Consider the following 54845-nt stretch of genomic DNA (forward strand, 5'->3'; position numbering starts at 1 on the left):
CCCCCCCCCCCCCCCCCCCCCCCCCCCCCCCCCCCCCCCCCCCCCCCCCCCCCCCCCCCCCCCCCCCCCCCCCCCCCCCCCCCCCCCCCCCCCCCCCCCCCCCCCCCCCCCCCCCCCCCCCCCGGGTTCGGTGCGTTCCGAGGGTGGTTCCTAGTCCAGCAGCTCGGCGCGGGGCAGGGCCTGCAGGGCGAAGGGGTCGGTGACCCAGTCGTGGGTGTCGGGCAGCCAGATGACGGCCGCCAGCAGCGAGTCCGCCCAGGTGCTCAGCAGGTCGTGCAGGTCGACGCGCCAGCCGTGCTGGTAGCTCTCGCCGTCCTCGGTCAGGACCAGCTGCTCGACGACGGCGCGGCTGGAGCCGAGCCGGACGGCCAGGAGTTCCTCGTCACGGGCGAACACCGGCAGCAACGCGGGCGGCGAGGCCAGTCCCGGGCCTCGTCCCGTCGCACGGCGCACGGCCTCCTCCAGCGTCAGCGGAACCCAGCCGCCGGGTCCGACCGTGGGTGCGCTGACGCGGAAGGCGGTGCGGACCGGGTCCACGCCGTCCACCGTCCGCCACCAGGCGCGAGCCCCGCGCGGGACCAGCAGACCCATCTGACGTTCGACCGCGTCCAGCCGCGCGTCGTCGACACCGGGCCGCAGCCGGGAGGCGATGTCGGCGCCGGAACGGGTCCACTGGGTCCGCAGCCGCTCGACGACCGCGACGATGCGGTCGGCGTCCGGATCGGGGGCCGGAACCCGCACGGGGGCGGGGGTCTGGACGGCCGGCGGGGCGGTGGTGCGGGCGGCGCGCACGACGCGGGGGCGTTCGACCGGGGTGTTGGACGACGTCATGGAACCTCCTTGGACCCGCAGGGCTCGCGGGGGCGCGGGACGGAACCGAGGGTTTCGATACCGGGCACACGCAGTGACTCGACCGTAAGTGCTCGACGATCTTCCCGCACGTCGGACGTCCCAGCTCCCCGCCCGGTTCCCTCAGGAGGTGAGCAGAACCCGGTCCAGCACCGCGTCGAACTGTCCCGCAAGCGTTCTGGCCGGCCGGGTCCGCAACGAGTGCAACGGCACGCCGGCGCCCTGCGACTGCGGCACCGCCACCCGGTCCGGCAGGGGTTCCAGCACCAGGTCGCCGAACAGCGCCTGCAGTTCCTCGTAGCGGAAGCGCTGCTCGCCCGAGCGGTGCACGAACCGGTTGACGACGATGCCCACGACCCGTGGCGCCGAGCGCAGGCTGCGCACCTCGCGCACCGTGCGGTCGACGGCGGCGACCGAGAACCGGCTGGCGTCCGAGACGACCAGCACCGCGTCGGCCGCCCTCCACGCCGAGCGGGTCAGCCCGTTCAGCGACGGTGGGGTGTCCAGCAGCGCGAGTTCGTGCTCGTCGACCTTGCCCAGCGCGCGCCGCAGCGCCTTCAGCGCCTCCTCGCCGGTGTCCGGGGTGTCCAGCCCGGCCGACGACGCCGACCCGGTGAGGACGTCGAGCATCCCCGGGTGGTCGTCCACCCAGCCGCTGGGCGCGACGGCCTCCTCGGCGACCCGGCGCTTGGGGGTGCGCAGGACGGCGGAGACGTCGTGGTCGCGCTGGGCGGTGACGTCCAGGCCGGACGTGGCGTCCGCCTGGGGGTCGAGGTCGACGACGAGAGTGCTGGTTCCACGGGCCAGTGCGGCGGACGCGAGCCCGAGGACGACGGAGGTCTTGCCCACCCCACCCTTGGCACTGCAGACGGCGAGGGTGATCACGGCGACAACCTACCGTCGGCCAGCCCGTACAGTGGGCACCAGCAGTTCCACCAGCAGTTCCACCAGGCCGTTCACCTCGCGTGGGAGAGATCCCGGACCGCACCAGGACCGGGGCGCCGAAGGGGCAACATCCCCGGAACCTCTCAGGCGGAAGGACCACACGAGGCAGGCCGCTCTGGAGCACACCCGGCCCGGGTGCGTGACAGACGGGGAGGTCCCGCCCGCAGTTCCAGCGACCTCCGGAGAGTCCCTTGACCTCGCCGTCCGTGCCGTCCGTGCCGTCCGCGCCCACCGCCGACCTTCCCGGCGTCACCCCCGACCCGGCGCCCGTCCCGTTCAGCGCCCGGCACATCGGGCCCGACCCCTCCGCCGTCGAGCGCATGCTGGCCGTCGTCGGCCTGTCCTCCCTCGACGACCTGGTCGACCGGGCCGTCCCGGCCGGGATCCGCGACGGCGTCCTGGACCTGCCCGGAGCGCTCGACGAGACGTCGGTGACCGCCGCCCTGCGGGCGCTGGCGGCGAAGAACCGCGTCGTGCCCTCGATGATCGGCCTGGGCTACGTCGGCACCCGCACCCCGGCCGTCGTGCGCCGCAACGTGCTGGAGGACCCGGCCTGGTACACGGCCTACACGCCGTACCAGCCGGAGATCTCCCAGGGCCGGCTGGAGGCCCTGCTGAACTTCCAGACCGCCGTCACCGACCTCACCGGCCTGGACGTCGCCAACGCCTCGCTGCTGGACGAGGGCACCGCGGCCGCCGAGGCCATGACGCTGGCGCGGCGCACGTCCAAGGCGCCGGCGGGTGCCGTGTTCGCGGTCGACGCCGACGTGCTGCCGCAGACGCTGGCCGTCCTGCGCACCCGCGCCGTCCCGCTCGGCATCGAGCTCGTGACGGTCGACCTCGACGCGCCCGAGCCGCTGGCGGCCGTCGGGAACGTCTTCGGGGTGCTCCTGCAGTACCCCGGGACCTCCGGCAAGGTCCGCGACCTCGCCCCGGTGGTGGCCGCCGCGCACGCCCGCGGGGCGATCGCCGTCGTGGCCGCCGACCTGCTGGCCCTGACGCTGGTGCAGGCACCGGGCGAGTTCGGCGCCGACGTCGCCGTGGGCTCCAGCCAGCGGTTCGGGGTCCCGATGGGCGCCGGCGGCCCGCACGCGGCGTACCTGGCCGTCCGCAAGGGACTGGAACGCTCGCTGCCGGGCCGGCTGGTCGGGGTCTCGGTCGACGCCGACGGCAACCCCGCCTACCGCCTGGCGCTGCAGACCCGCGAACAGCACATCCGCCGTGACCGGGCGACCTCCAACATCTGCACCGCGCAGGTGCTGCTCGCGGTGATGGCCGGCTGCTACGCCGTCTTCCACGGCCCCGACGGTCTGCGGGCCATCGCCTCCCAGGTGGCCCGCCGGGCCGCGGCGCTGGCCGCCGCGCTGCGCGCCGGGGGAGTGCAGGTTGTCCACGACGAGTTCTTCGACACGGTGCTGACCCGGGTCCCGGGCCGGGCCCGCGCCGTCGTCGACGCGGCGCTGGCCGCCGGGGTGAACCTGCGGTTCGTCGACGCCGACCACGTCGGCCTCACGGTCGACGAGACCACCACGCCCGCGCACGTCGCCGCCGCCCTGACCGGGTTCGGGCTCGCGCCGGCGCAGGAGACCGCCGCCCCCGCGCTGCCGGCCGCCCTGCGCCGCACCTCGCAGTTCCTCACGCACCCGGTGTTCTCGACGCACCGGTCCGAGACGGCGATGCTGCGCTACCTGGCCCGGCTGTCCGAGGCCGACTACGCGCTGGACCGCGGGATGATCCCGCTGGGTTCGTGCACCATGAAGCTGAACGCGACCACGGAACTGGAGCCGATCTCCTGGCCCGAGTTCGCCGACCTGCACCCCTACGCCCCGGCCGACCAGCTCGCCGGAACGGCCGAACTCGTGGCCGACCTCGAACGCTGGCTGGCCGAGGTCACCGGCTACGACGCGGTCTCCCTGCAGCCCAACGCCGGATCGCAGGGGGAGTTCGCCGGGCTGCTGGCCATCCGCGCCCACCACCTCGCCAACGGCGACGCTCGGCGGACGGTCTGCCTCATCCCGAGCTCGGCGCACGGCACCAACGCCGCCAGCGCCGTCATGGCCGGGTTGAAGGTCGTGGTGGTGGCCTGCGACGAGGCCGGCAACGTCGACCTGGCCGACCTGCGCGCCAAGGTCGCCCAGCACGCCGACGACCTCGCCGCCCTCATGGTCACCTACCCCTCCACCCACGGGGTGTACGAGGAGTCGATCCGCGAGGTCTGCGCGCTCGTGCACGACGCGGGCGGGCAGGTCTACGTCGACGGGGCCAACCTCAACGCGCTCGTCGGGCTGGCCCGGCCCGGCCGGTTCGGCGCCGACGTCTCGCACTTGAACCTGCACAAGACGTTCTGCATCCCGCACGGCGGCGGGGGCCCGGGCGTGGGGCCCGTCGCGGTGCGCTCGCACCTGGCGCCGTTCCTGCCCTCCACCTCGCCACAGGCCCAGCAGGACGGTCAGGGCGTCGGCATGGTGTCCGCCGCACCGTTCGGGTCGGCCGGGATCCTGCCCATCCCGTGGGCGTACCTGCGGCTCATGGGGCCGGACGGGCTGCGCGCGGCGACGGTGCAGGCCGTGCTGAGCGCGAACTACGTCGCCGCGCGGCTGGAGAAGGCGTTCCCGGTGCTGTACCGCGGCCCGGGTGGCCTCGTCGCCCACGAGTGCATCCTCGACCTGCGGCCGATGACCAAGGCGACGGGCGTGACCGTCGACGACGTGGCCAAGCGGCTCATCGACCACGGCTTCCACGCCCCGACCATGTCGTTCCCGGTCGCCGGAACCCTCATGGTCGAACCGACCGAGAGCGAGGACCTGGCCGAACTGGACCGGTTCTGCGACGCGATGCTCGCCATCGCCGCCGAGGTCCAGGACGTCGCCGAGGGCCGCTGGGCCGTCGCGGACTCCCCGCTGCGGCACGCCCCGCACACCGCGGCCTGCCTGGTGGGGGAGTGGAACCACCCGTACTCGCGGGCCGAGGCGGTCTACCCCGGCGGGATGGACCCGCGGCGCAAGTACTGGCCGCCGGTGCGCCGCATCGACGGGGCGGCCGGGGACCGCAACCTCGTCTGCTCCTGCCCGCCGCTGGAGGAGTACTGACCGTGGGGGCGGTCCCCACCTTCCTCGTCGAGCACGCCGAGCTGGTGCCGCTGGCGCTGGTGCTCGTCGTGGCCGGTTGCGCCGCACTGGCTCTGCTGGTGCGGCGCCGACGGACGGCCGGCTGGCTGCTCGCCCTGACGCTGGTGCCGGTGCTGGTCCTGACGCTGGCCCCGGACGACCGGGGCCGGCGCGCGGACGGCGCGGCCTGGTGCGAGGTGGGGTTCAGCGTGCCGACGCCGGGCAGCGTGGAGCTGCTGGCGAACGTCGCGCTCTTCGTCCCGCCGGCGGTGTTCGCGGTGCTGCTCGTGCGCCGTCCGGTCCTCGTGGCGCTGGGCGGATCGGCGTCGTCGGTGGTGGTGGAGGCGGTCCAGGCGGCGGCGCCGGCGCTGGGCCGGTCCTGCACCACCGACGACTGGGCGATGAACACGCTGGGCACGCTCGTCGGGGTCGTGGTGGGCGTGCTCGTGGCGGGCAGGGTCGGGGCGGCTGTGCGGCGGCTGGGTAGGATCCCCGCCAGGGGGTGATCACCATGGATTTCCTGGAGGCGTTGCTCGACCGCAGCTGGCTGCTGTGGCTGGCCTCGGCCCTGGTGCTGGGAATCCTCGAGATCACCGCCATCGACCTCGTCTTCGCCATGCTCGCCGGCGGAGCCCTCGCGGGGGCGCTCGCCGACGCCCTCGGGCTCGGTTTCGTCGGGCAGGTCCTGGTGGCCGCCGCCGTGGCGGGTCTGCTGATCGGCACGATCCGCCCCGTCCTGCTGCGCCGGTTGCACATGCCCCCCGCGGGGACGACGAACGCCGCGGCGCTGGTCGGCCGGCCGGCGCTGGTGCTGGCCGAGGTCAGCGCCCGCGGCGGGCTGGTCAAGCTCGTCGGCGAGACCTGGTCGGCGCGCTCGGCGCCGGGCACGAGCTACACCGAGGGCGAGGACGTCGTGGTCCTCGCCATCGACGGGGCCACCGCGGTGGTCGGGCAACCCGTCACCCCCGCCCAGCTGCCCGAGGAGAGAACCTGATGGACACCGTCGTGACCCTGGTCGTGCTGGTCCTCGTCATCCTGTTCGTGGTGACGGTGATCATCCGCACGATCCGGATCGTGCCGCAGGCCACGGCCGTCATCGTCGAGCGGCTCGGGCGGTACTCGCGGACGCTGGACGCGGGACTGCACTTCCTCGTCCCCTTCATCGACAAGGTGCGCGCCAACGTCGACCTGCGCGAGCAGGTCGTCTCCTTCCCGCCGCAGCCGGTCATCACCTCCGACAACCTCGTCGTCAGCATCGACACCGTCATCTACTACCAGCCGACCGACCCGAAGTCGGCCACGTACGAGATCGCGAACTACATCCAGGGCATCGAGCAGCTCACCGTCACCACGCTGCGCAACGTCATCGGCTCGCTCGACCTCGAGCAGACGCTGACCAGCCGCGACCAGATCAACGGTCAGCTGCGCGGGGTGCTCGACGAGGCCACCGGCCGGTGGGGCATCCGCGTCAACCGCGTCGAGCTCAAGGCCATCGACCCGCCCGCCAGCGTGCAGGACTCGATGGAGAAGCAGATGCGCGCCGAACGCGACCGGCGCGCGGCGATCCTGAACGCCGAGGGGCTGAAGCAGTCGCAGATCCTCACCGCCGAGGGCGAGAAGCAGTCGTCCATCCTGCGCGCCGAGGGCTCGGCCCAGGCCGCGATCCTGCGCTCGCAGGGTGAGGCCAAGGCCATCACCCAGGTGTTCGATGCGATCCACCGCGGCAACCCCGATCCGAAGCTGCTGGCCTACCAGTACCTGCAGACGCTGCCGCAGATCGCCCGCGGGGACGCGAACAAGGTGTGGATCGTGCCGAGCGAGCTGAACGACGCGCTGAAGGGTTTCGGTGCGATGTTCACCGCCCACGGTGCGGATCCCTCGGGATCCGACGGCGCGGCCCCGCGGCCGCGGGACGAGGCGCCGGAGACCGGTTTCGAGGAGGTCGTCCTGGAGGACCCGGGCGAGGCGCTGAAGCGGGCCCGCGAGGAGGCCGCCGGCGCCAGCCGCGTCGCCGAGGGCGCCACCCGCGACGTCAGCGGGGACGCCCGTCCGCAGGGTTGAGCTGCTGCAGGGCGACGGGTCCGCGCGCCGGTCGCGGTGCGCTGCGCCGGTACCAGCGGGCGAACAGGGCCACGGCGGTGGCGATCTCCACGACGTCGCCGCCGTAGTACAGCAGTTGCGCCGCCGTGCCCTCACCGGCGGCGTACAGCAGTTTGGCCACGACGCCGTGCACGGCGAACACGAACAGCAGGGCCAGCGAGCAGGGCAGGATCCCCGGTCGGCGCGGCACGGGGTCAGGGCCGACGAGGACGGCCGAGAACAGGTAGCCGGCCAGCACCATGTGCACCGTGAGGGGCCCGTGCCAGCCGTGCGGCAACGGGGCGAGGTAGTACAGGCACAATCCGCCGGCCTCCAGGGCCGTGGCCAGCGGCAACCACGTCACCGTCCGCGCCCACCGGCTGTGCAGCACGGCCACCACACCGGCACGAGCCGGGCCCGTGACGGTGCGCAGGACCAGGCTGACCGGTGCGGACAACGCCAGCAGCAACGGCGCCGCCATCGTCACCAGCAGGTGCACGGCGGTCTCCTCGAGCGCGCTGCGGACGGGCAGCAACCCCGCGGCCGCGACCGCGACCACCGCCCCGACGGCCGCCGCCGACCGCGACACTGGCCAGCGGTCCCCCCGCCGGTGCAGGCGCTGCTCCGCCCCGAGGTAGCCGGCGAGCAGCGCGCCCGCGGCGCTCAGCAGCAACCAGCCGGGGATCACGACGTCCGGGCCTCCCGCCGCCTCGCCCGCAGCAGCAACACCGTCCCGGCGACCAGCCCGGCCACGGCCGCGAGGTTCCAGGCCAGGTCGTAGGGCAGCAGCTCGACGCCGTAGCGGATCTGGTGCAGACCGAACACCTTGTGGTGCACCAGCCCGTCGTACAGCTGGAAACCGCCCCAGCCCAGCAGCGCGCCGCCGACCACCCGCGGCCGTGAGGACGCGCGCCGTCGCTGCAGGTCGGCGAACATGAACAGTCCCGCGACGATCGCCAGCCAGCTGAAGGCGTGGAACCAGCCGTCCGAGACCAGCCCGGCCGTCGACGTCCCCCGGTCGTAGAAGTGGTGCCAGTGCAGGATCTGGTGGAACACCGCCTCGTCGACGAACCCCGCGACCCCGATGCCGACGAGGACGCCCGCCAGCAGGGACCGGCCGCGCACCTCAGCGGCCCAGGACGTCGGTGACGGCCCCGCGCCGCAGGCGTTCCAGCTCCGCGCTCTGCCGGTCCGCGCGCTGGACGAGTTCCTCCAGGGCGTCGGCGTCCAGCCGGCTGTCGGTGCGCGCCAGTTCACGCAGGGTGCGCCACAGCGCCCCCTTGCCCTCCACCCCCAGCACCAGGGCCTCCAGCTCGACGACCGTGCGCAGCGGCGAGCTGCGGACCAGGCGGCCGTTCGGCTTGAGCGCGCCGACCGCCTCGGCCGCCCGGCCCGCGACCTGCATCCACGGTTGCCGCGCGATCCCCAGGACGCCCATCCAGCGCAGCAGTGCCCGGCGGTCCTCGGCGACCTCGGCGTGCAACCGGCTCAGCGCCTCCCCGACCTCGGTGCCGCGGTGGGCGCGGGCCGAGCGCGCGAACCGGGCCTTGCCCGCGGTCGCGCCGGCCAGGTGGTCGTTGAGGTAGACCGTCAGGTAGTGCTCTCGCTGGTGATCGTCCACGCTGGACGAGTACCCGGCTGCCTCGACGGGTAACCCCACGGTGTGGACCACCCGCAGAAGCTGTCGCTGACCTTCGTCGGCACCGCCACCGTCCTGCTGCGCTGGGGCGGGCTGACGCTGCTGACCGACCCCAACTTCCTGCACCGCGGGCAGTACGCCTGGCTGGGCAAGGGACTGGTGTCCCGCCGCCTGACCGACCCGGCGCTGCAGGTCGGTGACCTGCCGCCGCTGTCGGGGGTGCTGCTCTCGCACCTGCACGGCGACCACTTCGACCGCGTCGCCCGCCGCGGCCTGGACCGCAGCGTCCCGGTGCTCACGACCCCGCACGCCCAGCGGCGGCTGGCCGGGCTGCACGGCTTCCGCGACGTGACGGGGCTGCGGACCTGGGAGACGCGGACGCTGGCCTCGGACGGTGACGAGGTGCGGGTGACCGCGGCGCCGGGACGGCACGCGCCGGGGGTGGTGCAGGCGCTGCTGCCGCCGGTGATGGGCAGCGTGCTGGAGTTCGGTCCCGTCGGTGGCCCCGTGCAGCGCCGCGTGTACGTCTCGGGGGACACGCTCAACGTGCCCGAGCTGCGCGAGATCCCCGTGCGGTTCCCCGACCTGGACCTGGCCGTCCTGCACCTGGGCGGGACGACCCTGCCGGGCGGGATCGTCGTCACGATGGACGGCGTGCAGGGTGCGGACCTGGTGGAGCTCGTGCGTCCGCGCACCGCCGTGCCCGTGCACTTCGACGACTACGAGGTGTTCAGGTCGCCGCTGGCCGACTTCACGGCGGAGGTGCAGCGGCGGGGACTGTCCGACGTCGTGCGGTGCGTGGCCCGGGGGGAGACCGCCGAGTTCTGAGGAGCGCCGTGCCCGAGGTGCCGGGACGGGCCGGTGCCGGGATGGTGGAGGTGTGCCGAAACACGCCGACCACGACGTGGACGTCGTCGCCCAGGACCTGCCCGAACGTTCCCCGGACGCGCGGCGGTGGCTGTTCGCCGACCAGCTCGGCCCGCACTTCCTCGACGCGCCGGAGCAGCCGGTGCTGCTCGTCGAGTCCAAGGAGGTGTTCCGGCGCGGACGGTTCCACCGGCGCAAGGCGCACCTGATCCTGTCCGCGCTGCGGCACCGGGCGGCCGAGCTGGGCGACCAGGCGGTGTTCGTGAAGACGGGCACCTACCGGCAGGGGCTGGCCGAGTGCGGGGAACCGGTCAGCGTGTGCGATCCGACGTCGTACGTGGCGCGGCGGTTCGTGCGCCGGCTGCCCGACGTGCAGGTGCTGGCCTCCAGGGGTTTCGTCGTCTCCGAACGGCAGTTCGCGCAGTGGGCGCAGCGGCGCGACGGCAGGCGGCTGCTCATGGAGGACTTCTACCGCGACGTCCGCCGGTACCACCGACTGCTGATGGACGGTGACCGTCCGGTCGGGGGCACGTGGAACTACGACCAGGACAACCGCCAGGGACCACCGAAGCAGGCCTCGCTGGACGTGCGGGAACCGCACTGGCCCACCGAGGACGAGATCGACGAGGAGGTCCGCGCCGACCTGGACCGGTGGGCGAAGGACGACGGCTTCGAGTTCACCGGCACCGACGGCCCGCGCCGGTTCGCCGTCACCCGCGCCGAGGCGCTCAGCGGCCTGCGGCGGTTCCTGTCCGAACGGCTGGAGCAGTTCGGCGTCTACGAGGACGCGATGCTGTCGCAGGACCCGTGGATGGCGCACTCGCTGTTGTCGGTGCCGCAGAACCTGGGGTTGCTCGACCCCCTCGAGGTCGCCCGGCGCGCCGAGGAGCACGGTCGCCGGCACCGGCTGCGGCTGGCCTCGGTCGAGGGTTTCATCCGCCAGGTGGTGGGGTGGCGGTCCTACACCTGGCACCTGTACTGGCACCTGGGGGAGGACTACAAGCGCCGCAACGCGTTGCGGGCGCAGCAGACGGTCCCGTCCTGGTTCGCCGACCTGGACGCCGACGCCGTCGAGGCGAACTGCCTGCGGCACGTGCTGTCCGGGGTGCGCGACGAGGGGTGGACCCACCACATCCCGCGGCTCATGGTGCTGGGGAACTGGGGCCTGCAGCACGGCTACCAGCCGGCCGAGCTCGCCGACTGGTTCTGGCGCAACTTCGTCGACGGCTACGACTGGGTCATGACGGCGAACGTCGTGGGCATGTCGCAGCACGCCGACCACGGCGTGCTGGCCACGAAGCCGTACGCAGCCGGTGGGGCCTACATCGACCGGATGAGCGACTTCTGCGGCGGCTGTCGCTACGACCCGAAGGTGCGGGTGGGCGAGAACGCCTGCCCGTTCACGGCGGGTTACTGGAACTTCCTCGCCGGCCACCGGGAGGACCTGGCGGGCAACCGGCGGATGACGCAGGCCCTGAGGGGTCTGGACCGGCTGCGCGACCTCGACGGCGTGCTGCACCAGGAGGCGGAGAGAGGAACTGGGGCACCGTGACCGACGAGACGCGCGCGTCCGAGCGGCTGAGCCGCCCGGACGGCCGCCGGGTGGCGGTCGGGCTGACCCTCACGGCGTGATCGCCGGGTGACCGAGGTCGTCCTCCTCCACCACGCGCAGGGCCTGACGGCGGGCGTCCGGTCGCTGGCGGACCGGATCCGCGACGCCGGGTACACCGTGCACGTGCCCGACCTGTTCGAGGGCGCGACGTTCGACACCCTCGCCGACGGCGTGGCCTTCGCCCGCCAGACCGGCTTCGAGGAGGTGGCGGCCCGCGGCGTGGAGGCGGTGTCCGCGCTCGACGGGGACCTGGTGCTCGTCGGCATCTCGCTGGGCGCCGTGCCGGCCGAGGGCATCGCCGTCACCCGTCCCGGTGTCAGCGGTGTCGTCCTGGTCAGCGGGGTCGTCCCGGTCGGGGCGCTGGACCAGCCGTGGCCGCCGGACGTCGCACTGCAGGTGCACACGCGAGCGGACGACCCCGACGGGGACCTCGAGCCCGCCCGCGAACTCGTGGCCGGGCTCGAGGCCGCCGAACTGTTCGTGTACGAGGGCGAGGCGCACCCGTTCGTCGACGACAGCCTGCCCACCTACGACGAGGCGGCGACCGGGCTCCTGGTGGAGCGGGTGCTGGAGTTCCTGGCGGACCACTGACGGTGCTGCCCTCCGACGTCCTCGCCGGGCTCAGCTCACGCCCGGCAACCGGTGGCCCATCCGGTCGCGCTTGGTCCGCAGGTACCGCAGGTTGTCCAGCGTCTGCGCGACCGGCAGGTCCCGCCGGCGCAGCACGGGGATGCCGTGCGCGACCAGGGCCTCGACCTTGACCGGGTTGTGCGTCATGAGCTCGACGTCGCGGACGCCGAGGTCGCGCAGCACCGCCGCGGCACCGGTGTAGTCGCGCGAGTCGACGGGCAGGCCGAGGTCGAGGTTGGCCTCGACGGTGTCGCGGCCCTGCTCCTGCAGCGCGTAGGCGGCGATCTTCTCGGCCAGCCCGATCCCACGGCCCTCCTGCCCCCGCAGGTACAGCACCACACCGCGCCCCTCGGCCGTGATGGCGTCCAGGGCGGCGTGCAGCTGGGGACCGCAGTCGCAGCGCAACGACCCCAGCACGTCGCCGGTCAGGCACTCGGAGTGCAGCCGCACGAGCACGTCGTGCCCGTCGCCGAGGTCACCGGTGATCAGCGCGAGGTGTTCCACGCCGTCGGCCTGGCGGTAGGCGACGGCGCGGAACGTCCCGAACGTGGTCGGCAGCCGGGCCTGCGACACCCGCGTCACCGGCAGGGCGGGGTGCACGTCCACCGACCGCTGGTCGAGCTCGTACGTGTCCGTCACCAGTCCCGTCCTCCCGCTCAGGCCGCGGTCGCGACGCGCACCTGGCGCTTCACCCGGGCCAGCATCCCGGTCATGCCCCGCATCCGCAGCGGGCTCACGGCCTGCTCCAGCCCGAGCCGGGAGCAGACGTCGGCCGGCAACCCCAGGACCACGTCGGCGGGCAGCCCGTCCAGCCCCTCCTGCAGGACACCGGCGAAACCACGCGTCGTGGGGGCCTCCGGCGGCGCGGACACGTGCAGGTGCACCGCGTTCGCGTCGTCGACCTCGGCGTTGATGAACACCGGCGACTGGCACTCGTCGACGCGTTCCATCTTCTCCAGGTGCCCCTCGAACTCGGCCGGCAGCGGCCGCAGCCCCTGGCTGAACTCCAGCAGCAGCTGCAGGCGCTCGCGTTCGGGCAGGGCCCGGAAGTCCTCGACGATCTCCGCCATGGCGGGCGGCAGGCCCGCGGTCGGGTCGTCGCTCAGCTCGGACGTCACTTGCGTGCCCCCTCCACGGAACCCTTGTCCGGGCCCTTGACGATCGGGACCCGCACGGTGTTGCCCCACTCGGTCCAGGACCCGTCGTAGTTGCGGACCTTGCCGAACCCGAGCAGCTCGGACAGCACGAACCACGTGTGGCTGGAGCGTTCCCCGATGCGGCAGTAGGCGATGACGTCGTCCTCGGGGGACAGGCCCTTCTCCTGCTGGTAGATGGCCTCCAGCTCCTCGCGGGACTTGAAGGTGCCGTCCTCGGCCGCCGCGCGCGCCCACGGCACGCTGTCGGCGCCGGGGATGTGGCCGCCGCGGACGGTGCCCTCCTCGGGGTAGTCCGGCATGTGCGTGCGCTCACCGGTGTACTCCTGCGGGGAGCGCACGTCGACGAGCTTGCCGCCGTCCGCCGCGATGTGCTCCAGCACGTCCTCCTTGAACGCGCGGATCGCGCCGTCCTGCCGCTGCACGACCGGGTACTGCGTGGCCGGGCGGGCGGTGACCTCGGTGGTGGTCTCGCGGCCCTCGGCGATCCACTTGGCGCGGCCGCCGTCGAGCAGGCGCACGTCGGGGTGGCCGAAGAGGGTGAAGACCCACAGGGCGTACGCGGCCCACCAGTTGTTCTTGTCGCCGTAGATCACGACGGTGTCCTCGCGGGAGATGCCCTTGGCCGACATGAGGGCCGCGAAGCCCTCGCCGTCGACGTAGTCGCGCGTCACCGGGTCGTTGAGCTCGGTGTGCCAGTCCACCTTGACCGAGCCGGGCACGTGGCCGGTGTCCCACAGCAGCACGTCCTCGTCGCTCTCCACCACGACCAGCCCCGGTTCACCGAGGTGCTCGGCGAGCCAGCCGGTCGTGACCAGCTTCTCCGGGTGCGCGTAGGCGGCGAGTTTGGCGTCGGGGTCGAACGGCGTGCTCACGGTGGTTCCTCCAACGGTCGTCGTGCACGTCCTGCGGGGCGGCAACACCAGGACCGCGCGATCCGTTCCCGCCGTCCCGCGTGACCGTCCCGCGCGGCCGTCGCAGCGGCCGTCCGCGATCCTGCCAGACCCCTCCGGCGGATCCACCCCCCGATCACTACTGTTGACCAGCGTGACCAGCCCGCAGATGCGCCCCGGCGCCGACCTGGACTCCCTGGCCGACCGCAACCCGCGGGTGCCGCCGGAACAGCTGGTCGCCGAGCTCGTCCCCCCGCCGCGCTTCGCCGACGTGCGCTTCGGCACCTACGTCCCCGCCCCCGAGCACCCCTCGCAGGCCGAGGCCGTCGCCGGCATGAGCGCCTTCGGCGAGCGGGTCCTCACCGGGGGCGGCGCCTCCAGGGGCGGCCTGGGCGGGCTGTTCAAGCGCAAGAGCGCCCCCGCCGGCCCACCCGGGATCTACCTCGACGGCGGCTTCGGCGTCGGCAAGACCCACCTGCTGTCCTCGCTGTACCACCAGGTCGTCACCGAGGGCGGGCGCACGGCCGCGTACGGCACGTTCGTGGAGTACACCAACCTCGTGGGCGCGCTGGGCTTCCGGCCCGCCGTCGACGCCCTCGCCCCGCACGCCCTGGTCTGCATCGACGAGTTCGAGCTCGACGACCCCGGCGACACCGTCCTGATGTCGCGCCTCATGCGCGAGCTCGTCGACCGCGGGGTCAGGCTGGCGGCCACGTCGAACACGCTGCCCGGATCGCTGGGGGAGGGCCGCTTCGCCGCGCAGGACTTCCAGCGCGAGATCCAGGCCCTGGCCGGGCAGTTCGCCGTCCAGCGCGTCGACGGCGAGGACTACCGGCACCGCGGGCTGCCCGCCGCGCCGGACCCGCTGGCCGACGAGGACGTCGAACGCGTCGCCGCCGGCCGCCAGGGCGCCACCTTCGACGACTTCCCCACCGTCCTGGCGCACCTGGCGCAGGTGCACCCCAGCCGCTACGGCGCCATGGTCGGCTCGACCAGCGCGGTGTGCCTGCGCGGCGTCAGCACCGTCTCGGACCAGATGGTGGGTCTGCGCCTGGTCGTCCTGGCCGACCGCCTCTACGACCGCGACATCCCGGTCGTGGCCTCCGGGGTGCCGTTCGACGCCGTCTTCACCGACGAACTGCTGCACGGCGGGTACCGCAAGAAGTACCTGCGCGCCGTGTCGCGGCTCTCAGCGCTCGCGCGCGACGGGGCCGCGCTCGCCTGAGCCGGGGCGTCAGTCCCACTCCGTGGGCAGCGTCGGGTCCCGGTGGTGGGCCAGCAGCCGCTCCAGCTCCCACCGGTTGATCCGCCGCTGCGACAGCTCCGGCAGCTCCTCCAGCCCGAACCAGCCGACGTCCAGCGTCTCCAGCTCGCTGTGCGCCACCCGCTCGCCCGTCAGGCGGCACAGGAAGTACAGGTGGAACACGCTGACCGGCATCGGCGGCTGCTTGCCGCGGACGTCGCGCTCCCAGACCCCGACGACCTTGACCACCTCGACGGGGTAGCCGGTCTCCTCCAGCACCTCCCGGACGGCGGCCTCACCGGGCCGGTCGCCGGGGTCGGCCCAGCCGCCGGGCAGCGACCACAGGCCGTCGCTGCGTTCGCGCAGCAGCAGCAGGCGTTCCTGCTCGTCGACCACCCCGGCCCGCACGTCGACCTTCGGCGTGGCGTACCCGGAGTCGGCGTCCAGGACGGCCCGCAGCACCTCCCGCGGTGTCGTCGAGACCGCCGCCAGCAGGTCGGCCGCGAGCTCGCTCAGCTCGCGGTACCGGGCGGTGTCGTAGTCCTTGGCCGGATCGCCGACGGAGTACGCCAGTCCGTCCTGGGCCAGCGCCGCGACGCGGACGGCGGCCCTGCGGACCAGGTCGCTGGGGTCGCTCACGCCGCCGAGGCCACGCGCAGCACGACGACCGACTCCGCGGCCGTGCGCACTCCCGTGGCCAGCAGCTCGGGCGCGGGTCCGTCGGTGAAGGCGGCGACGACCTCGACCGGGGCGCCCCCGACCTCGACGTCGGTGCCCTCACCGAGGGTGACGACGATCCGGTGGTCGCCGCGGTGCAGGACCAGCGCGTTGCCGGCCACGTCGACCCGCACCCGGCGCAGGTCGGCGTCGGCCAGCGCCGGCACGCTCCGGCGCAGCCCCGTCAGCGTCCGGTACCAGTCGAGCATCCGGGCGTGCTCGGGGGCGCCCAGCTCGTCCCAGCGCAGGACCGAGTTCTCCCGCGTCGCCGGGTCCTGGGGGTCCGGCACGTCCTCGGCGTCCCAGCCGTGCTGGCCGAACTCCCCGCGACGGCCCTCGCTGACGGCCTTGCCCAGTTCGGGGTCGGGGAAGGAGGTGAAGAACTGCCACTTCGTGGAGGCGTTCCACTCCTCACCCATGAACACCATCGGCGTGAACGGCCCCAGCAGGTACAGCGCGGCGCCGGCGGCCTGCCGGGCCGGGGACAGCAGATGACCGATCCGGTCACCGATCGCCCGGTTGCCCACCTGGTCGTGGGTCTGCAGGTAGCCCAGGAAGGCGGTGCCCGGCACCGTCGCGCGGTCGACCTTCTTGCCCCACACCTCGCCGCGGAAGGAGGAGAACCGCTCGGCGTGGAAGAACGCCTCCTCGAACACCGTCTTCACGACCTCGGCGTCGCCGAAGTCGGCGTAGTACCCCTGCCGCTCCCCGGTCAGCCAGGCGTGCAGCGCGTGGTGCACGTCGTCGTCCCACTGCGCGTCCATGCCGCGACCGCCGGCCGCGGTCGGCGTCACCATGACGGCGTCGTTGAGGTCGGACTCGGCGATCAGCCCCAGCGGCCGGCCCAGCTGCGCCGACAGGGCCGCGGTCTCGTCGGCCAGCTGCGCCAGCACGTGCGTGGGGGAGTCGTCGACGAGGGCGTGCACGGCGTCCAGCCGCAGCGCGTCGACGTGGAAGTCGCGGAACCAGCGCAGCGCGTTGTCGCAGATCCAGCGGCGCACCTCCACCGAGCCGGTGTCGTCGAGGTTCACCGCCGCACCCCACGGGGTGTCGTGCTTGTCGGTGAAGTACGGCCCGAACTCGGCCAGGTAGTTCCCGCTGGGTCCCAGGTGGTTGTAGACGCAGTCCAGGGCCACGGCCAGGCCCTTGGCGTGGCAGGCGTCCACGAACGCCGCGAACCCGTCCGGCCCGCCGTACTCGTGCTGCACCGCGTACGGGGCGACGCCGTCGTAGCCCCAGTTCCACGGCCCGTCCCACGCCGAGACCGGCAGCACCTCCACGACGTCCACGCCGAGCTCGACCAGGTGGTCCAGGCGCTGCACCGCCGCGGCGAAGGTGCCGGCCTCGGTGAAGGTGCCGACGTGCAGTTCGTAGACGACCGCGCCGTGCACGCTGCGGCCGGCCCAGCCGGAGTCGGTCCAGGCGAACGTGGCGGGGTCGACGACGGCGCCGGCGGCGTGCACGCCCTCGGGTTGCCAGCCCGTGCGCGGGTCGGGGCGCGGGTCCCCGCCGTCGATGCGGAACGCGTACCGCGTGCCGTGCGCCCCCTCGGCCTCGGCCGTCCACCAGCCCTCCCGCGGCGAGTCGGTGCGTTCCATCGGCACCGACCGGCCCTCCTGTCCTGCACCGAGGACGAGTTCCACCTCACGCGCGCGCGGCGCCCACACTCCGAACTGCATGGTCACACCCTGTCCGAGGTCGCCCCCGTCGGCGACTCCAGCGCGGCCCGTCCGTGCGGCCCGCGCCGGCAGGCGACGCAGCACACGACCGGGCGCCGCGTCAGCGCGAGGAGGCGATGTCGGCGGGTCCTGCACCCGATGGGCAGGGTTTCCGCCGCGCTGTCAGGGTTTTCGGGGCCTCGGCAGGGATCTCCCGATTCGTCGGGCACCCCGCGGGAGGTCGACACATGTCGTTGTCCCGCAACGATTCCCGGCGCCCAGGAAGGCGTTCGGGCGTGGGCTAGCCTCCCCGCAGGGCGGTGGCCCCGTCTGCGCGGGTCGCTGCCCGCAGGCACCGCGGCGTGCGGCGGTCACCGACGCGTGCAGCGATCACCGGCCAGCCACCGAGGGGACTGGGAGCACGAATGGGTCGAGGTCTCGTGAGCGAACGCCTGATCGGGTTCGCCCGCCGAGGAGAGGTCGTGCCGGGACCACGGATCGCGGACCCCCACCCTGGCGCCGGACCCGCCACCGCCCCCGGCCCGGCGTCCGCCACCGCCCCCGCCCGGCTGCTGACCTCGGGCCTGTCGCTCGCGAGCCTCGTCGTGGGAACCCTCGGCGCGCTGCTCGGGCTCGACGACGTGCGCACGGTCGGGCTGCTGGCCTACTGCCTGGCCGGTCTCGGGTTCGCCCCGTGGAACCTCCTGCCGCAACTGGCCACCACCACGCGCGTCGTCCTGGCCGGGCTCACCGGGCTCACCGTGGCCACGGCGGTCTCGATGGGGATGATGCAGCTCGGCTCCTGGCACCCGGTCCCCGTCTTCACCTTCCTCGCCGTCCTCAGCGGCGCGGCCCACGGCCTCGCCCTGGTCCGCGCCTGGGCCGACCTGCCGTCGGCGTACCGCCGCCGCGTCTCCCGCCGGTACCTGGCGCGCGCCGTGAGCGACCTGCCGGCCGAGTTGTGGCCGGTCGTGGACCTGCTGCGCCGGCACCTCGCCACCATCGTCGCGGTCACCGGCGCGACGCTGTGCCTGGTGGGTGCCGCCGTGCACGGTCGTGAGGCCGTCCCGCCGTTCTGGGGGTTCCCCGCGGACATCGGCGTCCTGTGGTGGGTGGGGCTGGCTCTGCTCCTGACGGCGGTGGTGCTGGCGGTGGTCGACGGGCGTTCCTCCCTGTCCCTGGCCGTCGTCCTGCTGGTGCTGGTCACGGTCGTCACCCCCGCCCTGGTGTACGAGGGTCCCCGGTCGCAGTCGGCGCAGAAGCACGTCGACTTCGTCCAGCAGATCCGTTCGGTGCACGAACTGCGCTCCAGCGTCGCGGTGTACGACGGCTGGCCGGGGTTCTTCGCCTCCAGCGCCTGGTGGTGCGACGTGGCGGGGATCTCCGACCCGCTGAAGCTGGCGACGGCGTGGCCCGCCCTGATCGCCGGACTGCGCCTCGCCGCGCTGCGCCACCTGGCCGGACAGCTGCTGCGGACCCCGCGTGCCGCCTGGGTCGCCGTCGTGCTGGCCGCGCTGGCCGATCCGATCGGCGCGGACTACTTCTCGCCGCAGTCCGTGGGCTTCGTGCTCGGGCTCATCGTCTACGGGCTCGCCCTCGACCGGTCCCGGACGGTGCCCACCCCCTGGCTCATCCTGCTCGCCGGGTGCCTGATCGCCGTCACGCACCAGCTGAGCCCCTACGTCGTGGGCGGCGTCCTGGTGGTCCTGGTCGTCTTCCGCCTCATCCGGCCCTGGTGGACCCCGATGCTCCTGCTCGGGCCGGCGGTGGTGTGGGCGGTCCTGCACTTCGAGGCGCTGGCCCGCTTCCTGTCGCTGGACAGCCTCGGCGACCCGGGCAACCTGCGGCCGCCGCACACGCCCGGGTCGGCGGACCTGTCCCGCCTGACGGTCGTCCCGGCCTCGGTGGCGGCCCTGCTGGTGTGCATCGGCGTCGTCGGCCTCATCGCGCTGGTCACCCTCGTGCGCACCTGGCGTTCGTCCTGGTCGTGGGCGCTGGCCGCGTCCCCCGGCGTCGCCCTCGTCCTGGTCGTGGTGAACTCCTACGGGCAGGAGGGGATCTTCCGGGCCGTCCTGTTCGGCATGCCGTGGCTCGCGGTCCTGGCCACACCCACCCTGCTGGCGCCGCGGTGGGGGCTGCCCTGGCGGCCCCGGCGCCCCGGGCTGCACAGGGCGCCGGCGCTGGCCGTGCGCCTCGCGGCGGTCCTGACCGTGCTCACCGCCGCCTTCCTCGTCGCGGCGTTCGCGCTGGACAGGTTGACCGTGGTCCGGCGCGCCGACCTGACGGTGCTCGCCGCGCTCGAGCGGATCGAGGCGGCGCCGGACGCCCCGCAGCGGGTCGTCATCTTCCTCGGCGAGGGCAACCTGCCCACCACGGTGGCCCCGCCCGATGCGCGTTCCGTGGAGCTGCGCCTGGAGGACCTGGACCTCCTCTACGGCCAGCGGCCGGCGGACGAGGTCGCCGGGCAGGGTCTCGAGCTCACCCGCGCCCTGGAACGCGGAGCACCCGCCGAGATCACCCACGTCTACGTCGTCTGGTCGCCGACGATCTCCGACTACAGCTGGGCCTACGGGGTCCAGACGCCCGACCAGTTCGCCGCCCTGCGCGACGGCCTGCTGGCGCTGCCGCAGTGGTCGGTCGTGGCGCAGGACGGCGGCACCCTGCTGCTGCGGTTCGACCGGCCGGCCCCCGCGGCTCCGGCGGCCCCCACGGCTCCGGCGGTTCCTGCACCGCCCACACCGCCCGCACCGCCTGCGGCGCCGGTGGTGCCGTGATCCCCCCGGCCTCCCCGACGCGTGGTGCACGCAGGGCATGAGCGAACCGGACGGCAACCGTGACTCCGCCCCACCCGCACCGGGCTCCTCGTCGGCGCGCCCGCGGCGGACGGGGCGCGCCGTGCTGATCGTGCTGTGCAGCGCGCTGGTCCTGGCGCTGGTGGTCGGGGTCCTCGTCGTCCGCCTGCAGCGGGAGCCGCAGCGGGAGGAGGTGCAGCCGGCCCCCACGGGATCGGCCCCCTCGGCGTCGGCCACGGCCTCACCCACGGCCTCGGCTCCCTCGGGGTGCCCCGTCGTCACGGGGGCCGCGCTGGAGGAGAGGGCGGAGGACGCGGACGCCGGCCAGGCGCGGGTCGTCCAGGAGGGGCTGTCCCCGCAGGCCAGGGCGCTCGAGGTGTCCGGGTGGACGTCGGGGTCGGAGTCCGGGAGCGTCGGCCTGTCGACCGTCGCGCTGCAGGACGCTCCCGAGGAGCTCGCCTCGGCGGGCCTGTCCTCGGCGCTGGAGGTCAGGACCGAGGGGGACACCGGCCGCTGGGCCTTCGCGCTGGCCCGCACCTCGGACCCGGACACCTTCTTCGAGCCGGGCCGGACCTACCGCTTCCAGGCGTGGGTGCGGGAACTGGACGGCCGTGGGGAGGGCATCGGCCTCACCGTGGCCGATCCCGCCTACGCCGACCGGCCGACGGACGAGCGGCAGGTCTCCCAGGGGCAGGTGCGGACCTGGCGCCTGCTGTCGCGGACCTTCGTCGCGACAGCCCCGGGTGGGGCCCGGACCGGTCTGTACGTGACCCTGCCGCTCGGGGACTCCACGGTCTGGCAGATCACCGGCGTCAGCCTCGCCCGCGTCGAGGCCCCCGGTCCGCCGCGCACCGACGCGGCCGCCGACACCCGCATCGGGTACGCCGGCGGCGGAACCGTTCCCGACGCCTGCGCGTGGGTCCAGGAGACCGGCGCGCACGGCTGGGGGAACGCCGAGCTGCAGAACTACACGAGGGACGGGGAGAACACCGCCGTGGACCCCGACGGCAACCTGCGCATCACCGTCGCGCGGGAGGACGGGGGAGGTGCGCAGGATCCGCAGGCCGAGTTCACCAGCGGACGGATGACGACGCTGGGCCGGATCGCCGTGCCCAGCGGGTCCTACGTGGAGGCCAGCATCCAGGCGCCCGTCGGCGACGGGTTGTGGCCCGCCTTCTGGCTGATCGGGGCGAACTTCCCCGAGGTCGGATGGCCCGCCTCCGGCGAGATCGACATCTTCGAGGGGCAGGGGAGCCGACCCGACACCGCGCGCAACGCCGTGCACACGGCGACGGTCGCCGACCCCACCGAACACGTCCAGAGCGGCTGGGGAGCCGAAGGGGGGACGATCGTCCTCGACGAGTCCGTCGACAGCCGTCCCCACCGGTACGGCGTCTACTTCGACTCCTCGGTGGTGCGTTTCTTCGTCGACCGCGTGGAGATCCGCTCCGTGCTGGCCGAGGACGCGCGCGCGGCCGGGTGGGCCTGGCCCTTCGACCGGCCGCAGGCGATCGTGCTCAACGTGGCCGTCGACAGCGCGGAGGTCAGCGACGACCTCGCGCTGCCGGCGGCCATGCAGGTCTCCCCGATCGGCGTCTGGAGGGGAGCCGTTCCCCGCTGAACCCGATCCCCGTCGGGATCGGTTGCGGGGCAACGGATCAGGCCTGCTTGGAGTAGACCATCCAGTCGATCTGCAGGTGCCCCTCGACGGAGGCGTCCGGAACGTCGGCCCCGTTGGTCGCCGCCTGGACGACCCACTTGAACGGCGTCTGCGGAACTCCGTCGGTCGTCTCGCCGACCTTCTCGCCGTCGATGAAGAACTTCAGGCTGTCCGGCGTCCACTCGGTGGTCGCCGTGTGCCAGTCCTGCCAGCTGACGTCCGTGTGGTTCTTGTACGCCACGGTTCCCTCGGTGCCCAGTTCGAACGACACCATGTACTGCGGGTCGGTGAAGGGACTCTCGGGGAAGTCGATCTCCCCCTCCTTCCAGTCGTTCGAGGCCGGCCACAGCAGGAACGCCGAGCCGTAACCCTCCGCGGCGTCGGCGCGGTACCGGACCGTGTAGCGACCGTAGGTCTGCGACGTCTGGTTGTTCGGCGCGATCACGCCACCGGAGGGGCAGCCGTCGATCGTCCGCAGGTGGACGTCGACGAGGCCGTCGTGGGCGGAGACGTTCTCGCCGTTGTCGTAGCAGCCGTTCCCCGACGTGTCGGGGGTGGCGTCACCGTAGTCGTCGATGTCGGGGTAGGTGGAGCGGAAGGAACCGGCCGGTGCGTCGTCGGTGAAGTCCTGCGCGTAGACCTCCTCCCAGCCGTCGAGCGTGCCCGAGGGCATCTCCTCGCCGCTGGGTGCTGCGGCCGAGGCGCTGGACGAGGCGGTGGACGAGGGGGCGGCTTCGGCGGCGCTCGTTCCGGTGACGGTGACGAGTCCGGCCAGGCAGAGCAGGGAGAGCGTGGTGCTGGGGTTGCGCATGTTCTCACGATCTGAGGTGGTGCAGTCGAGTCCGGCTGTTCCGACTCGTGAGTCGTCGGCGTGATCAGCCGACGTTCCGGACGCTACCGGTCGGTCGGGCGGCGTTACAAATCCGTGACAGCCGGGCCGCCGCCGTCCCGGGCCGGGAACGGGGCGTCGGACCGAGCGCGGGGCGGCGTCATCGCCTTGCCCTGCAACGGTTCAGGCCCATCCGTGCTCGGTCGCCCCGGGTGGTTCTCCCCGGGGCGACCGGTACTGCGGGAACTGCGGAAACTGCGGGCGAACTCCCGCGCGTCCCGTCGTGGGTCCGGTCCTGTCAGTCCGCCCGGACCAGCAGCGCGACCGGCAGCGTGGCGAGCAGGTCGGCGATCCGCAACGCCCCGCCGGGGTGCTCGCTCCCGTCGAAGACGTTGCGCCAGCTGCCCTCGGGCAGCGTCAGCGTGTGCTCGCCCCAGCCGCCGTTGCGTTCCAGCGACACGGGCAGTCGCGTCGCGACCGCCACGGCGCCGGGTGCTTCCAGCGGCCCCCGCGCGAAGGCCAGCGCGTTCCCGGTCGACGTCGGGACGGGGGAGTAGTGCGCCTGCTCGCCGGTGAACCACTCCGGACGGGTGCCGCGGGTCCGCAACGTGCGCGAGACCACCAACAGCTTCTCGTCGTCCAGGTCGCTCGCCTGCGCCCCGCCGTCCAGCGCCGTGAGGCGGCGCTCGCGGTCGGCGTAGTCGACCGCGCGGCGGTTGTCCGGATCGACGAGCGACAGGTCGACGAGTTCGGAACCCTGGTAGACGTCGGGAACACCGGGCATCGCCAGTTGCACGAACTTCTGCCCGAGCAGCGCCACCCGCGCGGCGGACGCGGTGAGCTCGACGAACTCGGCCACGGCCGCGAGCACGGCCTCGTCGCCGAGGATCCCCCTCGCGAACCGCTCGACGGCGGACTCGTAGGCCTCGTCCGGCGCCGTCCACGTCGTGTGGTCCTTCGCCTCCCGCGTGGCCTTCTGCAGGTACGCCAGCAGCCGGTCCGCGGCGATGGGCCCGGCCGAACCCCAGGTGCCGAAGACGGTCTGCCACACCAGGACCTCGGTGCGCGGATCGAGTTCGGCGGCCCGGTGCTCCCCGGCCAGTTCCCGCCACGTCGCCAGGGCCGTGGCCCACTCGTCGGTGAACTCCGAGAGCACCGACAACCGGGCGCGGACGTCCTCGCTGCGCTTGGTGTCGTGCGTCGACAGCGTCGTCATCGTCGCCGGCCAGTCCTTGGCCAGCCGCGCCGCGAACGCGTGGAACTCCTCCGGCGACGTGCCGAAGCGCGTGGGGTCGCCGCCGACCTCGTTGAGGGAGCTCAACCGGAACCAGCGGTAGAACGCGGTGTCCTCGATGCCCTTGGCCATGACCGGGCCGCAGGTCTGCTGGAACCGGACGACGAACTCCGCCGCGCGCGCGTCCCGGCCACCGACCCGGCCCAGCGCGAGGTCGACGACCACGGCCAGGGTGTCGTGCCGTTCCGCGGGCAGCCGGGTGCGGGCGATCTCGGCGGCCTCGTGGAGCACCTCGACCGACTCGGCGGGGGGTTCCTCGCCGGGCACCACGTAGGCGCGGTACTGCTCGACCGCCACGAGGAGTTCCACGACGGCCTCGTGCAGCCCGCGGCGGGTGTGGTCGCGCAGGTTGACGTCGTCGTGGCAGATGCCCGAGAGCAGCTCGACCAGGCGGTGCACCTCGGCGTACAGGCCGTGCTCGACGACCTCGCGCTTGGCCTCCTCGACTATCGCGGTGAACGGCCGCGACTGGTCGGTGACCGAGGCGTACAGCGACGACAGGGGCTCGGCGCCGGCCTGGTCCAGGAACAGCCCGCCGATGCGCTGCAGGGCGTCGTACCCGGTGGTCCCGGCGCACGCCCAGTCGGTGGGCAGCAGCTCGTCGCCCTCCAGGATCTTCTCGACCACCACCCAGGCGCTCGACCCCGCGTCGGCCGCGGCCGTGGCCTCGGACAGCCGGCGCAGGTAGCCCCGCGGGTCGGCCAGGCCGTCGGGGTGGTCGATCCGCAGCCCCTGCAACTGCCCCGAGCCCACCAGCTCCAGCAGCAGCGCGTGGGTGGCGTCGAACACCTCCGGGTCCTCGACGCGGATCGCGGCCAGGGTGTCGACGTCGAAGAACCGCCGGTAGTTCAGCTCCTCGTCGGCCACCCGCCAGTGCGCCAGCCGGTACCACTGCCGGTCCACCAGCTGCTCCAGCGGCAGGTCCTCGGTGCCGGGCCGGACCGGGAAGACGTGGTCGTAGTAGCGCAGCACCGGCTCCCCGCCGTCCGCCTCGGCGCTGCGGTCCAGCGACAGCTCACCCGCGGCGAGCACCTGGCCGATGCGCTGACCGAGCACGGCCATGAGGATGGCCCGGTCCTGCACCGACCAGTCGACGTCGAACCAGGACGCGTACGGCGACTCGGGGCCCTCGCGCAGCACCGACCACAGCTGGGCGTTGTCGCTGGCCGGCGTCGGCACGGCCATGTGGTTGGGGACGACGTCGGCGACCGCGCCGAGCCCGTTGTCCCGCAGCCGGGCGGTGAGCCGGTCGAAGGCCTCCCGGCCGCCCGCCTCGGGGTTCAGGTGCGAGTGGTCGACCACGTCGTACCCGTGCTGCGACCCCTTGGCCGGCGCCAGGACCGGCGACAGGTAGGCGTGCGAGACCCCCAGCGCGGCCAGGTACTGCGCCCGGGCGGCGGCGTCGTCGAAGGTGAAGGCCGGCTGGATCTGGAACCGGTAGGTGCTCGCGGGAACCACGGCCGGACGGTAGGTCACTTCTCTCCCAGGGGTTCACGAGCCAGTACGAGGACCGAGCGCGCCGCCACGGGCAGCTTGGCGCCCGGCGAGAAGGCGGACTCCTCGGTGAAGATCGAGACGATGCCGACCTGGTCGTCGGCGGTGTCCAGGCGCGGGCGCCAGTCGTCGCCGTAGGCCTTCTCCGGCAGCGTGAACTCCACGGTCTCGTGCCAGGGGTTGTACAGGATGAGGAACGAGTCGCCGACGATGCGTTCGCCGCGCCGGTCCGGCTCGGGGATGGCCTCGCCGTTCAGGAAGACCATGACGGTGCGGTTGGAGTGGTCGCTCCAGTCGGCGTCGGTCATCTCCTGACCCTCGTTGGAGAACCACTCGATGTCGCCGACCTCGCTCTCCCCGCCGTGGCCGGCCTCGCCGGCGAAGAACCGGCGCCGCTGGAAGACCGCCTCGCTGCGCCGCAGCGCCACCACCCGCTTGCTGAACTCCAGGAGCTCCTTCTGGGCGTCGGACAGCTTCCAGTCGATCCAGGAGATCTCGTTGTCCTGGCAGTAGACGTTGTTGTTGCCGCGCTGGGTCCGCCCCAGCTCGTCGCCGTGCAGGATCATGGGCACCCCCTGCGACAGCAGCAGCGTCGTCAGCAGGTTGCGGTGCTGGCGGGCGCGCAGGGCGATGATCTCCGGGTCCTCGGTCGGACCCTCGACACCGCAGTTCCAGGAGCGGTTGTGGCTCTCCCCGTCGGCGCCGCCCTCGCCGTTGGCGTCGTTGTGCTTCTCGTTGTAGGAGACCAGGTCCCGCATCGTGAAGCCGTCGTGCGCGGTGACGAAGTTGATGCTCGCGATGGGTTTGCGGCCGGAGTGCTCGTACAGGTCCGAGGAGCCGCTGACGCGGCTGGCGAACTCGCCCAGGGTCTTCGGCTCCCCCCGCCAGAAGTCGCGGACGGTGTCGCGGTAGCGGCCGTTCCACTCGGTCCACAGGGGCGGGAACCCGCCGACCTGGTACCCGCCGTCCCCGACGTCCCAGGGCTCGGCGATGAGCTTGACCTGCGAGACGACCGGGTCCTGCTGGACCAGGTCGAAGAACGCGCTCAGCCGGTCGACCTCGTGGAACTGGCGGGCCAGGGTCGAGGCCAGGTCGAAGCGGAAGCCGTCGACGTGCATCTCCGTGACCCAGTACCGCAGCGAGTCCATGATGAGCTGCAGCACGTGGGGCGAGCGCATGAGCAGGCTGTTCCCCGTGCCGGTGGTGTCGAAGTAGTGCTTCTTGTCGTCGTCCACGAGGCGGTAGTAGGCCTGGTTGTCGATGCCGCGGAAGCACAACGTCGGGCCCATGTGGTTGCCCTCGGCCGTGTGGTTGTAGACGACGTCGAGGATGACCTCGATGTTCGCCTCGTGCAGCGCGCGCACCATCGACTTGAACTCCTGGACCTGCTGGCCGCGCTGGCCGGTGGAGGAGTAGGCGTTGTGCGGGGCGAAGAAGCCGATGGTGTTGTAGCCCCAGTAGTTCGTCAGGCCCTTGTCCACCAGGTGGGTGTCCTGCACGAACTGGTGCACCGGCATGAGCTCGACCGCCGTCACGCCCAGCTCGACGAGGTGCTCGATGACGGCCGGGTGCGCCATCGCCGCGTAGGTGCCGCGGATCTCCTCGGGCACGTCGGGGTGCAGCATCGTCATGCCCTTGACGTGCGCCTCGTAGATCACCGACTCGTGGTACTCGTGCGTCGGGCGCCGGTCGTTGCCCCAGTCGAAGAACGGGTTCACGACGACCGAGAGCATGGTGTGCCCGAGGCTGTCCTCGGTGTTCACCTCGCCGGGGCGCTCGAAGTAGTAGGAGAAGAGGGACTCGTCCCCGTCCACCTGCCCGTCGACGGCCTTGGCGTACGGGTCCAGCAGCAGCTTCTCGGGCTGGCAGCGCGATCCGCTCTCGGGGTGGAACGGGCCGTGGACCCGGTACCCGTAGCGCTGACCGGGCTGGACTGCCGGCAGGTAGGCGTGCCAGACGAAGCCGTCGACCTCCGGCATGTCGATCCGCTGCTCGGTCCCGTCGTCGGCGATGAGGCACAGCTCGACCCGTTCGGCGACCTCGGAGAAGAGGGCGAAGTTCGTCCCGGCGCCGTCGTACGTGGCGCCGAGGGGGTAGGGCCGTCCGGGCCAGATCTGCATGGGGGGAGTCCCTCCAGCTGCTTCGAAGGTGCAGGTGTCGTCGTTCGTCGTCGTGGTCGCCCCGACATCATGTCGGGTCCGCGCCCACCTCACCTCCCGGAGTGGCAGCCCGGGGCGGACCGGCCGCCCCGGCTACCGTGGCGGCGTGCCCCAGGACACCTCCCGTCCGGGCGAGAACCCGCAGCGCCGGCAGGAGTCCATGCCCGAGACCGTGCAGTCGGCCCACGACGGGGCGGCACCCACCGTCACCTCCTCGCCACCTCCCGTGCCGGTGCGCGTGTGGCGGGACCTGCGCACGCTGGCCGCGGGGACCGTCGGGGCCTGCATGCGCTTCCGGGTCACCGGCCTGGCGGCCGAGGGCGGCTTCTTCGCCCTGCTCTCGCTGCCGCCGCTGGTCTTCGGGATCGTCGCCAGCCTGGGCTACCTCGGCCGCTGGCTGGGGCCGGAGGACGTCGACGCCGTCCGCGACCAGCTCGCCCGGATCACCGAGGCGGTCTTCACCTCCGAGGCCATCGCCGACGTCATCCTCCCCACGTTCGACTCGGTGACCACCACCGGCCGGGCCGACCTGACCGTGCTGGCCTTCGCCGTCAGCGTCTGGTCGGGGTCGCGGGCCCTGAACGTCTACGTCGACACCATCTCGATCATGTACGGCCTCGGCGGGCACCGGGGCATCGTGCGGACCCGGCTGCTGTCGCTGTCGACCTACCTGGTCGCGCTGCTGGTCGGGGTCGTCGTCGTGCCGTTGGTGCTCGTCGGGCCGCGGCTGCTGGGGGAGTGGCTGCCCCCGCACCTGGACGTGCTGACGACGCTGTACTGGCCGGTCGTGCTCGTGCTGTCGGTCTTCTGCCTCGCCACGCTCTACCACCTGGCCACCCCCGTCCGCTCGCGCTGGTGGCGGGACGTTCCCGGCGCGCTGCTGGCCCTGCTGGGCTGGCTGCTCATCTCCTGGGTGCTGCGGTGGGCGCTGGGGTTCTCCGTCGCGGGGCCCTCCACCTCGATCTACGGGCCGCTGGCCGCCCCGATCGTGGTGCTCATCTGGTTCTACTTCCTCGCCATCACCGTGCTCATCGGGGCCGCGCTCAACTCCGCCGTCGACCGCGTCTGGCCCGACCCGACCAAGGCCGCGGCGCGCGAGGCCGCGCGCCTGCAGGCGGCCGCGCGGCGTCGGTGGGTGCCCTGACCTGACCGGGTGAGGATCGCGCCCACCGTCGCGTCGGTGATCACCCGGTGGGTGAGACTGGACGGGTGGACCTGCACCGCATCACCTCGGCCGGTGGCCGCCGCGCCCGCGACCTGGCCGCCCGGGCCCGGCTGAACACCCACCGCCTGGCGGCCTACCGCCCGCGCAGCGAGCTGGTCCTGCCCGTCACGCAGGTGCGACGGGCCGCGGTCCCCGCCGTGGACGCCCACAACCACCTCGGCCGCTGGCTGACCGGCGGGCACGCCTGGCTGGCCCCCGACGTCGGGGCTCTGCTGGCGCGGATGGACGAGCTGAACCTCGCCGCGATCGTCAACCTCGACGGCCTGCCCGGCGACCTGGAGGCCAACCTCGACCGGTACGACCGCGCCCACCCCGGGCGGTTCGCGACCTTCGCCCACGTGGAGTGGCGGCGCATCGCGCAGGGCCCGGCCGGAGTGGCGGCCATGGTCGCCCAGGTCGAGGCCGCGGCCCGGGCGGGGGCGGCCGGCCTGAAGGTCTGGAAGGACCTGGGCCTGCTGGTCCGCGACGCCGACGGCGCGCTGGTGCGCCCCGACGACCCGCGGCTGTCCGACGTCTTCGAGGCCGCCGGGGCAGCCGGACTGCCCGTGCTGGTGCACATCGGCGACCCGCCGGCGTTCTTCCGGCCCGTCGACCGGCACAACGAGCGCCTCGAGGAACTGACCCGGCACCCGGACTGGAGCTGGCACGGCAAGGGCCTGCCCAGCCACCGCCAGCTGCAGGACGCCTTCGACGCCCTCGTCGGCGCGCACCCGGGCACGACCTTCATCGGCGCCCACGTCGCGGGCTGGGCGGAGAACCTGCAGTGGGTCTCCGACGCCCTGGACCGGCACCCCAACCTCGTCGTGGACACCGGGGCCCGGCTGGCCGAACTGGGCCGGCAACCGCGGGCCGCGGCGGCGTTCGTGGCCCGGCACGCCGACCGGGTGCTGTGGGGCAGCGACAGCTTCCCCTTCGACGCCGACGCCGTGGGGCGCTGGTTCCGCGTCCTGGAGACGGCCGACGAGGCCTTCGACTACGGCCCCGAACCGGACCAGGGACGCTGGACGGTGTCCGGGCTGGACCTGGACGCCGACCAGCTCGCCGCGGTCTACGCCGGCAACGCCCGGCGGGTCGTCCCGGCGCTCCGGCGCTGACCCGCTGAAGCCCCCGAGGGGCGGAGGGCGGGGTCAGGCGGCGTGCCGGTCCCCGGCGGCGGTGCGCTGCCGGGCGACCTGCACGTCCTGGGCCTCCTGGCGGTGCTCCGGCGACCCTGCGGACAGACCCGCGGGCAGGTCGCGCCCGGCGATCCGCGCGAGGATCGCGAGGTGCTCGCGGGACAGGCGCTGGGGGTCGAACCGGCGGGCGAACTCCGGGCCGCGGTCGGCGGCCGCGCGCAGCGGCTCCGGATCCGTCAGGTGGGCGGCCAGCGCCTCGGTGAGGGCCTCGACGGACTCCGTCGGCACCAGCCGGCCCAGTTCCCCCTCGGCCAGCAGCATCCGGGTGCCCACCGAGCAGTCGGTGGCCACCACCGGCGTGCCCAGCGCCAGGGATTCCAGCAGCGTCAAGGGCATGGCCTCCGTCCGGGAGCTGGAGACGAACAGGTCGGCCCCGGACAGCACCGACTCGGGACGGTCGGTGAAACCGGGCAGGCGCACGTGGTCGGCGCCGAGGTCGGCCACGAGCGCCTCCAGGTCGGCGCGGCCCTCACCCTCGCCGGCGATGGTCAGCTCGTGCTCCAGGCCCCGTGCCCGCACGGCGGCCGAGGCGCGCACCAGCAGGTCGAACCCCTTGTGCGGGGTCAGCCGGCCCAGGGACACCACCTGCGGGACCGCGACGCGCCGGCGGGGCCGACCGGCCGCCCGCGCGCGCAGCGCGTCGACGTCGACGCCGTTGACGACGACGTGCGTGCGCTCGGCCGGCTGGCCGTTGGCGACGATGCCGGGCACCAGCCCGGGGGAGACGCAGATCGTGGCGTCGGCGTGCGCGTCGGCCAGCCGCGTCACCCGGCGCAGGTGCCGCGGGACCCACGCCGCGACGGCCTCGTCCAGGTCGCCCTGGGCCAGCACGACGAACGGACGCCGGGTCAGCCGGGCCGCGATCCAGCCCGCCAGCACCCCGTGACCGATCTCGGACCCGGAGACCACGACGTCGTGGTGGCGGGCCTCGGCGACCAGGCGGCGCACCCCGCGCGGGAGGCGACGCGAGCCGGGCAGCGCCGCGTCGGCGCCCAGGACGAGCCGGACGGAGGGGTCCGGGGTCGCGGTCGGGACTCCGCAGACGTCCTCGAGGGCGAAGACCGTGGTCTCGACGCCGTCCGCCACGAACCGGCGCGCCAGCTCCAGGACCACGCGCAGACCGCCGTTCTCCCTCAGGTGGCCCTGCACGAAGAGGACGCGCAGGGGGCGGCGGGAGGCGAGGTCGAGAGCGGGCATGCACACGACCCTAGGTCGCAGCCGGGGTGCCGATCCTGTCTGCGACCTGGGGAGAACCCGTGTGCCGTAACGGTTCTGACTCGATCGGTGGAGCATCGACACGGAGAGTGGCCAACGGTCGCGCATCGCCCTGGAACGACGAAGGGCCGGGTCCATCGCTGGACCCGGCCCTTCGTCGAGAGTGGGCGATACTGGGATCGAACCAGTGACCTCTTCCGTGTCAGGGAAGCGCGCTACCGCTGCGCCAATCGCCCTCGGTGCCCCGCCCCGGGAGCTACCCGGTGCGGAGTGGAGGTGGAGACGGGATTCGAACCCGTGTGGACGGCTTTGCAGGCCGCTGCCTAACCTCTCGGCCACTCCACCGTAGAGGCTCACGGCCCCGTAAGCCGAACTTCAGAGCGGACGACGAGACTCGAACTCGCGACCCTCACCTTGGCAAGGTGATGCGCTACCAACTGCGCTACGTCCGCATGCCCTGGTTTCCCCGCCGTTCCCGGCCGGTTCCCCGTGGCGTTGAAAACACTAGCCCACGTCGGCGCCTGGGCCAAATCCCTTCGGCGGCACCCCGTCCCGGCCCGGCGGGGGGCTGATCCGCACGGGCTCCCGCCTGGAAGGTGCCATCGCCCGGAACCCGCCCCGGCGGCCTTGCCGGGACGGGCTCCGAGCGGACGTCGCGTTCGTCCTCAGGACACGAGACGGGCGATGAGCTCGTCGAGGTCCAGGTGGCGGGTCTCCCGCCCCGGCGGCACCAGGGCGTCGGCACGGCGCAGGAAGCGCCGGACGTCCGCCTCGTCCGCCTCCAGCTCCGCGTTGCCGTCGGGCGACGACAGGCGCAGCAGGATCCGGGGGCGACCGTCGAGGGACTCGGGGCACGGCCGCACCTGCACGTCTCCGGTGCCGGCGGGTGCGGACAGCCCGTCCCTCAACAAGTCACGTGCGAAGACCCACTCCACGTCGGTGTCGCCACCACGGAAGACCGCGTGGATGGCGTACGGGTCGTCAGCCCCGTAGTGCAGGCTGGCGGGGACGGGAAGTCCCGGACCGCTGGTGGTCCGGAGCCGCAAGGACACGTCGACGTCGACCTCGGTCTTGCGGTGCGGCAGTGCAGGCACGTCGACCTCCGTGTGCTCTTGGCCGCTGACGGGCTCCAGCGACCGTGCTGATGAGTTTCCCACCAAAAGCGCTCGTGAAACACCCGAACGATGCAAGTCCGACGTCGGGGCGTCGCCGGTGGTTCCCCGGTGGTTCCGCCGGCCGTGGGAAGAGGCCGCGGAGGGCGTCACCGGCGCCCGTGTGCACGTGGTGTGACGGTGCCGGGGGACCCGGGCGCGGAATCCGCACAGCAGCGCGGGAGCGTTCTGCAGCGGTCGTGCGTTGCACCCTGCAGACCACGGGAACGGAGGGGGACGGGTGCGAGCGGTGCAGGAAGCGCACGACCAGGCGGGAGACCCGCGTGAAGACCTGACCGGGGCCACGCTCGGCCGCCGGCCCCTGCCCGACCCGCCGCAGGCCGCCGAACCCGTCGCCAGGGGGGTGGGCGAGGACGAGCTGACCGCCCACCAGCACCGGCTCCACCGGGCCCGGGCGGCGCTGCACGCCCGCCGGGAGGCCATCCGCGCCGACGCCCACCGCAACCGCGTCTACCGGGCCGTGGTGGGCGCCGTCGGCACCTTCGTCGTCGCCCTCGGCCTGCTCCTGGTCCCGTTGCCCGGACCGGGCTGGCTCGTGGTCTTCCTCGGGCTGGCGCTGCTGGGCACCGAGTTCTCCTCGGCCCAGCGGCTCAAGGTCTTCGGCGAACGGCAGGTGCACCGCTGGGCCCGGTGGATCGCGCGGCGCTCGCTGGCCACCCGGGCGGCACTGGGCACCGGAACCGCTGCCGCCGGCGCCGCGGTGGTCTGGGGCTACCTGGCCTGGCAGGGGCTGCCCGGCTGGACCCCGGAGGTCGTGACGGCCCAGTTGCAGTGGATCCCCGGGCTCGAGCGGTAGGTGGGGTGGGTGGTCGGGAGCACCGCTCCCGGTCCGGTATGGTTTTCCCACCGGTCGCGCTGAGCGCGACGACCGGGCGATTAGCTCAGTGGTAGAGCACTTCGTTCACACCGAAGGGGTCACTGGTTCGAACCCAGTATCGCCCACTCCCAGAACCCCCCGGCCCTCCCGGCCGGGGGGTTCTGCCGTTGCGCGGCACAATCGGCAAGGTGCCCGTCACCGGAGTCCTGCGCTCCCTCGCCCTCTTCCCCGTGAAGTCGCTCCCCGGCCTGACGCCGCGCTCGGCCGCCGTCGGCCCCGACGGGCTGGTCGGGGACCGGGGCTTCGCAGTCGTCGACGCCGCGGGGGAGGTCCTGGCCGCCAAGCGGCACCCTCGGCTGGAGGACCTGGTCCTGGCCGGGCCACCGCACGAACCGCGGGTGGAGGTGCCCGGCGGCGTGCCCCTGGCGCAGTACCTGCAGGTGCCCGGTGCGCACGTGGCCCCCGTCGCCGGCGGCGCCCGGCAGGTCGAGGCCCTGCACCTGGTCAGCCTGCGGCAGCGGGCGGCGCCCGACGGCGGCGACTCCCGCCGCGCCAACCTCGTCGTGGAGTTCGGCGAGGACGAGCCGCCCACGCGGGACTGGGCCGGCGCCGTGTGCGCCGTGGGGGACGTGCAGCTGCAGGTCGTGGGCGTCCCCAGGCACTGCGCCGGCGTCTTCGCGCGGGTCCTGACCCCGGGGTCGGTGCGGACCGGGGACGTGGTGCGACTGTCCGTGAGCACGGGCGGCTAGAGTCGGCGGGTCAGTTCCCGAACGTCCCGGAGGCCCCCGAGTGTCCGCGCAGCTGTCCATCACCCGGTCCGGCGCCCCGGAGCAGGTCGCGACCGGCACGACGGCGGGGGAGCTGTTCAGCGACGACCGCGACGTCGTCGTCGCCCGCGTCAACGGCGAACTGCGGGACCTCTCGCACGTCCTGGCCGACGGTGACGAGGTCGAGGGCGTCCTCGTCTCCTCCGAGGAGGGGCTGGCCGTCCTGCGGCACTCCACCGCGCACGTCATGGCCCAGGCCGTGCAGCAGCACTTCCCCGAGGCCAAGCTGGGCATCGGCCCACCGATCCGCGACGGCTTCTACTTCGACTTCGACGTCGCCCGGCCCTTCACGCCCGAGGACCTGAAGGTGATCGAGAAGACGATGCAGAAGATCGTCAAGGAGGGTCAGCGGTTCGTCCGCCGCGACGTCTCCGACGAGCAGGCGCGCGCCGAGATGGCCGACGAGCCGTACAAGCTGGAGCTCATCGGGCTGAAGTCCTCGGCCGGGGACGCGGCCGAGGGCGCCGGCGCCGAGGTCGGCGAGGGCGGCCTGTCGGTCTACGACAACGTCAAGCGCGACGACTCGGTGGCCTTCAAGGACCTGTGCCGCGGCCCGCACCTGCCCACCACCCGGCTCGTCGGCGTCGGGTTCAGCCTAACCCGCTCGGCGGCCGCCTACTGGCGTGGCAGCGAGAAGAACCCGCAGCTGCAGCGCATCTACGGCACGGCGTGGCCCAGCAAGGACGAGCTGAAGGCCTACCAGGAGCGCATCGCCGAGGCCGAGCGCCGCGACCACCGCCGCCTGGGCGCCGAGCTGGACCTGTTCTCCTTCCCCGACGAGATCGGCTCGGGCCTGGTCGTCTTCCACCCCAAGGGCGGGGTCGTGAAGCGCGAGATGGAGGACTACGTCCGCCGCCGGCACATCGAGGAGGGGTTCTCCTACGTCGGCACTCCGCACATCTCCAAGGGCGGCCTGTTCGAGACCTCCGGGCACCTGCCGTACTACGAGGACACGATGTTCCCCGGCATGGAGCTGGAGAACTCCAAGTACTACCTCAAGGCCATGAACTGCCCGATGCACAACCTGATCTTCCGCTCGCGCGGACGGTCCTACCGGGAACTGCCGCTGCGGTTCTTCGAGTTCGGGTCGGTGTACCGGTACGAGAAGTCCGGTGTGGTGCACGGCCTGACGCGCGTGCGCGGGCTGACCCAGGACGACTCGCACAGCTACGTGACGGCCGAGCAGGCACCGCGGGAGATCAAGCACCTGCTCGACTTCGTCCTGGGCCTGCTCAAGGACTTCGGCCTCGACGACTACTACCTGGAGCTGTCGACCCGCGGCGAGTCCGAGAAGTTCATCGGCTCGGACGAGCAGTGGGCCGCGGCGACCGCGGTGCTGGAGACCGCGGCGAAGGAGACGGGGCTGGAACTGGTCGCCGACCCCGGCGGCGCAGCGTTCTACGGCCCGAAGATCTCCGTGCAGGCCAAGGACGCCATCGGCCGGACCTGGCAGATGTCGACCATCCAGTACGACTTCAACCAGCCCGCGCGGTTCGGCCTGGAGTACACCGCGGCCGACGGGTCCAAGCAGCAGCCGGTGATGATCCACTCGGCCAAGTTCGGGTCGCTGGAGCGGTTCTTCGGCGTCCTCGTCGAGCACTACGCCGGCGCGTTCCCCCCGTGGCTGGCGCCGGTCCAGGTCGTCGGCATCCCCGTCGCGGACGCGCACGTGCCGCACCTGCTGGAGGTGGCGGACAAGCTGCGGGCCGCCGGGATCCGGGTCGAGGTCGACGACACCGACGACCGGATGCCGAAGAAGATCCGCACCTGGACCAAGCAGAAGATCCCCTTCCTGCTCATCGCCGGCGCCGAGGACGTCGAGAACGGCGCCGTGTCGTTCCGCTTCCGCGACGGCAGCCAGGAGAACGGCGTGCCCGTCGCCGACGCGGTCGAGCGGATCGCCGCGGCCGTGCGCGACCGCGTCCAGGTCTGAGCGCGTGACCGAGGTGGAGCCCGCGGAGGACTTCGCGGGCGAACCCGACGGGTTCGGCCGGCTGTGGACCCCGCACCGGATGGCCTACATCCAGGGGGAGAAGAAGCCGGCCGACGACGGTCCGGGCAGCTGCCCGTTCTGCCGGGCGCCGGGTCAGCCCGACGCCGACGGCCTCGTGGTCCACCGCGGAGAGCACGTCTTCGCGGTGCTGAACCTCTTCCCGTACAACCCCGGGCACCTCATGGTGTGCCCCTACCGGCACGTGTCGTCCTACGTCGACCTCGCAGCGGAGGAACTGGCCGAGTTCACCGCGTTCACCCGCTCCGCGGTGCTGACGCTCAAGGCCGCCTCGAACCCGGCCGGGTTCAACATCGGCATGAACCAGGGCGCGGTGGCCGGGGCGGGGATCGCCGCGCACCTGCACCAGCACGTCGTCCCGCGCTGGGAGGGCGACGCCAACTTCCTGCCCGTCGTGGCCCGGACGAAGGCGATGCCGGAACTGCTGGAGGACACCCGCTCCCGGCTCGCGCGGGCGTGGGTGGATCAGCCCACCGGCTGAACGCGCCGCTGCGGCAGCCGCACCCGCTCCAGCGGGAAGAAGGCCAGCAGGCACACCACCGTCGGCAGGAAGTGGATGCCGAGCGTCAGGTACGTGCCGAGGTGGAAGCACGCCCAGAACAGCAGCGCCGCGGCCAGCGCGCGTCCGCGCAACCACAGCATGAGCGGGCTGGCGAACTCGGCGAGCAGCACCACCCACTGGATGCCGACGACGAAGTACGGGACCTGCTCCAGGGCGTCGGTCAGGTCGTTGCCGCGGCGGGCGAACGCCCACGTCGTCACCGCGCCGTTGGCCCAGTCCCAGCCGCCGAAGCGGACCTTGGCCACCGCGGCCAGGAAGTACGTGCACACCGCGGCCACCTGCACGCACCGCACCGCCCAGCCGGCCGCCTCCGCCGGGCCCTCCCGGCGCCCCGCGGCCCCCACCGTCGGCAGCACCAGCAGCGCCACCAGCAGCGCGACGTGGTCGTGGTCGACCTTGGAGTAGCCGAACGCGTTGCCCAGCCAGTACAGGTAGGCCAGCGCGCACACCGCGCCGGCCGCCCGGGGCAGCCGTCCGGTGGCCGCGACCAGCGCGGACAGGACCAGCACGACCAGGCCGGCCTGGACGACCGGCGGAGCCGGGGCCGGCACGTGCAGCCACCGGAACAGCGCGACGGGCCGGTACAGCTGCTCGGGGACGTCGGCGTGCGCCAGCGGCCAGGTGGTGATGCGCCAGGCGTCCCACACCACGAACAGGTACAGCACCACCCGCAGGACGGCGATGCGGCGCAACGGGACGGGCGGGAACCACCAGGCGCGCCAGCTCACCGACAGCACCCCAGCGGGTGCTGCGGGTCCGGCACGCTCCAGCGGGCCAGCTCCTCGCGCCGGGTGCTGACCACGCGGCCGCCGGCGAGGTCGGAGACGTCCTGCACCAGGACCAGCTCGGCGTAGCGGGGGTCGCCGGGGTGCCGGCGGGCGTGCGCCGCGGCGATGGCCTCCAGCAGCGCGGGGTCGTCGACGAACCGGCGCAGCTGTCCCTCGACCTCGGCCCGCCGCAACCCGACCCCGCCGGGGGACAACCGCACGCCCACCTCGGCACCGTCCACGGTGACCGCCTCCACGTGCGTGGAACGGATCTCGCCGTCCAGGTCGACGCCGAAGGCGTACTGCGACATCGGGGCGAACGGCCACCGGTCGTCGTTGCCCTGCAGCGTGCCCAGGGCGAGCAGCACGGTGAACGAGACCGCGGCAGCCGATCGCCACCACCGGGCCGGGGTCTGCAACCGTCGCACGTCCCGACCGTAGTGACCGCCGACCCCGGCGCGGCCCCGGCGGCGACGCGACGCGCCGACGTTAGGGTGAGCCGTCCGGACGACGGGATCCAGCGGAACGGGACGATGCTCAACAGGTACGCGCGTGCGGTGACCACGAAGCTCTTCACACCCCTCGCCCGGCTCCTGCTGCGTCTCGGGCTGACCCCGGACGCGGTGACGTTCCTCGGCACGCTCGGGGTGGTGGCCAGCGCGCTGGTGCTCTACCCGATGGGGGAGCTGTTCTGGGGTTCGCTCGCGGTCACGATCTTCGTGCTCTCCGACACCATCGACGGGATCATGGCCCGCTCCCTGGGGCGTTCGGGCAAGTGGGGCGCCTACCTGGACTCGACGCTGGACCGCTTCGCCGACGGCGCCGTCTTCGGCGGTCTCGCGGTCTGGTTCGCCCGCGGCGGGGACGACGACCTGACCGCCGGGCTGGCGCTGCTGTGCCTGGTGCTGGGCAGCATCGTCTCCTACGCCAAGGCCCGCGCCGAGGGACTGGGCTACACCGCCAACGTCGGCATCGCCGAACGCGGCGAGCGGATGGTCGCCGTGCTCGTCGGAGCCGGGTTCGTCGGGCTCGGCGTCCCGTTGGGCTTCCTGCAGGTGGTCCTCGCCCTGCTCGCCGTCGGCAGCGCCGTCACCGTCGTGCAGCGCATGACGACGGTGCACCGGCAGGCCACGGCGGCCACCGCGCCGGACGCGTGAGCGCACGGGACCGGCTGACCACGGCCGGGTTCCGGTGGGGCTGGCGACTGGCGCGCACCGTGCCGGAGGAGGTCGCCGTCCGACTGTCGGTGCGCACCGCCGACGCGCTCGTGGCCCGCGGCGGTCCCCGGGTGGACCAGTTGCGCCGCAACCTGGCCCGCGCCCGGCCCGAAGCCGGCCCGGCCGAACTCGGCACCCTGGTCCGCGACGGGTTCCGCAGCTACGCGCGGTACTGGCTGGACGCCTTCCGGCTGCCCTCGTGGAGCGTCGAGCGCACCGTCGGGCCGGTCCGCTTCACGCACGGTGAGGAGCTGCGGACCGCCCTGGGCAGCGGCCGTGGCGCGGTGGCCTTCCTGGGGCACCTGGGCAATTGGGACCACGCGGCGGCCTGGTCCGCGCGCGCCCTGCACCCGGTCGTGACCGTGGCCGAACGGCTGCGCCCCGAGCAGGTGTACGAGGAGTTCCTCGCCTTCCGCCGCGGTCTGGGCATGGAGGTGCTGCCGCTGGGCGACCCGGCGACCTTCCCGACGCTGCTGCGGCGGCTGCGCGAGGGGGCGTTCGTGCCGCTGCTGGCCGACCGCGACCTGTCGTCGACCGGGGTCGAGGTCGACTTCCTCGGGGAGCGGGTGCGGATGGCCCGGGGACCGGCGGCGCTGGCCCTGGCGACGGGCGCCCCGCTGTTCCCGATGACCGTCTTCCACGAGGTCCGCGACGGTGCCCGTGTCCTGGTCGTCGAGACCCGGCCGCGGGTGCCGGTTCCGGACCGCGGACCCGGCGAGACCGTGCGCGAGCACCGGCGGCGGGCCGTCGCGGTCATGACGCAGGCCTGCGCCGACGAGATCGCCGCCGCCGTGCGCGCCCACCCCGACGAGTGGCACGTCCTGCAACCGCTGTTCCCCGCGGACCTGCCACCCGGTCCGAGGAGCTGACCGTGCGGATCGGGATCGTCTGCCCCTACTCCTTCGACGTGCCCGGCGGGGTGCAGTTCCACGTCCGCGACCTCGCCGAGCACCTCCTCGGCCTCGGCCACCACGTCCGGGTGCTGGCCCCCGCGGACGACGAGTCGACCCTGCCGTCCTTCGCCGACCCCGGCGGGAACGTCGTCGCGGTGCCCTACAACGGCTCCGTGGCGCGCCTGTCCTTCGGCCCGGTGACCGCGGCGCGGGTGCGGCGGTGGCTGGCCGAGGGGGACTTCGACGTCCTGCACGTGCACGAACCGCTGTCGCCGAGCACCTCGCTGCTCGCCCTGTGGGCGGCCCCGCCCTCGAGCGCCCTGGTGGCGACCTTCCACACCGCCAACCTGCGTTCGCGGGCCATGCAGGCCGCGTTCCCGCTGCTGCGGCCGAGCCTGGAGAAGATCTCCGCCCGCATCGCCGTCAGCGAGGACGCCCGCCGCACCGTCGTCGAGCACGTGGGCGGGGACGCCGTCGTCATCCCCAACGGGGTCTTCACCCGGGCCTTCGCCGACGCCCGGCCGCGACCGGAGTGGACGGGCACCCCCGAGCGGCCCGTGGTGGCGTTCGTCGGCCGCCTCGACGAGCCGCGCAAGGGGCTGCCGCTGCTGTGCGAGGTCGTGCCGCTGGTGCGTGCCGTCGTGCCCGGTTGCCGGTTCCTCGTCGCCGGCCGCGGCGACGTCGCCGCGGCCCGCGAGCTGCTCGAGGACCCCGGCTCCGTCGAGTTCCTCGGGGCGGTCGACGACGCGGCCAAGGAGTCGCTGCTGGCCAGCGCCGACGTCTACCTCGCTCCGCACACCGGTGGGGAGAGCTTCGGCATCGTGCTGGTCGAGGCGATGGCGGCCGGGGCGGCCGTGGTGGCCGCCGACCTCGGGGCCTTCCGGCGGGTCCTGGGCGACGGCGCGCACGGCCGGGTGTTCGGGGTGGGTGACGCCCGGGCCGCGGCCGACGCCGTGCTGGAGCTCCTGGCCGACCCGCAGGAGCGACGACGGCTGGCCGCGGCGGGACAGGCCGCGGCGCAGCGGTACGACTGGTCGGTGGTGGCCGGTGAGGTGCTGACGGTGTACGAGACCGTGCGGGCGGCGCGGTGACCGTCGTGGTGTGGGCGCTGGCCGGGTTGCTCGTGCTGTGCGCGCTGGCCTGGTACCTGTCAGCCACCGCCCAGCGCATCGACCGGTTGCACCGCCGCGTGGAGACCAGCCGCGCCGCCCTGGACGCCGAGCTGACCCGGCGGGCCTCGGCCGCCCTGGAGTACGCCACCTCCGGCGACCTCGACCCGGCCTCGTCGCTGCTGCTGGCCGACGCGGCCACCAGGAGCCTGGACGCGCCGCGGACGCCCGCCGCGCTGCGCGACGCCAACGACGCCGACGACGCCGCCCGGTGGCGGGTCGAGAGCGACCTGACCCGGGCGCTGACGGCCGCGCTGCCCCCGCAGGACGGCCCGGGCCTGGCCCGGGTCCTCGACGCGGCCCGTCGGGTGGAGCTGGCGCGCCGGTTCCACAACGACGCCGTGGTGCAGACGCGGCGGTTGCGGGCCAAGCGGATCGTGCGCTGGGCGCACCTGGCCGGACGGGCCCGGGTGCCGGAGACCGCGGACTTCGACGACGGTTCGGACGTCTGAGCGCAGCCGTAGGATGACGCCCGCCTGAACCCCTCTGACCGAACGTGAGGCCTAGCGAGTGAGCACCGAGAACAGCGCCGGACCCGCCGTGGGAACCGACCGGGTCAAGCGCGGCATGGCCGAGATGCTCAAGGGCGGCGTCATCATGGACGTCGTCACCGCCGAGCAGGCCAGGATCGCCGCCGACGCCGGTGCCGTGGCCGTCATGGCGCTGGAACGCGTCCCGGCCGACATCCGCGCCGAGGGCGGGGTGTCCCGCATGTCGGACCCGGACATGATCGAGTCGATCATCTCGGCGGTCTCGATCCCGGTGATGGCCAAGGCCCGCATCGGGCACTTCGTCGAGGCGCAGGTGCTGCAGTCCCTGGGCGTGGACTACGTCGACGAGTCCGAGGTCCTCACGCCGGCCGACTACACCCACCACATCGACAAGCACGCCTTCACCGTGCCGTTCGTGTGCGGGGCCACGAACCTGGGCGAGGCGCTGCGCCGCATCACCGAGGGGGCGGCGATGATCCGCTCCAAGGGCGAGGCCGGCACCGGCGACGTGTCCAACGCCGTCACGCACATGCGCACCATCCGCGCCGAGATCAACCGGCTGCGCTCGATGCACCCCGACGAGCTGTACGTGGCCGCCAAGGAGATGGGCGCGCCGTACGAGCTGGTCCGCGAGGTCGCCCAGAACGGCAAGCTGCCGGTGGTGCTGTTCACCGCCGGCGGCATCGCGACCCCGGCGGACGCGGCGATGATGATGCAGATGGGCGCCGAGGGCGTGTTCGTCGGCTCGGGGATCTTCAAGTCCGGCAACCCGGCCCAGCGCGCCGAGGCGATCGTCAAGGCCACCACGTTCCACGACGACCCCGACGTCATCGCCAAGGTCTCCCGCGGTCTGGGCGAGGCCATGGTCGGGCTGAACGTCGAGGCCATCCCCGAACCGCACCGGCTCGCGACCCGCGGCTGGTGACCACCGACCTGCTCGGGCCCGAGTGGGGCTGCGGCCCCGACGGCGTCCGCACCCGCAGCGCGTCCCGCGTCGTCCTGGTCGACGACGCGGGCCGCGTCCTGCTGCTGCGCGGCTGCGACCCGTCCCGGCCCGGCACCGACTGGTGGTTCACCGTCGGCGGCGGACGCGGACCGGGGGAGGACGCCCGCACCGCGGCGGCCCGGGAACTGCGCGAGGAGACCGGGCTCGACGTCGACCCGGCCGTCCTGGACGGGCCGGTGTGGTCGCGGACGGCGGAGTTCGAGTTCCTCGGCGCGCTGTGCCGGCAGACCGAGGAGTTCTTCGTGCACCGGGTGGGCGCGGGCTTCGAGGTCGACCGGACCGGGTGGACCGACCTCGAGCACGAGTCGGTGAGCGAGTCGCGGTGGTGGGTGCCCGCCGAACTCCTCGCCGCGGCCGTGACGTACTACCCGCCGGACCTCGTCCGGCTCCTCGCCGAACTGCCCCCGGTGTGGACCGGGGACCCGGCGCCCATCGACTGACCCGCCCGCGTCGCGGGGCGGGGGGCAGCTGGTGACCCCCGGCCCAGGACCAGCGGGTCGCCACCGGTGAGGGTGCGGGTGTCCAGCAGCACCTGCCGCTGCTCACCCGGCCCTCGGCGACGGAGAGCACCTGTTCGGGTGGGACCGGGTGCACCGGTCCCGGCGCTCGCACCTACCCTCCTGCGGTGAGCAGCACCAGTCCCACCATCGGGGTCCTCGCCCTGCAGGGCGACGTCCGCGAGCACGTCGCCGCCCTGCAGTCCGGCGGTGCCCGCGCCGTGACGGTCCGCCGCGCCGGCGAGCTGGAGGCCGTCGACGGGCTGGTCCTGCCCGGCGGGGAGTCGACGACGATCGACCGGCTGCTGCGGGTCTTCGAGCTGCGGGAGGCCCTGCGGGCCCGCATCGCCGAGGGGCTGCCGGTGTACGGGTCGTGCGCCGGGATGATCCTGCTGGCCGAGCGCGTCCTCGACGGCGCGGTGGGGCAGGAGACCCTCGGCGGGATCGACATGACGGTGCGGCGCAACGCCTTCGGCCGTCAGGTGGACTCCTGGGAGGAGGACCTGCGGCTGCCCGGGATCACCGACGACGGCCCGGGGGTCGACGCGGTCTTCATCCGCGCACCGTGGGTCGAGGAGGCCGGCCCCGACGTGCAGGTGCTCGCCCGACTGAGCGCGGGCCCGGCCGCGGGTAGGATCGTCGCCGTGCGGCAGGGCGCTCTGCTGGCCACGTCGTTCCACCCGGAGATCACCGGGGACGACCGGGTGCACCGCCACTTCGTGGCGATGGTGCGGCAGCGCGGCTGACCGGCACACTGGGTTTTCGCACGGCCTTTGTACGGCAGGCAGTTTCAGCGAGGCGGAGGGAAGCACATGTCCGGCCACTCCAAGTGGGCGACGACCAAGCACAAGAAGGCCGTCGTCGACGCCAAGCGCGCCAAGAGCTTCGCTCGGCTCATCAAGAACATCGAGGTCGCGGCGCGCACCGGCGGCGGCGACCCGGCCGGCAACCCGACGCTCTACGACGCCATCCAGAAGGCGAAGAAGACGTCGGTGCCCGCCGACAACATCGACCGCGCCGTCAAGCGCGGCTCCGGTGCCGAGGCCGGCGGTGCCGACTGGCAGACGATCATGTACGAGGGCTACGGCCCCAACGGTGTCGCGCTGCTGGTCGAGTGCCTGACCGACAACAAGAACCGGGCGGCCATGGAGGTCCGCACGGCGATGACCCGCAACGGCGGCTCGCTGGCCGACCCGGGGTCGGTGGCGTACATGTTCAGCCGCAAGGGCGTCGTCGTCATCGGCAAGGAGGGCACCGACCTCACCGAGGAGACCGTCCTGGAGGCCGTGCTCGAGGCCGGGGCCGAGGAGGTCACCGACCAGGGCGACACGTTCGAGGTCATCAGCGAGGCCACCGACCTGGCGTCCGTGCGCGATGCGCTGAAGGCCGCCGGCATCGAGTACGACTCGGCCGAGGCCAGCTTCGTGCCCAGCGTCGAGGTCCCGCTGGACGCCGAGGGCGCCGCGAAGGTGTTCAAGCTCATCGACGCCCTGGACGACTGCGACGACGTGCAGAACGTCTTCGCCAACTACGACGTCTCCGACGACGTCATGGCGGCCCTCGAGGACGCCTGACACACCGCGCGTGCACCGCGCACGGCCCCCACGACGACTCCGTGCCATCGTGGGGGCCGTGCGCGTTCTTGCCGTCGACCCCGGACTGACCCGTTGCGGGCTCGGGGTGGTCGACGCCGTCCGGACCGGCCGGCGGGCGCAGATGGTCGCCGTCGGCGTCGTGCGCACCCCCGCCGAGGACGCGATCGAGTCCCGGCTGCTGGCGATCAGCGAGGGGCTGGAGACCTGGCTGGACACCCACCGCCCCGACGTCGTCGCCGTCGAGCGCGTCTTCGCCCAGTCCAACGTCCGCTCGGTCATGGGCACCGCGCAGGCCGCCGGGCTCGTCCTGGTCGCCGCGGCCCGGCGCGGGCTGCCCGTGGCCATGCACACCCCGAGCGAGGTCAAGGCCGCGGTCACCGGCAACGGCCGGGCCGACAAGGAGCAGGTGACCGCCATGGTCACCCGCATCCTGGGCCTGGACACCCCGCCCCGGCCGGCCGACGCCGCCGATGCGCTCGCGCTGGCGCTGTGCCACCTGTGGCGCGGCGGGGCGACCTCCCGGCTGGAGGCCGCCGCGCACTCCGCGCTGGTGACGGGGCGGCGGAACGCCTACGCCGAGGCCGAGGCGGCCGCCAGGCGCTCGCGCAGGAACGTCGTCGTGCGCTCCCAGGCCAGCTCGGCCGACTCGCGGCGGTAGTTGGGCCGCTCGTCGTTGTAGAAGGCGTGCGGGGCGGGGTACTCGTGCAGGGTCACCTCGACCCCGGCCTGCTCGCGGATGCGGTCCCCGGTGGCGCGGACGGCCTCCAGCGGCACCGAGGAGTCCTCCTCGCCGTAGTGGCCGAGCACCGCGGCCTTCAGCCCGGAGTAGTCGGTGTCCGGGCCGGGGATGCCGTACCAGGGCACGGCCGCGCCGATCCGCTCGCCCTGCTGCGCGGCCAGCGTCAGGACGAACGCGCCGCCCATGCAGAAGCCCACGGCGCCGACCGTGGTCGACGTGGTCTCGGGCCGGTCCAGCAGGTACGTCACGGCCCCGGCGAGGTCGCGGGCCGCGCGCTCGGGCGGCAGGTCGGTGAGGAACTGCGCCGCCTCGGCCGAGTCGTGGGTCGTGCGGCCGCCGTACAGGTCGGGGGCGAGGGCGACGAAACCCTCGGCGGCGAGGCGGTCGACGATGCCGACGACGTGGTCGGTCAGGCCCCACCACTCCTGGACCACGATCACGCCGGGTCCACGGCCCGACTCCGGGACGCGCAGGTAGCCGTGGGCGTGCCCGGTCTCGGTGCCCGGGGCGTCGAAGGTGACGTTCTGGCGGGGGTTCTCGTGCTGTTCGTGGCTCACGGTCGCACTCTGCACCCCGGGGGTGGGCGGCGCGCCTGAGGGGGTGTGTCGCAGGGGGTGGTTAGCCTCTCGTACACGTGTTCGTCCCGTTGTCTGGAGGGTGTGGCTGGTGATCGCGTCGGTGCGCGGGCAGGTGCTCGCGGTGCGGCTGGACTCCGCGATCGTCGAGGTCGGGGGCGTGGGGATGTTCGTCCTGGCCGCCCCCGCCACGCTGGCGGGGCTGCGGGTGGGGCAGGAGGCGCTGCTGCACACCTCGCTGGTGGTGCGCGAGGACTCCCTGACCCTGTTCGGGTTCGCCGACGCCGACGAGAAGGAGGTCTTCGAGATCGTCCAGACCGCCTCCGGCGTCGGGCCGAAGATGGCGCTGGCCATGCTGGCCGTGCACCGGCCCGACGGGATCCGCGCGGCCGTGGCCGCCGACGACCACGCCGCGCTCGTGCGGGTGCCCGGCATCGGCAAGAAGACGGCCCAGCGCATCTGCCTCGAGCTCGGGGACCGGCTCGGGCCGCCCTCCGGTGGCGCGCCGGTCGCCACCGCCCCCGCCGGCGGCGACGCCCGCAAGGAGCAGGTCGTCGAGGCGCTCGTCGGCCTGGGGTACCCGGCCAAGCAGGCCGGCGACACCGTCGACGCCGTGCTCGCCGACGGTGCCGCCGACGGTGCCGCCGACCTGGACGTGGCCGCGACGTTGCGCGCGGCCCTGCGCCACCTGTCGGGTCGCTGATGGAGGAGCGGCTGGTGACCACGGGGGCCGACGACCGGGAACGCGCGGCCGAGTCGGCGCTGCGACCGCACGGTCTGGACGAGTTCGTCGGGCAGAAGGTCGTGCGCGAACAGCTCGCCCTCGTCCTCGACGCCGCCAAGGCGCGCGGCATGCCCAGCGACCACGTCCTGTTCTCCGGCCCGCCCGGGCTGGGCAAGACGACGCTGGCGATGATCGTCGCCTCCGAGATGGGGGCCCCGCTGCGGCAGTCCAGCGGCCCGGCCATCCAGCACGCCGGCGACCTGGCCGCCGTCCTGTCCTCCCTGGACGAGGGCGAGGTGCTCTTCCTCGACGAGATCCACCGCATGGCCCGGCCGGCGGAGGAGATGCTCTACATGGCGATGGAGGACTACCGGGTCGACGTCGTCGTGGGCAAGGGGCCCGGAGCCACCGCCATCCCGCTGGAGCTGCCGAAGTTCACCCTCGTCGGGGCGACCACGCGCGCCGGGCTGCTGCCGGCCCCCTTGCGCGACCGGTTCGGCTTCACCGGTTACCTGGACTTCTACACCCCCGACGAGCTGGTGAAGGTGTTGCGCCGCAGCGCCTCCCTGCTCGGGGTGCAGCTGACGGCGGAGGGGGCGGCCGAGATCGGGGGCCGCTCGCGGGGCACGCCACGCATCGCCAACCGGCTGCTGCGCCGGGTGCGGGACTGGGCGCAGGTCCGCGGGTCCGGCATCGTCGACCGGCGCGCCGCGCGGGCCGCGCTGGAGGTCTACGAGGTCGACGAACGCGGGCTCGACCGGCTCGACCGGGCCGTGCTCGACGCGCTGTGCCGCCGGTTCGGGGGCGGACCGGTCGGCCTGTCGACGCTCGCCGTCGTGGTGGGCGAGGAGGCCGAGACGGTGGAGACCGTGGCCGAGCCGTTCCTCGTGCGCGAGGGCCTGCTCGGGCGCACGCCACGCGGGCGGATCGCCCTGCCGGAGACGTGGGCGCACCTCGGACTGAGGCCACCGCGGGACGCGCCGGCCGCAGCGGCCTGGCAGTTGCCCCTTCCCGAGGAGGAGGGGGACGCCGGCTGAGCGTGTCGTGACGGGTGGGGCCGAACGGGTGAGCCCCTAGACTGCCCGGGCGTTCGGTCCCGCGGCGGGCTCCTGCGGAACCTGGCAGGTGGCTCCGGCGTTGGCCCGGCCGTGCCGGCACAGGGCCGGCGCAGGCACCGGTGAGCTGTCGATCCCGCCGGTGCGGGAAGGATTCGTCGTGGGTGGTAGCAGCAGTTCGTTGTTCTTCCTGCTGATCATGGCCGCCCTGCTGGTGTTCATGTTCAGCCGGACGCGCAAGCAGCAGAAGGCCCAGCAGCAGATGCAGAACAGCGTCGGGCCGGGCGCGGAGGTCATGACGACCTCGGGGATGTTCGGGACCGTCGTGGAGCGCACGGACGAGTACGTCGTCATCGAGGTCGCCCCGGGTCTGCAGACCCGCTGGACCCCGCGCGCCGTCGCGCGGGTCGTGACCCCGGCCGCTCCTGTCGAGACCACGCCCTCGCCCGGGGAGACCGGCCGGGCAGCCGACGCGGACGGGCTCGACCTCACCAAGCGGCCCGAGACTCCGGGTGACGACACCACGGGCGGTGCCACGCGTTCCCAGTGACTACTGATAAGACAGCAGTCGTCCACGAGCAGTGACAAGCTTGCGCTGACCGGGTGACGTTCCGTCACCCGGACAGCGCCTGTCCCGAGGTACCGAGTGTCCAACGACCGGCCCCCCGCGCCCAGCGGACCCCCACGCGTGCGCCGCGGCGCACCGATCCGCCGACCCCACCCGTACCGGACCCTCGTGGCCATGGTGCTGGTCGTCGTCGCCGTCTTCGCGGCGGTGGGGGCCGGGTCGATCTGGAGCGACGCGCGCTGGACACCGGCCCTCGCGCTCGACCTCGAGGGCGGCACGCAGGTCGTGCTGACCCCCCGGTCGACGACCGGCGGCGACGTCCCCACCGAGCAGGTGCAACGGGCCGCCGACATCATCCGCCAGCGCGTCGACGCCACGGGGCTGTCCGAGACCGAGGTGCAGGTCCAGGGCGGGCAGAACATCTCCGTCTCCATCCCCGGGACCGCGACCCGCGAGCAGCTCGACCTCATCTCGCAGTCGGCGCAGCTGCGCATGCGCGTGGTGCTCTACGCCGAGCCCGTCCAGGCGGCCGTGCCGAGCGAGGGGGCCACCGCCGAGCCCACGCCGACGGACACCGCGACGCCGACGGACACCGCGACCCCGGCGCCGACGCAGAGCGCCGACGGCGCCGCCGCCCCGGCCGCCCTGCAGGCCGCGACCACCGCGCCCACCGACGGCGCCACCTCGGCTCCCGCGCCGGAGCAGACCGCGACCACCCCGCCGTCGCTGGCCGACATCGCCACCCCCGCACCCACCCCGGGCCCGGGGCAGCCGACCGGCACGCCCTCGCCCGCGCCGACCGACGCCAGCGACCAGGCCTGGCTCAGCATCCCCGACCTGGTCACGGTCTACGGCAACCTGGACTGCTCCGACCCGGCGCAGCGCACGGGCGGCGTCGTCGACGACCCCGAGCGGCCGCTGGTGACCTGCAGCGAGGACGGGACGTACAAGTACATCCTCGGCCCGGCCGAGCTCGAGGGCACCGACCTGGTCAGCGCCTCCGCGGCGCAGGCCACGAACTCGCAGGGGTTCACCACCGGTGGCTGGCTGGTCCGCCTGCAGTTCAACGCCGCCGGCGGTGAGGCGTTCTCGGCGCTGACGACCCGCATCTCGACGCTGGAGTCGCCGCGCAACCAGTTCGCCGCGGTCCTCGACGGTCTCGTCGTCACCGCCCCGACGGTCGACCAGCGCTTCGGGGCCGACGTCGACATCACCGGCAACTTCACCCAGGACAGCGCCGAGGCGCTCGCCCAGCAGCTGCAGTTCGGTGCGCTGCCGGTCTCCTTCACCGTGCAGACCGAGGACCAGGTCTCCGCGACGCTGGGCTCGGACCAGCTGCGCAACGGCCTCATCGCCGGTCTCGTCGGGCTGGTCCTCGTCGTGGCCTACATGCTCGTGCAGTACCGGGCCCTCGGCCTGGTCACGGTGGCCAGCCTGGTGCTGGCCGCCCTGCTGAACTACGGCGTCATCCTGCTGCTGGGCTGGCTGCAGGGCTTCCGCCTCAGCCTGGCCGGCGTCGCGGGCCTCATCGTCGCGATCGGCGTCACGGCGGACTCGTTCATCCTGTACTTCGAACGCGTCCGCGACGAGATCCGCGACGGGCGGATCCTGTCCTCGGCCGTCGAGGCCGGCTGGCACCGGGCGCGGCGCACGATCCTCATCTCCGACGCCGTCAGCCTGCTGTCGGCCGTCGTGCTGTACGTCCTGGCCGTCGGCAACGTCCGCGGTTTCGCCTACACCCTGGGCATCACGACGATCATCGACGTGATCGTGGTCATGCTCTTCACCCACCCGGTCGTCGCGGTGCTGGCCAGGACGAAGTTCTTCGGCGGGGGCCACAAGCTGTCCGGTTTCGACCCCGAGCACCTCGGGTCGGTCGTGGCCCGGCACGCGCTGCACCACGGCGAGCACCGGCCCACGGTCGCCGAGCGGCGCCGTGCTCAACGGGAGGCCGAACGCGAGAAGGCCCGCAGCGGCGGCGGTTCCGCCCACGACGCGACGCCCGGGGCACGCGACGACGAGACCGAGGGCGGTTCCTGATGAGCATGGCGCAACTGGGCAACCGGCTCTACACCGGTGAGTCCTCCGTCGACTTCGTCGGCCGCCGCAAGCTGTGGTTCCTCATCGGCGCGGCCCTGGTGCTGATCTCGGCCGTCCTGCTGTGGAAGCCGGGCCTGACGTTCGGCATCGAGTTCGAGGGCGGCTCGGAGTTCCGGGTCAGCGGCTCGTCGGACCAGGACACCGCCCGCGAGGCGGTCGAGACGGTCCTGCCGGGCACCGTGCCGACGGTCACGACCGTCGGCACGAACGGTGTGCGCGTCCAGACCGAGACCGTCACCACGGCCCAGCTCGACGAGATCCGCGCCGAGCTCGTGGACCGGCTCGGGGTTCCGGCCGAGGACGTGACGAGTTCGAGCATCGGCCCGAGCTGGGGGGCCGACGTCACGAACAAGGCCGTGACCGGCCTGGTGGTCTTCCTCGTCATCGTCTCGATCGTCATGGCGCTGTACTTCCGCGCCTGGCAGATGGCGCTGGCCTCGCTCGTGGCGCTGTTCCACGACCTGGTCATCACGGCCGGCGTCTACGCGCTCACCGGGTTCGAGGTCACACCGGCCTCGGTCATCGGCTTCCTGACGATCCTGGGGTACTCGCTGTACGACACGGTCGTGGTTTTCGACAAGGTGCGCGAGAACACCTCCGAGGCGTTCGTCAAGCGCGACCGGACGTTCGCCGCCGCGGCGAACCTGGCCGTCAACCAGACCGTCGTCCGCTCCGTGAACACCACCGTCGTGGCGTTGCTGCCCGTCGCGGCCATCCTGTTCATCGGTGACCTGCTGCTGGGGGCGGGCACGTTGCGCGACATCAGCCTGGCGCTGTTCGTCGGCATGCTCGTCGGGGCCTACTCCTCGATCTTCATCGCCACGCCGCTGCTGGTCGTGCTGCGCAGCCGCGAACCGCGGGTGCGCAGGCTCGACGAGGACGTCCGTACGGGCGTCGTGGCCGCGGAGGGCGCCGAGTGAGCCGAGTGAGCCTGGAGGTCCCCTTCCCCGACGAGGTCGCCCAGACCGTCGCCGCGGGGTTCCGGGACGTCCCGGACTTCCCCCAGCCGGGCGTGGTGTTCAAGGACATCACCCCGCTGCTGGCCGACGCGGCCGCGCTGGCCAGCGTGACCGCGACGCTGGCGGGTCTGGCCCGCCACGTCGGCGCCGAGGCCGTGGCCGGGATCGAGGCGCGCGGGTTCATGCTCGCCGCGCCCACGGCCGAGCGGGCCGGCGTCGGCTTCTGGCCGGTGCGCAAGGCGGGCAAGCTGCCGCCGCCGGTGCTGCGCCGCGACTACCAGCTGGAGTACGGCACGGCCTCGCTGGAGCTGTCCACCCAGGCGCAGTACGCCGGGCGGCGGGTGCTCGTCGTCGACGACGTGCTGGCCACGGGCGGCACGGCCCGCGCGGCGTGCGAGCTGCTCGAGGAGGCCGGCGCGGTCGTCGTGGGGTTCGTGGTGCTGCTCGAGCTGGGGTTCCTGAACGGCCGCCCGCAGCTGGGGGACCGGCCGGTCCTGGCGCTGCACACCCAGCCCTGACGCTGCAGTGCCCCACCCGGGAGTGCTTGATCACGGGAGTGCTTGATCACCGCGGACTCGTCGTGATCAAGCACTGTGGTGATCAGCACGGTGCTCCGGGAGGAGGTCCGGGCCGTGGTGACGGCCACGATCGGACCGGCTCCTGCCCGTCGTGTCACGTTCCGTCCGCGCTCAACCTAGACTGAGCCTCCGGACGACACGGAGGACGCGCCATGGCCGAGGGCACCGACACGCACGCCACGAGCGCCTCGACCACGCCTGCCGCAGCCGAGGACCAGGCTCGTCCGGCGCCGCAGGGAGCGATCGTCCCGGCTCCGGCGCCGCAGCGTCCGGGCACGGCACGCCCGGCCGGCCCCGAACGCCGGCGCGGCGCGGAGTCCTACACCGGCCCGGTGACCGCCGGCCGGATGCTGTCCCGGCTGGCCCGGTTCGGTCAGCACCGGCAGGCCAACGTGTCCCCGGTGCTGGAGCCGCTGCTGCGAACGGTCCGCACGACGCACCCCAAGGCCGACCTGTCGGTCGTGGAGACGGCCTTCGAACGGGCCGAACGCGCCCACGACGGCCAGCGCCGCAAGAGCGGTGACCCGTACATCACCCACCCCGTCGCGGTGGCCACCATCCTGGCCGAGCTCGGGATGACACCCTCGACGCTGGCCGCGGCGCTGCTGCACGACACCGTCGAGGACACCGACTACACGCTGGCGGACCTGCGCGCCGACTTCGGCGACGAGATCGCCCTGCTCGTCGACGGCGTCACCAAGCTCGACAAGGTCACCTACGGTGACGCCGCGCAGGCCGAGACGGTCCGCAAGATGATCGTGGCGATGGCCAAGGACATCCGCGTCCTGGTCATCAAGCTGGCCGACCGGCTGCACAACGCCCGCACCTGGCGCTACGTCTCGGCCGCCTCGGCGGAGAAGAAGGCGCGCGAGACGCTGGAGATCTACGCGCCGCTGGCCCACCGGCTGGGCATGAACACCATCAAGTGGGAGCTGGAGGACCTGTCGTTCGCGACGGTCTACCCCAAGGTGTTCGACGAGATCGTCCGGCTGGTGGCCGACCGCGCCCCGGCGCGCGAGGAGTACCTGCAGGGCGTGCGCGCGCAGATCGAGGACGACCTCAAGAGCGCGCGGGTGCGGGCCACGGTGACGGGCCGGCCCAAGCACTACTACTCGATCTACCAGAAGATGATCGTGCGCGGCCGCGACTTCGCGGAGATCTACGACCTCGTCGGGGTCCGCGTCCTGGTCGACTCCGTCCGCGACTGCTACGCCGTCCTCGGCGCGCTGCACGCGCGCTGGAACCCGGTCCCGGGCCGGTTCAAGGACTACATCGCGATGCCCAAGTTCAACATGTACCAGTCGCTGCACACGACGGTCATCGGGCCCGAGGGCAAGCCGGTCGAGATCCAGATCCGCACCCACAACATGCACCAGCGCGCCGAGTACGGCGTCGCGGCGCACTGGAAGTACAAGGACGCCCCGAACGCGACGGGCGCCGCGCAGCAGAACGAGATGGACTGGCTGAAGTCCGTCGTGGACTGGCAGCGCGAATCGGCCACCAGCGACTTCCTCGACGACCTGCGCTGGGAGATCAACGCCAGCCAGGTGTTCGTGTTCACCCCCAAGGGCGACGTGCAGGCGCTGCCTGCGGGATCCACCCCGGTCGACTTCGCCTACGCGGTGCACACCGAGGTCGGCCACCGCACGATGGGCGCGCGGGTCAACGGCCGGCTCGTGCCGCTGGACTCGACCCTCGACAACGGCGACCTGGTCGAGATCTTCACGTCCAAGGCCGACGGGGCCGGACCCAGCCGCGACTGGCTGTCCTTCGTCAAGAGCCCGCGGGCGCGCAACAAGATCAAGCAGCACTTCTCCAAGGAACGCCGCGAGGAGGCGATCGAGGAGGGCAAGGACGAGATCGCGCGCGCCATGCGCAAGCAGCACCTGCCGCTGCAGCGCCTGCTGTCGCACGACTCGCTGCTGGTCGTGGCGCGTGAGCTGAACCACCCCGACGTCTCGGCGCTGTACGCCGCGGTGGGGGAGCGGCACATCTCGGCCCAGCACGTCGTCGACAAGCTCATCGCCGCCGTGGGCGGTGAGGCCGCGGTCGAGGAGGACCTCGCCGAGGCCACCACCCCGGGCAAGGTCCGCACGGGCCGCAGCAGTGGTGACGCCGGGGTCGTCGTGGCCGGCGCCGACGACGTCTGGGTGAAGCTGGCCCGCTGCTGCACGCCGGTGCCCAACGACCCGATCGTCGGTTTCGTCACCCGCGGCGCGGGCGTCTCGGTGCACCGCGAGGACTGCGAGAACGTCGTGCGGTTGCGCCAGGAACCCGAGCGGATCGTCGACGTGCAGTGGGGCTCGTCGATGCCGACGGGGCAGACCCGCCTGTTCCTGGTGCAGATCCAGGTCGAGGCGCTGGACCGGGCGCGGCTGCTGTCGGACGTCACGCGGGTCCTGTCGGACAACCACGTGAACATCCTGTCGGCGACGGTCAGCACGAGCCGGGACCGCGTGGCGCTGTCGAAGTTCTCCTTCGAGATGGCCGAGCCCAGCCACCTCAACCAGGTGCTGGGCGCGGTCCGGCGCGTCGACGGCGTGTTCGACGCCTACCGCGTCATGACCTCGAAGCCGCAGAAGGGCTGATCGGAGCGGTCGCCACGCGCGGCAGCCGCAGCGCGCGCCGCGCGGTCCGCACGTTCTGCCGGCCCCGCGCCCGGCCGCTGGCCTCGTGCAGGTCCTGCTCCGCCAGCAGCCCGGCCTCGCGCAGCGCCGCCCGCAGCCGCCCCGCGCGGTACGGGTGGGTGGCGGCCGCGTCCAGCAGGCTGCGGGCCGGGGTGGTCAGGACCAGCGGGCCCAGGGCGAGGGTCTCCTGCGGCGCGGGGCGGACGCGGGAGAAGGCGATCCGCACGCCGCTCGCGCCGGCCAGTTCCGGCAACCGGTGGCCGGCGACGGCGACCTCGGTGGGCGGGGCCAGCGGCGGTCCGAGGTGCACCCACGCCGCGGCCCACGACAGCACGACGAGCCCGGGCGGCAGCAGCAGGGCCAGCGACCCGGCTCGCGCGAGGGCGTCGACGGGGGTGTCGCGGGCCACCACGACGTCACCGACGACACGTTGCAGCAGACCCGCCCGCACGTCGCGGTCCGCGGCGGCGCGGGCCGCGGGGTCGGCCGGGCGCCAGGGCCGGCAGGGGTCGGGACCGTCGCCGCGGGTCAGGACGGTGGTCAGCCACGGGTCGCTCACGCCGGGCAGTCCACCAGCCCGCGGCCCGCAGGCCCACCCTGTGGCCGTGCACCTGTGGACGACGACCGCCGTGGTTCCGCAGGAAGACCTGCGGAACCACG

The 54845-nt window shown here is 73.4% G+C and carries 50 protein-coding genes, 4 tRNA genes, 1 pseudogene and 1 riboswitch; of the genes and pseudogenes, 33 read left to right on the forward strand and 22 right to left on the reverse strand.

Annotated features, from left to right (window positions below):
* Positions 1–150: 150 nt before the first annotated feature.
* A complete protein-coding gene (locus ACRYR2_RS20455) occupies positions 151–831 on the reverse strand; it encodes an SMI1/KNR4 family protein (RefSeq protein WP_432564734.1) in 681 nt (226 codons plus the stop codon).
* Positions 832–972: 141 nt separating this feature from the next.
* Positions 973–1734 carry a ParA family protein gene (locus ACRYR2_RS20460; protein WP_432564735.1) on the reverse strand — a complete coding sequence of 254 codons (762 nt, stop codon included), beginning with the start codon at positions 1732–1734 and terminating at the stop codon, positions 973–975.
* 71 nt (positions 1735–1805) lie between these two features.
* A riboswitch (glycine riboswitch) is annotated at positions 1806–1903 on the forward strand.
* A gap of 106 nt (positions 1904–2009) precedes the next feature.
* On the opposite strand from ACRYR2_RS20460, the gene gcvP reads away from it, so the two are divergent.
* Genes gcvP through ACRYR2_RS20480 form a run of 4 tightly spaced genes read left to right on the forward strand, consistent with a single transcriptional unit; the run spans position 2010 to position 6962 of the window.
* Complete coding sequence (gene gcvP / locus ACRYR2_RS20465; protein ID WP_432564736.1) at positions 2010–4883, forward strand: aminomethyl-transferring glycine dehydrogenase; 2874 nt, start codon at positions 2010–2012, stop codon at positions 4881–4883.
* 2 nt (positions 4884–4885) lie between these two features.
* Positions 4886–5407, forward strand: a complete 522-nt coding sequence (locus ACRYR2_RS20470; RefSeq protein ID WP_432564737.1) for a VanZ family protein — start codon at positions 4886–4888, stop codon at positions 5405–5407.
* 5 nt (positions 5408–5412) lie between these two features.
* On the forward strand, positions 5413–5895 hold the full coding sequence (locus ACRYR2_RS20475) for an NfeD family protein (RefSeq protein WP_432564738.1): 483 nt from the start codon (positions 5413–5415) through the stop codon (positions 5893–5895).
* Positions 5895–6962, forward strand: coding sequence for an SPFH domain-containing protein (locus ACRYR2_RS20480; protein ID WP_432564739.1), 1068 nt, complete (start codon positions 5895–5897; stop codon positions 6960–6962). The genes ACRYR2_RS20475 and ACRYR2_RS20480 overlap by 1 nt, the downstream gene beginning before the upstream one ends.
* On the opposite strand, the gene ACRYR2_RS20485 is transcribed toward ACRYR2_RS20480, so the two are convergent.
* The 3 genes from ACRYR2_RS20485 to ACRYR2_RS20495 are packed head-to-tail and all read right to left on the reverse strand — an operon-like array spanning position 6934 to position 8601.
* Positions 6934–7668 carry a cytochrome c oxidase assembly protein gene (locus ACRYR2_RS20485; protein WP_432564740.1) on the reverse strand — a complete coding sequence of 245 codons (735 nt, stop codon included), beginning with the start codon at positions 7666–7668 and terminating at the stop codon, positions 6934–6936. The genes ACRYR2_RS20480 and ACRYR2_RS20485 overlap by 29 nt on opposite strands.
* Positions 7665–8105, reverse strand: a complete 441-nt coding sequence (locus tag ACRYR2_RS20490; protein ID WP_432564741.1) for a DUF2243 domain-containing protein — start codon at positions 8103–8105, stop codon at positions 7665–7667. Before ACRYR2_RS20490 ends, ACRYR2_RS20485 begins: the two co-directional genes overlap by 4 nt.
* A gap of 1 nt (position 8106) precedes the next feature.
* Positions 8107–8601 carry a hypothetical protein gene (locus tag ACRYR2_RS20495; protein WP_432564742.1) on the reverse strand — a complete coding sequence of 165 codons (495 nt, stop codon included), beginning with the start codon at positions 8599–8601 and terminating at the stop codon, positions 8107–8109.
* Positions 8602–8643: 42 nt separating this feature from the next.
* Here ACRYR2_RS20495 and ACRYR2_RS20500 point away from each other — a divergent pair, with 42 nt between their 5' ends.
* The 3 genes from ACRYR2_RS20500 to ACRYR2_RS20510 all read left to right on the forward strand — a co-directional run bounded on the left by ACRYR2_RS20500 (position 8644) and on the right by ACRYR2_RS20510 (position 11689).
* Positions 8644–9447: an MBL fold metallo-hydrolase gene (locus tag ACRYR2_RS20500; RefSeq protein ID WP_432564743.1), complete on the forward strand. Its 804-nt coding sequence runs from the start codon at positions 8644–8646 to the stop codon at positions 9445–9447.
* 76 nt (positions 9448–9523) lie between these two features.
* Positions 9524–11038 (forward strand): cryptochrome/photolyase family protein, encoded by a 1515-nt coding sequence (locus ACRYR2_RS20505; RefSeq protein ID WP_432564779.1) that lies wholly within the window; start codon positions 9524–9526, stop codon positions 11036–11038.
* Between the two features lie 87 nt (positions 11039–11125).
* Positions 11126–11689, forward strand: a complete 564-nt coding sequence (locus tag ACRYR2_RS20510) for a dienelactone hydrolase family protein (protein WP_432564744.1) — start codon at positions 11126–11128, stop codon at positions 11687–11689.
* 30 nt (positions 11690–11719) lie between these two features.
* On the opposite strand, the pseudogene ribA reads toward ACRYR2_RS20510, so the two are convergent.
* From ribA to ACRYR2_RS20525, 3 genes and pseudogenes are all read right to left on the reverse strand, one after another.
* A pseudogene (gene ribA, locus ACRYR2_RS20515) lies at positions 11720–12295 on the reverse strand (GTP cyclohydrolase II); the annotation flags it as partial.
* Positions 12296–12384: 89 nt separating this feature from the next.
* On the reverse strand, positions 12385–12798 hold the full coding sequence (locus tag ACRYR2_RS20520) for a SufE family protein (RefSeq protein ID WP_432564780.1): 414 nt from the start codon (positions 12796–12798) through the stop codon (positions 12385–12387).
* Positions 12799–12842: 44 nt separating this feature from the next.
* Positions 12843–13757, reverse strand: coding sequence for a sulfurtransferase (locus tag ACRYR2_RS20525; protein WP_432564745.1), 915 nt, complete (start codon positions 13755–13757; stop codon positions 12843–12845).
* A gap of 187 nt (positions 13758–13944) precedes the next feature.
* On the opposite strand from ACRYR2_RS20525, the gene zapE reads away from it, so the two are divergent.
* Entirely contained in the window at positions 13945–15000 is a 1056-nt protein-coding gene (gene zapE, locus ACRYR2_RS20530) for a cell division protein ZapE (RefSeq protein WP_432564781.1), read from the forward strand.
* A 9-nt stretch (positions 15001–15009) separates the two neighbouring features.
* On the opposite strand, the gene ACRYR2_RS20535 is transcribed toward zapE, so the two are convergent.
* Entirely contained in the window at positions 15010–15657 is a 648-nt protein-coding gene (locus ACRYR2_RS20535; RefSeq protein WP_432564746.1) for an NUDIX hydrolase N-terminal domain-containing protein, read from the reverse strand.
* Positions 15654–17414, reverse strand: a complete 1761-nt coding sequence (gene treZ, locus ACRYR2_RS20540) for a malto-oligosyltrehalose trehalohydrolase (protein ID WP_432564747.1) — start codon at positions 17412–17414, stop codon at positions 15654–15656. The genes ACRYR2_RS20535 and treZ overlap by 4 nt, the downstream gene beginning before the upstream one ends.
* Positions 17415–17833: 419 nt before the next feature.
* Between treZ and ACRYR2_RS20545 the strand changes: the two genes are divergently transcribed.
* Together ACRYR2_RS20545 and ACRYR2_RS20550 are read left to right on the forward strand one after the other, a co-directional pair.
* Positions 17834–20167 (forward strand): hypothetical protein, encoded by a 2334-nt coding sequence (locus tag ACRYR2_RS20545; protein ID WP_432564748.1) that lies wholly within the window; start codon positions 17834–17836, stop codon positions 20165–20167.
* 37 nt (positions 20168–20204) lie between these two features.
* Positions 20205–21806: a family 16 glycosylhydrolase gene (locus tag ACRYR2_RS20550; RefSeq protein ID WP_432564749.1), complete on the forward strand. Its 1602-nt coding sequence runs from the start codon at positions 20205–20207 to the stop codon at positions 21804–21806.
* Positions 21807–21843: 37 nt separating this feature from the next.
* Here ACRYR2_RS20550 and ACRYR2_RS20555 read toward each other — a convergent pair whose 3' ends face one another.
* From ACRYR2_RS20555 to glgX, 3 genes are all read right to left on the reverse strand, one after another.
* A complete protein-coding gene (locus tag ACRYR2_RS20555; RefSeq protein WP_432564750.1) occupies positions 21844–22656 on the reverse strand; it encodes a glycoside hydrolase family 16 protein in 813 nt (270 codons plus the stop codon).
* 316 nt (positions 22657–22972) lie between these two features.
* Positions 22973–25426, reverse strand: a complete 2454-nt coding sequence (gene treY / locus ACRYR2_RS20560; protein ID WP_432564751.1) for a malto-oligosyltrehalose synthase — start codon at positions 25424–25426, stop codon at positions 22973–22975.
* Positions 25427–25440: 14 nt separating this feature from the next.
* The gene (glgX, locus tag ACRYR2_RS20565; protein WP_432564752.1) at positions 25441–27582 is read right to left on the reverse strand and encodes a glycogen debranching protein GlgX; all 2142 of its coding nucleotides are present in this window, start codon (positions 27580–27582) and stop codon (positions 25441–25443) included.
* A 145-nt stretch (positions 27583–27727) separates the two neighbouring features.
* On the opposite strand from glgX, the gene ACRYR2_RS20570 reads away from it, so the two are divergent.
* Positions 27728–28765 (forward strand): YihY/virulence factor BrkB family protein, encoded by a 1038-nt coding sequence (locus tag ACRYR2_RS20570; protein ID WP_432564753.1) that lies wholly within the window; start codon positions 27728–27730, stop codon positions 28763–28765.
* Between the two features lie 65 nt (positions 28766–28830).
* Positions 28831–29940: an amidohydrolase family protein gene (locus ACRYR2_RS20575; protein WP_432564754.1), complete on the forward strand. Its 1110-nt coding sequence runs from the start codon at positions 28831–28833 to the stop codon at positions 29938–29940.
* Between the two features lie 33 nt (positions 29941–29973).
* Here ACRYR2_RS20575 and ACRYR2_RS20580 read toward each other — a convergent pair whose 3' ends face one another.
* The 5 genes from ACRYR2_RS20580 to ACRYR2_RS20600 all read right to left on the reverse strand — a co-directional run bounded on the left by ACRYR2_RS20580 (position 29974) and on the right by ACRYR2_RS20600 (position 32330).
* Entirely contained in the window at positions 29974–31218 is a 1245-nt protein-coding gene (locus ACRYR2_RS20580) for a glycosyltransferase (protein WP_432564755.1), read from the reverse strand.
* Positions 31219–31400: 182 nt separating this feature from the next.
* Positions 31401–31472: transfer RNA gene (locus tag ACRYR2_RS20585), tRNA-Val, on the reverse strand.
* A gap of 35 nt (positions 31473–31507) precedes the next feature.
* Positions 31508–31581, reverse strand: a tRNA-Cys gene (locus tag ACRYR2_RS20590).
* Positions 31582–31615: 34 nt separating this feature from the next.
* A tRNA-Gly gene (locus ACRYR2_RS20595) sits at positions 31616–31688 on the reverse strand.
* 213 nt (positions 31689–31901) lie between these two features.
* Positions 31902–32330, reverse strand: coding sequence for an SsgA family sporulation/cell division regulator (locus ACRYR2_RS20600; RefSeq protein ID WP_432564756.1), 429 nt, complete (start codon positions 32328–32330; stop codon positions 31902–31904).
* A 307-nt stretch (positions 32331–32637) separates the two neighbouring features.
* On the opposite strand from ACRYR2_RS20600, the gene ACRYR2_RS20605 reads away from it, so the two are divergent.
* The 5 genes from ACRYR2_RS20605 (at position 32638) to ACRYR2_RS20625 (ending at position 36544) form a co-directional block, all read left to right on the forward strand.
* Complete coding sequence (locus ACRYR2_RS20605; RefSeq protein ID WP_432564757.1) at positions 32638–33204, forward strand: TIGR02611 family protein; 567 nt, start codon at positions 32638–32640, stop codon at positions 33202–33204.
* 74 nt (positions 33205–33278) lie between these two features.
* A tRNA-Val gene (locus ACRYR2_RS20610) sits at positions 33279–33350 on the forward strand.
* 63 nt (positions 33351–33413) lie between these two features.
* The gene (locus tag ACRYR2_RS20615; RefSeq protein ID WP_432564758.1) at positions 33414–33974 is read left to right on the forward strand and encodes an MOSC N-terminal beta barrel domain-containing protein; all 561 of its coding nucleotides are present in this window, start codon (positions 33414–33416) and stop codon (positions 33972–33974) included.
* Positions 33975–34014: 40 nt separating this feature from the next.
* On the forward strand, positions 34015–35985 hold the full coding sequence (thrS, locus tag ACRYR2_RS20620) for a threonine--tRNA ligase (RefSeq protein WP_432564759.1): 1971 nt from the start codon (positions 34015–34017) through the stop codon (positions 35983–35985).
* A gap of 4 nt (positions 35986–35989) precedes the next feature.
* Entirely contained in the window at positions 35990–36544 is a 555-nt protein-coding gene (locus ACRYR2_RS20625; protein WP_432564760.1) for an HIT family protein, read from the forward strand.
* Here ACRYR2_RS20625 and ACRYR2_RS20630 read toward each other — a convergent pair.
* Positions 36529–37353: a hypothetical protein gene (locus ACRYR2_RS20630; protein ID WP_432564761.1), complete on the reverse strand. Its 825-nt coding sequence runs from the start codon at positions 37351–37353 to the stop codon at positions 36529–36531. The two genes, ACRYR2_RS20625 and ACRYR2_RS20630, sit on opposite strands and share 16 nt — an antisense overlap.
* On the reverse strand, positions 37350–37820 hold the full coding sequence (locus tag ACRYR2_RS20635) for a hypothetical protein (protein ID WP_432564762.1): 471 nt from the start codon (positions 37818–37820) through the stop codon (positions 37350–37352). The genes ACRYR2_RS20630 and ACRYR2_RS20635 overlap by 4 nt, the downstream gene beginning before the upstream one ends.
* A 105-nt stretch (positions 37821–37925) precedes the next feature.
* On the opposite strand from ACRYR2_RS20635, the gene pgsA reads away from it, so the two are divergent.
* From pgsA to ruvC, 9 genes are all read left to right on the forward strand, one after another.
* Positions 37926–38549 carry a phosphatidylinositol phosphate synthase gene (gene pgsA / locus ACRYR2_RS20640; RefSeq protein ID WP_432564782.1) on the forward strand — a complete coding sequence of 208 codons (624 nt, stop codon included), beginning with the start codon at positions 37926–37928 and terminating at the stop codon, positions 38547–38549.
* A complete protein-coding gene (locus tag ACRYR2_RS20645) occupies positions 38546–39478 on the forward strand; it encodes a phosphatidylinositol mannoside acyltransferase (RefSeq protein ID WP_432564763.1) in 933 nt (310 codons plus the stop codon). The genes pgsA and ACRYR2_RS20645 overlap by 4 nt, the downstream gene beginning before the upstream one ends.
* Before the next feature lie 2 nt (positions 39479–39480).
* Complete coding sequence (locus ACRYR2_RS20650) at positions 39481–40593, forward strand: glycosyltransferase family 4 protein (protein ID WP_432564764.1); 1113 nt, start codon at positions 39481–39483, stop codon at positions 40591–40593.
* A complete protein-coding gene (locus tag ACRYR2_RS20655) occupies positions 40590–41123 on the forward strand; it encodes a hypothetical protein (protein ID WP_432564765.1) in 534 nt (177 codons plus the stop codon). The genes ACRYR2_RS20650 and ACRYR2_RS20655 overlap by 4 nt, the downstream gene beginning before the upstream one ends.
* Before the next feature lie 58 nt (positions 41124–41181).
* Entirely contained in the window at positions 41182–42087 is a 906-nt protein-coding gene (gene pdxS, locus ACRYR2_RS20660; RefSeq protein WP_432564766.1) for a pyridoxal 5'-phosphate synthase lyase subunit PdxS, read from the forward strand.
* Positions 42084–42608: an NUDIX hydrolase gene (locus tag ACRYR2_RS20665; RefSeq protein ID WP_432564767.1), complete on the forward strand. Its 525-nt coding sequence runs from the start codon at positions 42084–42086 to the stop codon at positions 42606–42608. Before pdxS ends, ACRYR2_RS20665 begins: the two co-directional genes overlap by 4 nt.
* Before the next feature lie 185 nt (positions 42609–42793).
* The gene (gene pdxT / locus ACRYR2_RS20670) at positions 42794–43411 is read left to right on the forward strand and encodes a pyridoxal 5'-phosphate synthase glutaminase subunit PdxT (RefSeq protein WP_432564768.1); all 618 of its coding nucleotides are present in this window, start codon (positions 42794–42796) and stop codon (positions 43409–43411) included.
* A 66-nt stretch (positions 43412–43477) separates the two neighbouring features.
* The gene (locus tag ACRYR2_RS20675; RefSeq protein ID WP_432564769.1) at positions 43478–44239 is read left to right on the forward strand and encodes a YebC/PmpR family DNA-binding transcriptional regulator; all 762 of its coding nucleotides are present in this window, start codon (positions 43478–43480) and stop codon (positions 44237–44239) included.
* Positions 44240–44297: 58 nt separating this feature from the next.
* Entirely contained in the window at positions 44298–44918 is a 621-nt protein-coding gene (gene ruvC / locus ACRYR2_RS20680) for a crossover junction endodeoxyribonuclease RuvC (RefSeq protein ID WP_432564770.1), read from the forward strand.
* On the opposite strand, the gene ACRYR2_RS20685 is transcribed toward ruvC, so the two are convergent.
* Positions 44831–45556 carry a dienelactone hydrolase family protein gene (locus tag ACRYR2_RS20685; RefSeq protein WP_432564771.1) on the reverse strand — a complete coding sequence of 242 codons (726 nt, stop codon included), beginning with the start codon at positions 45554–45556 and terminating at the stop codon, positions 44831–44833. The two genes, ruvC and ACRYR2_RS20685, sit on opposite strands and share 88 nt — an antisense overlap.
* A gap of 109 nt (positions 45557–45665) precedes the next feature.
* On the opposite strand from ACRYR2_RS20685, the gene ruvA reads away from it, so the two are divergent.
* The 7 genes from ruvA (at position 45666) to ACRYR2_RS20720 (ending at position 54146) form a co-directional block, all read left to right on the forward strand.
* Positions 45666–46277, forward strand: a complete 612-nt coding sequence (gene ruvA / locus ACRYR2_RS20690) for a Holliday junction branch migration protein RuvA (RefSeq protein ID WP_432564772.1) — start codon at positions 45666–45668, stop codon at positions 46275–46277.
* Positions 46277–47335, forward strand: a complete 1059-nt coding sequence (gene ruvB, locus ACRYR2_RS20695) for a Holliday junction branch migration DNA helicase RuvB (protein WP_432564773.1) — start codon at positions 46277–46279, stop codon at positions 47333–47335. The genes ruvA and ruvB overlap by 1 nt, the downstream gene beginning before the upstream one ends.
* A gap of 178 nt (positions 47336–47513) precedes the next feature.
* Positions 47514–47903: a preprotein translocase subunit YajC gene (gene yajC, locus ACRYR2_RS20700; RefSeq protein WP_432564774.1), complete on the forward strand. Its 390-nt coding sequence runs from the start codon at positions 47514–47516 to the stop codon at positions 47901–47903.
* Positions 47904–48095: 192 nt separating this feature from the next.
* Positions 48096–49961 carry a protein translocase subunit SecD gene (secD, locus tag ACRYR2_RS20705; RefSeq protein ID WP_432564783.1) on the forward strand — a complete coding sequence of 622 codons (1866 nt, stop codon included), beginning with the start codon at positions 48096–48098 and terminating at the stop codon, positions 49959–49961.
* Complete coding sequence (gene secF / locus ACRYR2_RS20710; protein ID WP_432564775.1) at positions 49961–50941, forward strand: protein translocase subunit SecF; 981 nt, start codon at positions 49961–49963, stop codon at positions 50939–50941. The genes secD and secF overlap by 1 nt, the downstream gene beginning before the upstream one ends.
* A complete protein-coding gene (locus ACRYR2_RS20715; protein ID WP_432564776.1) occupies positions 50938–51498 on the forward strand; it encodes an adenine phosphoribosyltransferase in 561 nt (186 codons plus the stop codon). The genes secF and ACRYR2_RS20715 overlap by 4 nt, the downstream gene beginning before the upstream one ends.
* A 212-nt stretch (positions 51499–51710) precedes the next feature.
* Positions 51711–54146 (forward strand): RelA/SpoT family protein, encoded by a 2436-nt coding sequence (locus ACRYR2_RS20720; RefSeq protein WP_432564777.1) that lies wholly within the window; start codon positions 51711–51713, stop codon positions 54144–54146.
* On the opposite strand, the gene ACRYR2_RS20725 is transcribed toward ACRYR2_RS20720, so the two are convergent.
* Positions 54118–54744, reverse strand: coding sequence for a hypothetical protein (locus tag ACRYR2_RS20725; RefSeq protein WP_432564778.1), 627 nt, complete (start codon positions 54742–54744; stop codon positions 54118–54120). The genes ACRYR2_RS20720 and ACRYR2_RS20725 overlap by 29 nt on opposite strands.
* Positions 54745–54845: the final 101 nt, after the last annotated feature.

The organism is Kineococcus deserti (assembly GCF_050871945.1).
Classification (GTDB): domain Bacteria; phylum Actinomycetota; class Actinomycetes; order Actinomycetales; family Kineococcaceae; genus Kineococcus.

Coding starts and splice junctions, on each gene's coding strand:
- ACRYR2_RS20455 (WP_432564734.1), bottom strand. CDS start 831: ATGACGTCGTCCAACACCCCGGTCGAACGCCCCCGCGTCGTGCGCGCC.
- ACRYR2_RS20475 (WP_432564738.1), top strand. CDS start 5,413: ATGGATTTCCTGGAGGCGTTGCTCGACCGCAGCTGGCTGCTGTGGCTG.
- ACRYR2_RS20480 (WP_432564739.1), top strand. CDS start 5,895: ATGGACACCGTCGTGACCCTGGTCGTGCTGGTCCTCGTCATCCTGTTC.
- ACRYR2_RS20520 (WP_432564780.1), bottom strand. CDS start 12,798: ATGGCGGAGATCGTCGAGGACTTCCGGGCCCTGCCCGAACGCGAGCGC.
- zapE (WP_432564781.1), top strand. CDS start 13,945: ATGCGCCCCGGCGCCGACCTGGACTCCCTGGCCGACCGCAACCCGCGG.
- treZ (WP_432564747.1), bottom strand. CDS start 17,414: ATGCAGTTCGGAGTGTGGGCGCCGCGCGCGCGTGAGGTGGAACTCGTC.
- ACRYR2_RS20550 (WP_432564749.1), top strand. CDS start 20,205: ATGAGCGAACCGGACGGCAACCGTGACTCCGCCCCACCCGCACCGGGC.
- ACRYR2_RS20555 (WP_432564750.1), bottom strand. CDS start 22,656: ATGCGCAACCCCAGCACCACGCTCTCCCTGCTCTGCCTGGCCGGACTC.
- glgX (WP_432564752.1), bottom strand. CDS start 27,582: ATGCAGATCTGGCCCGGACGGCCCTACCCCCTCGGCGCCACGTACGAC.
- ACRYR2_RS20580 (WP_432564755.1), bottom strand. CDS start 31,218: ATGCCCGCTCTCGACCTCGCCTCCCGCCGCCCCCTGCGCGTCCTCTTC.
- pgsA (WP_432564782.1), top strand. CDS start 37,926: ATGCTCAACAGGTACGCGCGTGCGGTGACCACGAAGCTCTTCACACCC.
- ACRYR2_RS20675 (WP_432564769.1), top strand. CDS start 43,478: ATGTCCGGCCACTCCAAGTGGGCGACGACCAAGCACAAGAAGGCCGTC.
- ruvB (WP_432564773.1), top strand. CDS start 46,277: ATGGAGGAGCGGCTGGTGACCACGGGGGCCGACGACCGGGAACGCGCG.
- secD (WP_432564783.1), top strand. CDS start 48,096: ATGGTGCTGGTCGTCGTCGCCGTCTTCGCGGCGGTGGGGGCCGGGTCG.
- secF (WP_432564775.1), top strand. CDS start 49,961: ATGAGCATGGCGCAACTGGGCAACCGGCTCTACACCGGTGAGTCCTCC.
- ACRYR2_RS20720 (WP_432564777.1), top strand. CDS start 51,711: ATGGCCGAGGGCACCGACACGCACGCCACGAGCGCCTCGACCACGCCT.